This is a genomic window from Streptomyces sp. NPDC107581, assembly GCF_055657175.1.
In genome coordinates, this window is the sequence record NZ_JBVKBH010000027.1 from 1 (window position 1) to 57,671 (window position 57,671).

General features: G+C 71.8%; 40 protein-coding genes, 1 pseudogene and 1 riboswitch (1 of these 42 running past the window's edge). Of the genes and pseudogenes, 23 read left to right on the top strand and 18 right to left on the bottom strand.

Annotated elements, in window-relative coordinates:
* From ACZ7P3_RS40325 to ACZ7P3_RS40335, 3 genes are all read right to left on the bottom strand, one after another.
* A partial coding sequence (locus ACZ7P3_RS40325) for a condensation domain-containing protein (protein WP_472089556.1) occupies positions 1 to 593 on the bottom strand: 593 nt, incomplete at its 3' end.
* 258 nt (positions 594 to 851) lie between these two features.
* Positions 852 to 2,651 carry a flavin-containing monooxygenase gene (locus ACZ7P3_RS40330; protein WP_472089558.1) on the bottom strand — a complete coding sequence of 600 codons (1,800 nt, stop codon included), beginning with the start codon at positions 2,649 to 2,651 and terminating at the stop codon, positions 852 to 854.
* 375 nt (positions 2,652 to 3,026) lie between these two features.
* The gene (locus ACZ7P3_RS40335) at positions 3,027 to 6,230 is read right to left on the bottom strand and encodes a non-ribosomal peptide synthetase (RefSeq protein ID WP_472089560.1); all 3,204 of its coding nucleotides are present in this window, start codon (positions 6,228 to 6,230) and stop codon (positions 3,027 to 3,029) included.
* Between the two features lie 733 nt (positions 6,231 to 6,963).
* Here ACZ7P3_RS40335 and ACZ7P3_RS40340 point away from each other — a divergent pair.
* The 4 genes from ACZ7P3_RS40340 (at position 6,964) to ACZ7P3_RS40355 (ending at position 12,475) form a co-directional block, all read left to right on the top strand.
* On the top strand, positions 6,964 to 7,632 hold the full coding sequence (locus ACZ7P3_RS40340; RefSeq protein ID WP_472089562.1) for an LmbU family transcriptional regulator: 669 nt from the start codon (positions 6,964 to 6,966) through the stop codon (positions 7,630 to 7,632).
* A gap of 333 nt (positions 7,633 to 7,965) precedes the next feature.
* Positions 7,966 to 8,673 carry a thioesterase II family protein gene (locus ACZ7P3_RS40345; protein WP_472089564.1) on the top strand — a complete coding sequence of 236 codons (708 nt, stop codon included), beginning with the start codon at positions 7,966 to 7,968 and terminating at the stop codon, positions 8,671 to 8,673.
* Positions 8,670 to 9,518 (top strand): mycofactocin-coupled SDR family oxidoreductase, encoded by an 849-nt coding sequence (locus tag ACZ7P3_RS40350; protein ID WP_472089566.1) that lies wholly within the window; start codon positions 8,670 to 8,672, stop codon positions 9,516 to 9,518. Before ACZ7P3_RS40345 ends, ACZ7P3_RS40350 begins: the two co-directional genes overlap by 4 nt.
* 59 nt (positions 9,519 to 9,577) lie before the next feature.
* Complete coding sequence (locus ACZ7P3_RS40355; protein WP_472089568.1) at positions 9,578 to 12,475, top strand: non-ribosomal peptide synthetase; 2,898 nt, start codon at positions 9,578 to 9,580, stop codon at positions 12,473 to 12,475.
* 180 nt (positions 12,476 to 12,655) lie between these two features.
* On the opposite strand, the gene ACZ7P3_RS40360 is transcribed toward ACZ7P3_RS40355, so the two are convergent.
* The 3 genes from ACZ7P3_RS40360 to ACZ7P3_RS40370 form a co-directional block, all read right to left on the bottom strand.
* Positions 12,656 to 15,229, bottom strand: a complete 2,574-nt coding sequence (locus tag ACZ7P3_RS40360; protein ID WP_472089570.1) for a GmrSD restriction endonuclease domain-containing protein — start codon at positions 15,227 to 15,229, stop codon at positions 12,656 to 12,658.
* 103 nt (positions 15,230 to 15,332) lie between these two features.
* Positions 15,333 to 17,600 (bottom strand): UvrD-helicase domain-containing protein, encoded by a 2,268-nt coding sequence (locus tag ACZ7P3_RS40365; protein WP_472089572.1) that lies wholly within the window; start codon positions 17,598 to 17,600, stop codon positions 15,333 to 15,335.
* Positions 17,597 to 18,517, bottom strand: a complete 921-nt coding sequence (locus ACZ7P3_RS40370) for a hypothetical protein (RefSeq protein ID WP_472089574.1) — start codon at positions 18,515 to 18,517, stop codon at positions 17,597 to 17,599. Before ACZ7P3_RS40370 ends, ACZ7P3_RS40365 begins: the two co-directional genes overlap by 4 nt.
* A 281-nt stretch (positions 18,518 to 18,798) precedes the next feature.
* Here ACZ7P3_RS40370 and ACZ7P3_RS40375 point away from each other — a divergent pair, with 281 nt between their 5' ends.
* From ACZ7P3_RS40375 to ACZ7P3_RS40415, 9 genes are all read left to right on the top strand, one after another.
* Entirely contained in the window at positions 18,799 to 20,352 is a 1,554-nt protein-coding gene (locus ACZ7P3_RS40375; RefSeq protein ID WP_472089576.1) for a TIGR02677 family protein, read from the top strand.
* Entirely contained in the window at positions 20,349 to 21,689 is a 1,341-nt protein-coding gene (locus ACZ7P3_RS40380; RefSeq protein WP_472089578.1) for a TIGR02678 family protein, read from the top strand. Before ACZ7P3_RS40375 ends, ACZ7P3_RS40380 begins: the two co-directional genes overlap by 4 nt.
* Positions 21,686 to 25,843 carry a TIGR02680 family protein gene (locus ACZ7P3_RS40385; RefSeq protein ID WP_472089580.1) on the top strand — a complete coding sequence of 1,386 codons (4,158 nt, stop codon included), beginning with the start codon at positions 21,686 to 21,688 and terminating at the stop codon, positions 25,841 to 25,843. Before ACZ7P3_RS40380 ends, ACZ7P3_RS40385 begins: the two co-directional genes overlap by 4 nt.
* Entirely contained in the window at positions 25,840 to 27,117 is a 1,278-nt protein-coding gene (locus ACZ7P3_RS40390; RefSeq protein ID WP_472089582.1) for a TIGR02679 family protein, read from the top strand. The genes ACZ7P3_RS40385 and ACZ7P3_RS40390 overlap by 4 nt, the downstream gene beginning before the upstream one ends.
* Before the next feature lie 317 nt (positions 27,118 to 27,434).
* On the top strand, positions 27,435 to 28,730 hold the full coding sequence (locus tag ACZ7P3_RS40395) for a peptidoglycan-binding protein (protein WP_472089584.1): 1,296 nt from the start codon (positions 27,435 to 27,437) through the stop codon (positions 28,728 to 28,730).
* Between the two features lie 133 nt (positions 28,731 to 28,863).
* Positions 28,864 to 29,235, top strand: a complete 372-nt coding sequence (locus ACZ7P3_RS40400; RefSeq protein WP_472089586.1) for a peptidoglycan-binding domain-containing protein — start codon at positions 28,864 to 28,866, stop codon at positions 29,233 to 29,235.
* A gap of 78 nt (positions 29,236 to 29,313) precedes the next feature.
* Positions 29,314 to 29,712 (top strand): peptidoglycan-binding domain-containing protein, encoded by a 399-nt coding sequence (locus tag ACZ7P3_RS40405; protein ID WP_472089588.1) that lies wholly within the window; start codon positions 29,314 to 29,316, stop codon positions 29,710 to 29,712.
* A gap of 6 nt (positions 29,713 to 29,718) precedes the next feature.
* Positions 29,719 to 30,138, top strand: coding sequence for a peptidoglycan-binding domain-containing protein (locus ACZ7P3_RS40410; protein WP_472089590.1), 420 nt, complete (start codon positions 29,719 to 29,721; stop codon positions 30,136 to 30,138).
* A 219-nt stretch (positions 30,139 to 30,357) separates the two neighbouring features.
* Complete coding sequence (locus ACZ7P3_RS40415) at positions 30,358 to 31,476, top strand: helix-turn-helix domain-containing protein (RefSeq protein WP_472089592.1); 1,119 nt, start codon at positions 30,358 to 30,360, stop codon at positions 31,474 to 31,476.
* A 747-nt stretch (positions 31,477 to 32,223) separates the two neighbouring features.
* Here the strand turns inward: ACZ7P3_RS40415 and ACZ7P3_RS40420 are convergent.
* The gene (locus ACZ7P3_RS40420) at positions 32,224 to 33,429 is read right to left on the bottom strand and encodes a hypothetical protein (protein WP_472089594.1); all 1,206 of its coding nucleotides are present in this window, start codon (positions 33,427 to 33,429) and stop codon (positions 32,224 to 32,226) included.
* 83 nt (positions 33,430 to 33,512) lie between these two features.
* Between ACZ7P3_RS40420 and ACZ7P3_RS40425 the strand changes: the two genes are divergently transcribed.
* From ACZ7P3_RS40425 to ACZ7P3_RS40435, 3 genes are read left to right on the top strand one after another with little or no spacing between them, the layout of a single operon-like run.
* Positions 33,513 to 35,270 carry an FHA domain-containing protein gene (locus ACZ7P3_RS40425; RefSeq protein WP_472089596.1) on the top strand — a complete coding sequence of 586 codons (1,758 nt, stop codon included), beginning with the start codon at positions 33,513 to 33,515 and terminating at the stop codon, positions 35,268 to 35,270.
* Positions 35,267 to 36,844 (top strand): serine/threonine-protein kinase, encoded by a 1,578-nt coding sequence (locus tag ACZ7P3_RS40430; RefSeq protein WP_472089598.1) that lies wholly within the window; start codon positions 35,267 to 35,269, stop codon positions 36,842 to 36,844. Before ACZ7P3_RS40425 ends, ACZ7P3_RS40430 begins: the two co-directional genes overlap by 4 nt.
* A 55-nt stretch (positions 36,845 to 36,899) precedes the next feature.
* Positions 36,900 to 38,546 carry a hypothetical protein gene (locus tag ACZ7P3_RS40435; RefSeq protein WP_472089600.1) on the top strand — a complete coding sequence of 549 codons (1,647 nt, stop codon included), beginning with the start codon at positions 36,900 to 36,902 and terminating at the stop codon, positions 38,544 to 38,546.
* Between the two features lie 231 nt (positions 38,547 to 38,777).
* Here the strand turns inward: ACZ7P3_RS40435 and ACZ7P3_RS40440 are convergent, their stop codons facing one another.
* The 7 genes from ACZ7P3_RS40440 to ACZ7P3_RS40470 form a co-directional block, all read right to left on the bottom strand.
* Entirely contained in the window at positions 38,778 to 39,761 is a 984-nt protein-coding gene (locus tag ACZ7P3_RS40440) for a hypothetical protein (RefSeq protein WP_472089602.1), read from the bottom strand.
* 298 nt (positions 39,762 to 40,059) lie between these two features.
* Positions 40,060 to 41,079 carry a 3-oxoacyl-ACP synthase III family protein gene (locus tag ACZ7P3_RS40445; protein ID WP_472089604.1) on the bottom strand — a complete coding sequence of 340 codons (1,020 nt, stop codon included), beginning with the start codon at positions 41,077 to 41,079 and terminating at the stop codon, positions 40,060 to 40,062.
* Complete coding sequence (locus ACZ7P3_RS40450; protein WP_472089606.1) at positions 41,076 to 41,729, bottom strand: SRPBCC family protein; 654 nt, start codon at positions 41,727 to 41,729, stop codon at positions 41,076 to 41,078. The genes ACZ7P3_RS40445 and ACZ7P3_RS40450 overlap by 4 nt, the downstream gene beginning before the upstream one ends.
* Positions 41,701 to 43,452 carry a thiamine pyrophosphate-binding protein gene (locus tag ACZ7P3_RS40455; protein ID WP_472089608.1) on the bottom strand — a complete coding sequence of 584 codons (1,752 nt, stop codon included), beginning with the start codon at positions 43,450 to 43,452 and terminating at the stop codon, positions 41,701 to 41,703. Before ACZ7P3_RS40455 ends, ACZ7P3_RS40450 begins: the two co-directional genes overlap by 29 nt.
* A complete protein-coding gene (locus ACZ7P3_RS40460) occupies positions 43,449 to 44,465 on the bottom strand; it encodes a GlxA family transcriptional regulator (RefSeq protein WP_472089610.1) in 1,017 nt (338 codons plus the stop codon). The genes ACZ7P3_RS40455 and ACZ7P3_RS40460 overlap by 4 nt, the downstream gene beginning before the upstream one ends.
* 218 nt (positions 44,466 to 44,683) lie before the next feature.
* Positions 44,684 to 46,300 carry a sodium/solute symporter gene (locus tag ACZ7P3_RS40465; RefSeq protein ID WP_472089611.1) on the bottom strand — a complete coding sequence of 539 codons (1,617 nt, stop codon included), beginning with the start codon at positions 46,298 to 46,300 and terminating at the stop codon, positions 44,684 to 44,686.
* Positions 46,297 to 46,842, bottom strand: coding sequence for a DUF485 domain-containing protein (locus ACZ7P3_RS40470; protein WP_472089612.1), 546 nt, complete (start codon positions 46,840 to 46,842; stop codon positions 46,297 to 46,299). The genes ACZ7P3_RS40465 and ACZ7P3_RS40470 overlap by 4 nt, the downstream gene beginning before the upstream one ends.
* A 273-nt stretch (positions 46,843 to 47,115) precedes the next feature.
* Between ACZ7P3_RS40470 and ACZ7P3_RS40475 the strand changes: the two genes are divergently transcribed.
* From ACZ7P3_RS40475 to ACZ7P3_RS40490, 4 genes are all read left to right on the top strand, one after another.
* A complete protein-coding gene (locus ACZ7P3_RS40475) occupies positions 47,116 to 48,123 on the top strand; it encodes an NADP-dependent oxidoreductase (RefSeq protein WP_472089614.1) in 1,008 nt (335 codons plus the stop codon).
* Positions 48,124 to 48,580: 457 nt separating this feature from the next.
* The gene (locus ACZ7P3_RS40480; RefSeq protein ID WP_472089615.1) at positions 48,581 to 49,042 is read left to right on the top strand and encodes a pyridoxamine 5'-phosphate oxidase family protein; all 462 of its coding nucleotides are present in this window, start codon (positions 48,581 to 48,583) and stop codon (positions 49,040 to 49,042) included.
* Between the two features lie 504 nt (positions 49,043 to 49,546).
* Complete coding sequence (locus ACZ7P3_RS40485; protein ID WP_472089629.1) at positions 49,547 to 50,713, top strand: 4-hydroxybenzoate 3-monooxygenase; 1,167 nt, start codon at positions 49,547 to 49,549, stop codon at positions 50,711 to 50,713.
* A 41-nt stretch (positions 50,714 to 50,754) separates the two neighbouring features.
* Entirely contained in the window at positions 50,755 to 52,515 is a 1,761-nt protein-coding gene (locus ACZ7P3_RS40490) for a methyltransferase (protein WP_472089616.1), read from the top strand.
* On the opposite strand, the gene ACZ7P3_RS40495 is transcribed toward ACZ7P3_RS40490, so the two are convergent.
* Positions 52,509 to 53,279, bottom strand: coding sequence for a maleylpyruvate isomerase N-terminal domain-containing protein (locus ACZ7P3_RS40495; RefSeq protein WP_472089618.1), 771 nt, complete (start codon positions 53,277 to 53,279; stop codon positions 52,509 to 52,511). The genes ACZ7P3_RS40490 and ACZ7P3_RS40495 overlap by 7 nt on opposite strands.
* A gap of 223 nt (positions 53,280 to 53,502) precedes the next feature.
* On the bottom strand, positions 53,503 to 53,763 hold the full coding sequence (locus tag ACZ7P3_RS40500; protein ID WP_472089619.1) for a hypothetical protein: 261 nt from the start codon (positions 53,761 to 53,763) through the stop codon (positions 53,503 to 53,505).
* 131 nt (positions 53,764 to 53,894) lie between these two features.
* A riboswitch (cobalamin riboswitch) is annotated at positions 53,895 to 54,017 on the top strand.
* A gap of 60 nt (positions 54,018 to 54,077) precedes the next feature.
* Here ACZ7P3_RS40500 and ACZ7P3_RS40505 point away from each other — a divergent pair.
* The 3 genes and pseudogenes from ACZ7P3_RS40505 to ACZ7P3_RS40515 all read left to right on the top strand — a co-directional run bounded on the left by ACZ7P3_RS40505 (position 54,078) and on the right by ACZ7P3_RS40515 (position 55,845).
* Complete coding sequence (locus tag ACZ7P3_RS40505) at positions 54,078 to 54,509, top strand: (2Fe-2S) ferredoxin domain-containing protein (protein ID WP_472089621.1); 432 nt, start codon at positions 54,078 to 54,080, stop codon at positions 54,507 to 54,509.
* Positions 54,510 to 54,772: pseudogene (locus tag ACZ7P3_RS40510) on the top strand (hypothetical protein); the annotation flags it as partial.
* On the top strand, positions 54,769 to 55,845 hold the full coding sequence (locus tag ACZ7P3_RS40515) for an enoyl-CoA hydratase/isomerase family protein (RefSeq protein WP_472089623.1): 1,077 nt from the start codon (positions 54,769 to 54,771) through the stop codon (positions 55,843 to 55,845). The pseudogene ACZ7P3_RS40510 and the gene ACZ7P3_RS40515, both read left to right, overlap by 4 nt.
* Positions 55,846 to 56,294: 449 nt before the next feature.
* Here ACZ7P3_RS40515 and ACZ7P3_RS40520 read toward each other — a convergent pair whose 3' ends face one another.
* Together ACZ7P3_RS40520 and aceB are read right to left on the bottom strand one after the other, a co-directional pair.
* A complete protein-coding gene (locus tag ACZ7P3_RS40520) occupies positions 56,295 to 57,164 on the bottom strand; it encodes a 3-hydroxybutyryl-CoA dehydrogenase (RefSeq protein ID WP_472089625.1) in 870 nt (289 codons plus the stop codon).
* Positions 57,161 to 57,671 carry the final stretch of a malate synthase A gene (gene aceB, locus ACZ7P3_RS40525; RefSeq protein ID WP_472089627.1) on the bottom strand. It continues 1,082 nt past the right edge of the window, so 511 of the gene's 1,593 nt are visible here — the last part of the coding sequence; its start codon lies off the right edge, out of view — the gene reads right to left on this strand; its stop codon occupies positions 57,161 to 57,163. The genes ACZ7P3_RS40520 and aceB overlap by 4 nt, the downstream gene beginning before the upstream one ends.

Genomic DNA, 57,671 nt, shown 5'->3' on the forward strand with positions numbered 1-57,671 from the left:
GTGTCGCGCCAGAAGGCGGACTGGCGGGTGACGGCGCTGGTGGGGTCGTTTTCGGAGCCGAGCAGGTCGCGCTGCCACAGGGTGTAGTCGGCGTATTGGACGGGGAGTTCGGTCCATGCCGGGGCCGTGTCGGCGGTTCGTGCCGCGTAGGCGGTGGCGAGGTCTTTGCCGAGGGGGCCGACGGACCAGCCGTCGCAGGCGATGTGGTGGACCAGCAGTACCAGGACGTGTTCGTCGGGTCCGGTGGAGAAGGCGTGGGCGCGCAGCGGGATTTCGGTGGCGAGGTCGAAGAGGTGTCCGGCGGCCTGGACGGCGAGGTCGGTCACCTGCTCGTCGTCGGTGTCCGTCCAGGCCAGGGGCAGCGTGACCGCGTCGGCGGGCACGATCTGCTGGACGGGTTCGCCGTCGATGACCGGGAAGACGGTCCGCAGGCTCTCGTGCCGGCCCACCACGTCGGCCAGTGCTGCCGCCAGCGCCTGCCGGTCCAGCGGTCCGGACAGACGCAGTACCAACGGCATGTTGTACGCCGCGCTCGGCCCCGCCAACTGACCGATGATCCACAACCGCTGCTGCGCAAACGACAACGGAATCATGCAGGCTACCTCGCTGTTTCCGACCGCTACCAGTCGCGATCCGCAGCCGATGGCTCAGGCGCCGAAATCACCGGCCGGGCGTCGGGCCGCAGCGGGATCGGGAGCCGTTATGTCGGCAGAATTAATTGGCAAAGGGAAAACGGACTTGTATCGACTTCGCGAGGCTAGCAGGCGGCACTCGCCAGGATGAATGAGTCCCGGGCACCACTCGACGGAGCCCGGGAGGACTGTCTCGCCGGCGAGACGGGCCAAGCGGCTTCACCTGTCCGAACGGTGGAATTCCAGGCCGTCGAACTCCCCGCTGCCCCGCCATTCCTGAAGGTGCCGGAAGAAGCCCAGGCCATCGGGGAACTCGTGTTCGTCCCAAAGGGAATGCGGACCGAGAACCATTCCCTCGTTGTTGGAGTAGCCGGGGGTGCATTCCGTGCCCAGGAACGTGCGCCACTCCGGATCGACTCCCACGTTGCTCATCCAGGCGTCCTCCGCCTGCCGGGTGAGTTCGACGACGTCGGCCCCCGTGGTGACCGCGTGCGCGATGGCGGCGGCGACGGTCTTGGCCGCCTCGGACAGGTTGTGCGAGAGGTTGGAGAACCGCGTCCCGCCCGTGAGCGACTGAACGAGGAACGCGTTCGGGAACCCGTGCACATGGAGTCCGTGCATCGTGCGCATGCCGTCGGTCCAGTGCTCCGACAGTCGCCTGCCGTCCCTGCCGACGGGGTCGAATCCGGCGCGCCGGGTGGGCGCGGTGCCGACCTCGAACCCCGACGCGTAGATGATGCAGTCCACCTCGTACTCGGTGCCGTCCACCACGACACCTCGCGGCGTGATCCGCTCGACCCCCTTGCCGTCCGTGTCGACGAGACGGACCGTCGGCTCGTTGTAGGCGTCCAGATACTCGTCGTGGAAGGTCATGCGCTTGCACGGAAGCCAGTACCAGGGCTTGAGGAGTTCCGCAGTCCGTGCGTCCTTGACGGTCTCCTCCACCCGGGCGTGGAGCCGGCCCATCTTCTCCATGTCCGCGTAGTACGCGCCGGCAAGCTCCTCGGACGTGTCCGAGTCCGGCCGCGCGCTCTCTTCGGCGTTGCGCCACATCCTGGCCATGGCGGTCCAGCCGTCATTGATCAGATCCTCGGCCGGCTGCTCGGCCGACGTCATGTTGGCCGCGTAGTTGTCCAGCCAGCGCTGCTGCCATCCAGGCGTGGCCATCTGCGCGAACCACTCCGGGTCGATCGGCCGGTTGTTGCGGACCTCGATGACGGAAGGCGTGCGCTGGAACACGAACAGTTCCCGGCATGCGGTGGCCAGGTGAGGGACGCACTGCACCGCGGTGGCGCCGGTGCCGATGATCGCCACCCGCTTGTCCCGCAGGTTGCCCAGCGGTCCGCCGGCCGGGTCGCCGGTGTAGGCGTAGTCCCATCGGCTCGCGTGGAAGGCGTGGCCCGCGAAGGTCTCGATGCCCGGGATGCCGGGGAGCTTCGGCACGGACAGGTGGCCGAGCCCCAGGCTCACGAACTGGGCGGTGAACTCGTCACCGCGATCGGTCCGCACGATCCACAGCCGGGCGGACTCGTCCCAGTCCAAGCCGGTGACCCGGGTGTGGAAGAGCGCGTTCTCGTACAACCCGTACTGCTTGCCGATGCGTTGGCAGTGCTCCAGGATCTCCGGGCCGCGCACGTACCACTCGGTGGGCACGTAGCCGGTCTCCTCCAGCAACGGCAGGTAGATCATGGACGCGATGTCGCACTGGGCGCCCGGGTACCTGTTCCAGTACCAGGTTCCGCCGAAGTCGCCGCCGGTGTCGACGATCCTGACATCGGAGACCCCCGCCTCCTTCAGGTGGGCGCCCGTCATCAGGCCGGCGAACCCCCCGCCGATGACCGCGACCGTGACCTGGTCGCGGTACGGCTCGCGCTCGATGCGATCGGTGAAGGGGTCCTCGTTCATATGCGCGAACCCGCCACTGAGGGTCAGGTATTGGTCGATGCCGTCCGGCCGCATTCTCTTGGCCCGCTCGGCGGCGTTTTTCGCGATATGGTCCGACGCCTTGTGCCTGGACATAAAAGTCTCTCCTCCGAATGCATTTCTCCGGCCGCCGGGCCAGCACCTGGAATGTGTCGTGGTCGGTACTCGACGAGGCCCGTGGGTCTGTCTCGCCAGCGAGACAGACCCACGGGCATTTCAAGATCGGTTCGAGGTGGGGGGCGGGCCGCGTGTCGGCGTGCTGAGCAGGACGGAGCTCCGGCAGGACGTGGGTTCTCACACCAAGTCGTCTGAACCGGAGCTCCGTTGCCGGTTGAGTCTGCCATCCCCGAGGCCGGGTTGCCCGCGATCGGGGACTGGGTGCCGTCGCCGGCGGCAGGGCCGCCCGTCGAGGTCACCTGCGGGGTGTTGTCGGGTCTGCCGGCCAGGCTGAGTACGAACGCGTCGCCACCGTCATGAGTTCGCTCTCCTGCCCAGCACGGGCCGGGGCGCGCTGACCTCGGCACCGAGCTGAGCGGCGAGCTCCCCGAGCGACCGCATTTCGAAGAACGCCCGCAGCAGCAGCTCACGGCCCATTACGGCGCGCACCCGACTGATGACGGTCATGGCGAGCAGCGAATCTCCGCCGAGATCGAAGAAGTTGTCGTCAACGCCCGTCTGCGGAACGCCGATCACCTCGGCCACGATCTGGCACAGCTGCCGTTCACGGGGGTCGGCGGACGCCGAGACGCTTCGGACGGTGTCCGGCACGGTGCTCGACGGCGCGCCGCCCGACAGTGTCTTGCGGTCCAGCTTCCCGTCGGGCGTGGTCGGAAGAGCGGCGAGAACCTGCACCCGGTCGGGCAGCAGTGCGGAGGGGAGCCTGCCGCGCAGGAACTCCCGGACGGTGGCGGGCGTCAGCGCGTCCCGGCCTTCGTCGCCGGGCACGACGTACGCCACCAGTTCGGCCATGCGGGTGCCGGCCTGGGTCGCCACGACCGCGGCGTGGGCGATGGCGGGGTGCCCGAGCAGCACGCCCTCCACGTCCGCCGGCTCCATGCGCAGGCCGCGGATCTTGACCTGGTCGTCGAGGCGCCCCCACAGCTCCAACTGCCCGTCGGGGCGCAGCCGGCCCTTGTCGCCGGTGCGGTACATGCGCTGTCCGGGGACCTGGCTGAAGGGGTCGGCCACGAATCGCTCGCTGGTGTGTGCCGGCTGTCCCGCATACCCCTGGGCCACGCCGAGTCCACCGATGCAGATCTCACCGACGAACATGGGCGGCAGCAACTGCAACCGGTCGTCGACGACGTAGATCCGGGACGTGCCGGCCGCGCGCCCGGCCACCGGCTTCGGGTGTTCGCGAATCTCCGCCCTGGCCGACTCGACGGTGCACTCGTTGAGGCCGTACGCGTGGAACGCGAGCAGCCCGGGTTGGTCACGCAGGCGCTGCCACAGCCGGTCCGACGGACTCTCGCCGCCGATCACCACGATCTTCGGCGGGTGCGGGAGCGTCAGGAGGCCGTCGTCGACCAGCATTTCCAGCCATCCACTCGCGCAGTCGAGTACATCGATCGCCGTTTCGGGATCCGATCCACGGGCCAGGAGCTGATACGGGTCCGTTCGCTCCTCTTCGTCGATCAGCAGCAGCCGGTGCCCGAAGGCGATCATGCCGAGGCACTGGGTGACGAACACGCCGGAGGTCAGGGAACTCAGCGCACCGACATTCACCTGACGGCCTTCGGGCAACCGTGCGTACACCGGGGCCAGTTGGCTGGTGGCGAGGGCGAGAAGGCTCGCCTGTTCGATGACCACACCCCTCGGTCGTCCTGTGGAACCCGGTGTGAAGACCACGTAGGCCGGAGCGGCGGCCGGGCGACGCGCGAAGCCGCCGTCGGCCGGATCGTCCCCGGAGGTCTTCTCCGCGTCCGCCCGGAGGGCGGCCGCCGAGACGGTCTCCACCTCGGCGAACGCCTCGTCCGCGATGACGAGAGCGATGCCCGCCTCCTTCAGGAGCAGGCGGCGGCGGAACTCGGGCTCTTGCGGATCCAGCAGCAGGAAGGCGCCGCCCGCGCACCAGGTGGCGAGCATCGCGACGATCAGATCGCTGCGCCTGTCCAGGCAGATCCCCACCACGGTGCCGGTCCGCACGCCGCGAGCCTCAAGGCCCGCGGCCATCGTCCGTGCCCGGCCGGCCAGTTCGGCGAAGGTGAGCCGCGCGCCGTCCGCGACGACTGCCTCCCGTTCGGGAACGGTGGCCGCGGTCAGTTCGAAAAGGTCCCACGCGGACGTGGGTTCCGAGGGAGTACGGCCGCCCTCCGGTTCACCGCTCGCGCCGAGCGCCAGCGTTTCCGTCAGTGCGGCCTGGTCGAGCAGCGGGATGCTGCCGAGGGCGACATCGGGTTGCCGGCTGAGTGAGACCAGCAGGTCGCCGTAGGCCTTGGCGAACCACTTCATGGCTGCGTCGGAGAACCGCTGGCGGTTGAATTCGACGTTGAGTGAGACTTCGCCTGCCAGCCGCTGTACGTCCAGCGACAGGTCGAACTGAAGCCCCGACAATTCCGCAGGTTCCGGCAGGAGCGTCACCTGGAGACCTTCGAGTGCCCATACGTCGCTCAGGTCGAGCATGCCATAGGTGATGGCAGCCTGGAACAGGGGGTTGCGGTCGGCGTCACGCTCGGGAGCCAGTGCGCCCACCACCACCTCGAACGGAACGTCCTGGTAGTCCAGTGCGTCGTGAACCGTTTCGCTCACGAGACCGAGAAGCTGATCGAAGGTCAGTGCCGGATCCACCTGGCAGCGCAGTGCCACCGTATTGGAGAAGAATCCGATCGTTCCGAAAAGTTCTGGGCCCGGTCGGCCGAGCGTCTGTGTTCCGACCGATATGTCGCTCGTTCCCGCCCAACGCTGCAGCAGAACGAAGTACACGGACAGCAGGCCGGTGAACGGGGTCATCGAGCGAGCCCGGCAGAACTCTTCGAAATCTGCCACCACATTCTGCGGGACGGTGATCGGCAACCTCGATCCGATCATTCTGCCCGGGCTGTCCTCGCCGTCCTCGGGCATCGACGCCGGCTGAATTCCTGCCAGCTGGCCACGCCAGTAGTCCAGGTCGGCCTCGTCCACCTTGGAGGCGTTCTCCGTCAGGCAGAAGTCGGCGTACTGTGCGGCCGGCACCGCGAGGGCGGGCGCGTGCGGGTCCGCGTAGGCGAGACGGAGTTCTTCGGCGAACACCTTCCCGGAAATTTCGTCCGTGATGATGTGGTGGAGCACGAAGACCACCAGGTGGAGGCTCGGCGATATCCGTATCACCGACGTTCGCCAGAGCGGGCCCGACGAAATGTCGAACGGGAGGTCGACGACCCTCCTGGCCTCGGCGTCTGCCCACGCTCGGCGCTCGTCCTGCGAGTCGCCCTCGGCCTCCACGAGGTCGATCAGGACCGGCTGCGTGGCGTCGCCGTCCTCGTCGTGCACCAATTGGAAGACTTCGCCGCCGCGCTCCAGGAATGTGGTTCGAAATGCCTCGTGCCTGCTGCGCAGCACCTGGAGGGCGCGCTCCAGCCTGTCTACCGAGAGATCTCCATCGACGGTAAGAACCGGCCTCCAGACGTCAGACGAGTTGTTCGGTCGCATCACCGAGGAGAAGTACATCCTGCGCTGCGGTGATGAGGCGGGAACCATACGCGAATGACGCTTGCCCGCGAGACTGTCACCCTCAAGATCCGGCATATCCAGCCCATGTGTGTGACGTATTCGGGGCACAGAAGCCCTCCCCTATCGATCGGCCGTTCCTTCGGGAACACCTTATTTTCAGGCTCGATCAACGCAATCGTTCGAGCGTGTGTCAGACGGTCTCACTCGCTCCGCATAAAAGCCCGTCGCCGCGAGAAGGACGTGGACCCAAACATGACGCCTCTCCGGGGTCATATCCAGCCCTGGCGGGGGTAGTTCGCTCCGCTCACGTGTCTCGCCGGCGAGACACCGCCAGGACGCGGGCGCACTCTCGCACCGATCGGCCGGGAACATGGCGAATTGTCCGATGGGCGGCACGGGGCGGCACAGAAATGGGTGACGCAAATGGGGGGAGCCGGCGGCAGAGAGATCTTGCTTAAAGAAAACCTCTTATTGGTGAACGGCTCCTCGACCCGCGTGAGCTCTCGCGCTCGTGTCGATCCTGGGCGAGTAGCGATATGCGAGTGCGGGCGGCAGTCGACCCGTCCCCGTGCCGTAGCGGGCGGTCCGCGTATCGCGCACAATTACGCCCTGGATGACGTCCAACTGTTACGGTTGGCCAATACCTGCGAAAGCATCAACCAACGGGGGAACGTTGCGCACTGCTATCCTAACAAAGAGGACAAACGAGACAACTGCGCGGAATGTTGCAACGGCAAGCACTGCGGGACAGCTGCTGAGTATGGGCGTGCAGTTCCACAAGTCCGGCTTGTCGTTCACATCCAGGCAGAGCCTCAATATGTGGGAGCAAGTCGGGACCGGACTGTTCTCTTTCGCTGACTCTTCTACCTGGTGGATCGCCGACTGGCTGGTTTATGGTGAATCCGAGTTCCAGGACCGTTACCACGAAGCCGTCAAGCGGACGTCGCTCAGCTACCAGACGCTTCGTAACTACACGTGGGTCGCGCGCAAGTTCCCGCTGACCCGCAGGCGGCAGAATCTGAGCTTCAGCCATCACCTTGAAGTGGTGGCGCTCGATCAGCCGGAACAGGACTACTGGCTGAGGAAAGCGGAAGCGATGGGCTGGAGCAGGAACAAGCTTCGCGGGGAGGTTCGTAGCAGCCTCCGCGCGCGGCAGGGTGAGGTGACCGAGTCCGAGAGTCGCGCTGAGCTGGACAAAGGCGGTCCTGCCGGGGCCAGTTCGGCTTCGGAGCGGGTCGAACCCGCCGCGACCGGATCCGGCTCGGGTCCGGACCGGCGCGATGCCGACCCCTCGCCCGAAGCGAGCCTGCTGCACATTGAACTCCCGGCCGAAATCCTTGCACAGATCCGGACCGCTGCCAGGAAGGAAGGCGCGCCGGTCGAGACCTGGGCGATGGAGATACTGCGGCGGGCTGCCGGCGGGTCCTGAGGCGAGGGTGCCGTCGCACGTCGGGAGACCTCGGTGCCTTTCCGACGTGCGGTGGCCGCCGGTACCGTCCTGAAAGCGAGCCACGGCGAATGTTGTCACTCGCCGTGGGCCAGGCCAGGTAAATGCCTTCGGCGTCCTCGAATGGATTCGCCGCAAAATATCCTGAAGAACGAACCTGGCGCCCGGTGCAGAGTGCGCTTGTCCCGCCGGCGGGACAAGGTTTTCACCGGCAACGCAAACCAGGATTCCTCATGTGTCTGGGCATGTTTGACCGGTGTCCATGACGATGAAGGCGCTGTTGGGCGAATGGCATTCCAAGTATGAGGATGATAAATGACCCTGTCATTGTTGTGCGTACCCTTCGCCGGGAGCGGCGCCGGCTTCTACAGGGCCTGGCCGAACGGCGGTGAGCAGGGTCTTCGGATCGTCCCGTTGCAGATGCCGGGCCGGGAGGAGCGTTTCCTCGAGGACCCGTACAAGGACGCCGCGGAGGCGGCCAAGGACCTTGCCGGGGCCGCGCTGCGCCTGGTCGGCGGGGCGGAACGAGTGGCGCTCTTCGGGCACAGCCTCGGCGCCGTGCTCGCCTACGAGACGGCTCGTGAACTCCAGGCGCAGGGCTTCACCGCGCTGGAGCACCTCTTCGTGAGCGGGTCCCCCGGTCCCCGGAGCGGTCGCACCGGACGGACCGCGGCACTCGACGACGACACCTTCGTGGAGCGGGTCGCGGAGCTCGCCGGGTACCGGCACGCGGCACTCGACGACCCCGACCTGCGGGAGGTGCTGCTTCCGTTGCTACGGGCGGACGTAGCCCTGCACGAGGACTACCAGCCCGTTGCGGACGAGCCGTTGACGCTGCCTGTCACCGCCCTGCGCGGCACGGACGACGCCCTGGTGAGCCGGGCGCAGTGCGCGAGCTGGGAGACGGCGACCACCGGGCCGTTCGAGCTGAAGGAACTCGCGGGCGGACACATGTATCTGACCGGCAGGGAAGAGGAACTGCTCGCCGTCATCGACGCCGCGGCGCGAGGCGCCCGCACATGACGCGCGACAGGAGAAGTGGCGCAGGCGCGGCCCTGGAAGGAAGGACCGCGGTGATCACCGGCGCGGGCCGTGGCCTGGGACGCGCCTGTGCGCTGCGGTTCGCGGAAGAGGGGGCCGACCTCGTTCTGCTCGACGTGGGCGAGGACATCGAGGGCGTCCCCTACCCCCTGTCGACGAGCGGTCAGCTCACGCACACCGCCAAGCTCTGCGAGGAGCGCGGCGCGGCGGTGCTGGCGGAGTCCGTCGACGTACGCGGCAGTGTCACGCCGGCCGTCGAGAAGGCGCTCGACCGCTTCGGCCGTGTCGATGTCCTCGTCAACAACGCGGGCATCGCCGCCCCTTCGGGAAAGGCCGTCCACGAGATCACCGAGGACGAGTGGCGTCTGATGATCGACGTCGACCTCTCCGGCGCGTGGCGCATGATCAAGGCCGTGGCGCCGACGATGATCGCTCAGCGGCGAGGCAGCGTCATCAACGTCTCGTCCACCGCCGGTCTGGTCGGCTACCGGCACTTCGCGGGGTATGTCGCCGCCAAGCACGGGCTGATAGGGCTGACCAAGGCCGCGGCCCTCGACTACGGGCCGTACCAGGTCCGGGTCAACGCCCTCTGCCCGGGCTCCGTCGCGGACGACCCGGCGGTCGACGGCCGGATGCTGTCCGAGATCGCTCGCTCCCTGGACGTGGCCGTGGAAGACCACGAGAGGGTCTTCGTCCAGGCGCAGCCGATGAACTCGCTCATCGCTCCCTCCGACATCGCCGGCGCCGCCCTCTGGCTCGCCGGTGACGATTCCCCCCAAGTGACCGGCAGCGTACTGACCGTCGACGGGGGCTTCACCGCGCGCTGACCCGCGTCGGCCGACCGTGTTCCCCGCACCCTTCTTGGCGCACCGACAGGAGTTCTCCCATGGCGACAGCCCACTGGTCCGTGCCGTTCCAGTGCCAGGAGCAGGCCGCCATGTGCCACAGCCTGACGGTCAGGTGCCCGCAGCCACCCAGCAGCAGTGAGCTTCGGGGACGGTTGGAACAGGTCGGCGAGCTCGCCGAGGGCGTGCTGTGGGAACGGCGCACCCGGGAGCGCTCGACGGCACCGGCGGCGCAGCGGTACGCGGAACAGGAAGCCCGCCGGCCGCTGCGCGCCACCTCCGGTCCGCGGCTGCGCATCACGCTCGTACGGCATACGGACCACGTCGCCGATCTGGTGCTGGTCGCCGCCCGTGACGCCCTGTCCCGGGCGGCACTGAGCGACTTGGCCGGGTTCCTCGCCGGCGGTTCCCTGCCCCGGACAGGCCGGCATGGCACCGCGCGTGAGACGAGCGGGGCGGGGGCCGCCCCGCTCGCGGGGCCGGAGTGGGGCCTCGGTGACCTCGCGCGCCGCGGTCTCGTCGGCGCGGCCCGTTTCTCCACGCCGGTCTGCGACAACCCGGTGGACCAGAAGCTGCTGACCGCCGCGACCGCCATCGTCCTGGCCCGGTACGACGTCGAGGAGACACCGCGGATCGCCCTGCTCGATCCCGACGCGGCAGGACCGGACGCGTGGTCCACGTATGTCCTCAAGTACGACGAGACCATGTCCGTCGCCGGTTTCCTCGCCGGTTGGCCCGAGACACCGGAGCCGGCCGGTGAACCGGCGACAGAACCCGGGGGTGGCCTCGCGATTCCTGTGGGCATGGTCTTCGGCGAGTGGGACGACGCGCGGCAGTACTACCCCTGCCTCGCGCCCGTCTTCCCCCTCACGCTCCAGGCCGAGCAGCGCCCGGACCGGTCCTGGAGCGGCACCTGCTGGTACGACGAGGGTGCGATCGATCCGCGGATCGCGCACGCCTTCGTCGAGCAAGTAGCGCATGTCGCACAGTGGTTGGCGGATCTGGACGAGTCCGGGCAAGAACTGCCGCTGTCGGCCGTCCCCCTGATGCCGGCCGAACGCGCCGCGGACATCGTGCGGCGGGGAGCGACTCCTCCGGTCGCCGCGACCCTCACGGCCGGATCGACCGTCCACGGGCGCTTCGAGGACCTGGTACGCCGCCAGCCGGACGCGGTCGGCGTCACGGACGGCACCCGCACTCTGACCTATCGCCAGCTCGATGAGCAGGCCGAACTCATGGCCGAGGGGCTGCGCTCCTCGGGGGCGGTGCCGGGGAGCATGGTCGGCGTGTGCCTGGAGCGCGACGCGACCCTCGTCGTCACCTTGCTCGCGATACTCAAGTCCGGCTGCGCCTACGTACCCATGGACGTCAAGTACCCGCACGAGCGCCTGCGTTACACGGTCGCCAGCGCCGGGGTGCGCGTCGTTGTCGCCGCAGCCGACGTGTTCCCGGTCGTCGAGGGCGTTCGGTCCGTGCCCCCCGAGGAGCTGCTCCGGCTCGGCGAGCGGAGCGTCTCCCGCGGCCGGACCACACCCTGCGACGAGAACGACCCCGCCTACATCATCTACACGTCCGGATCGACGGGGCGGCCCAAGGGCGTCGTCGTCCCGCACCGCAACGTGCTGGCCCTGGTCGAGGGCACGGCCGAGGACTTCGGGCTCGGCGCGGACGACGTCTGGACGATGTTCCACTCCAGCGCGTTCGACTTCTCCGTCTGGGAGATCTGGGGCTGTCTGCTGACCGGCGGGCAACTCGTGGTGGTGCCCTTCTGGATCACGCGGGACACGGGGGAGTTCCACGCACTTCTCGCCGAACGACGCGTCACCGTGCTCAACCAGACACCCTCCGCCTTCCTGCCTCTCGTCGCACAGGACCGGGAATCGCCCGCCGTGCTCGCGGTGCGCCTGGTGATCTTCGGCGGTGAGCCGCTGGACGCCCGTGAGCTGCTGCCCTGGTTCGCCCGCCACCCGCAGGCGGAGTGCCGTCTGGTCAACATGTTCGGGATCACCGAGACCACCGTGCACGTGACGGCCCAGACCGTGACGCCTCAGGCGGCGCTGCGGGGGAGCCGGTCGGTGGGCCCGGCGCTCCCCGGCTGGTCGGTGTCCGTACGTGGACCGCGAGGAGAGGTTCTGCCGGCGGGGGCGGCGGGCGAGATCTGGGTCGGCGGGGCTGGAGTCGCCCGTCACTACCAGGGGCAGCCGGAGCTCACGGCGCTACGTTTCGTCATCGACCCGGTGACCGGTGAGCGGATCTACCGCAGTGGCGACAAGGGCCGCATGAGGCCCGACGGGTCCCTGGAACACCTGGGCAGGATCGACAGCCAGGTGAAGATCCGCGGGTACCGGATCGAGCCGGACGAGATCCGCAACGTCCTGCTCGGAGCACCGTCGGTCTCCGGGGCGACCGTCGTCGTCCACCACGACGAGAGCGGCGATCGGGCAGCCGACCGGCTGGATGCCTACGTGGTGCTCAAGAGGGGCGCGACAGTGGCCATGGTCGCGGAGCATGCCCGGCAGCTTCTGCCCGACTACATGGTCCCGGCAACGGTCACGGAACTCGATGCCATCCCTTTGACGATCAACGGGAAGGTCGATGTCGCACAGCTCCCCGCACCGACTGCCGCTCGGCCGGCCGTGGCGGAGTCCCCGGATCCCGTCGAGACCGGGTCCGCCGACCGGCTGGAGCGCGACGTGCTGGACGTCTGGAGCCGGCACCTGGGTACGCAGGTGGGCCCTGAGGACAACTTCTTCGCGCTGGGCGGCAACTCGCTCCTGGTCGTCCGCGTACTGGCCGAGGTCAAGGAGCTCGGTGTACCGAAGATCGCCGTGCGGGAGTTCTACCAGAACTCCTTCGCACGGCAGTTCATCCAGCTGGTCAGGGGACGGACCACTCCGGCTTCCGACGCCCCGGCCGCCACTGGTGGCGCGCGGAGCTGACCTCGTCGCAGGGACGGGACCGGTACTCGCTCGGCGATGCGGCTCAGCCGGATGTCGAGGCCGGGAGCGCAGCGCGAGATGTCGCCCGCCGTGCGGGACGGCGAGCCGTCATCGCGGTCCCAGTGCGGAGTGGGTTGTCAGAGCCACCTGTTCCTTGAGTCACGGCCGATCGCCGACGGCTCAGGCTGCGTCCCGGGTGTCCCAGCAGTCACGGAACCACGCGAGTGTCTCGGCCAGTTGTTCGCGGTTGTGGGTTTCCTTCAGCAGGGAGAGGCGGAAGCTGGGACGCAACTCCAGTTTTCCATCGGGGATGTCCACGCCCTTCATCTCATTGAGGCGCCGGAGGAGTTCGGCGCGCAGCCCGCGGTCGGTGAACGGCTCGCGTGCGGCGAGATGCTGGAAACCCACCTCCGCCACGCCGCCCCGTCCGCCGCCCGGATAGAGCGTCAGCGGCCAGATGCCGCGGCCTGGTGTCCCGGCCTTTCCGAGCATGAGAAACGCGCTGGTGGTGACCTTCCCGGCGCCGTGGCCGATCCATCCGCCGAGTTCCTGCCAGCGGGCGAGAAGGGCTTGGACCGCCTCGACGGTCTCGGGAGAGTCGTCTGCCGCGAGCTGACGGAAGAATCGGTCGGCGCGCGTCTCCCCGCTCTGGCCCTGCGCGGCGCGTTGTGCGGTGCTCTCGTCGTCCGCCTGGGTGTCGTCGACTTCGGTGAGCAGAAGGGCGAGATCGTCGGCAGTGACGCGCTGGGCCGGATCGGCCGCACCGTTGACCGTGAAGCGGATGCCGTCCGCGCTCAACCGGGCGCGGACGTCGCCTTCGTCGCCCGGAGACGTCCAGCGGAACCCGTCCGAGATCTTGCCCTCGGATGTGAGTACGCGGTAGGCGTTGGCCACGCCCTGGGTGTCGGCCAGGTGGTTGCCCACCGCCTGGGCGCCCGAACCGAGGAATGCGGCGAGTTCGCCGTAGGACGTCCAGGTGCCATGGGGGAGGGCTGCGAGCGCCTGGTGGGCCAGCTGCCAGTCCCGGGTACGCTCTGCCCGGCCGATCCCGGGCAGAGGGGCCGGCCACAGCGCGATCGCGCGCTCGGCGAGGTCGTCGGCACGAGCCAGGATCTCATGGGCGCCCCACCGTTCGGTGGCGGCGATGCGCCGGTTCATCTCCAGGTGACTGCTCTTCAGCAGGTCCTGCTTGCGCTCGAACGGGTGATTGGACAGTTCCGAGTTGACTGCCGTGAGTGTCAGGTTTCCGAGCGTGTGGCGCAGTCGCAGGTGCAGATCCTCGGCGGTCTCCGCGGTGGCCGCGTCCTCGTGCAGCATCCGCATCCACTCGTCCCCCGCGGACTGGGGCAGGACGTGCTCGATCGTGAGCTGCGCGGTGGCGAAGTCCACCGGCTCGGGGTGCCCGTAGCTTTCCTCCAGCCGCTGGAGCACCATCCTGCGCTGGTGCCACCGCCCGTACTGGTAGAAGGGCGCGGAGCGGATCTTTCCGCGCAACTCGGCGTCGTCCGGCCAGAAGCGGTTGTCGGCGGAGAGCAGCTGATGCAGACCGTCGGCCACGGGTACGTCCAGCGGCAGCTGTCCGGGCACGGCCTGGAAGACCCGGTTGAGGTTGTTCGTCGGTACCCGGCAGATCATCCGGCGGACCAGGAAGCTCTCGATGTACGACATCGCCCGGGCGGTCTCCGACGAATCGACCTTTCCGCGCTCACGCCGGTCCAGCAGCAGCATCAGGGCGGGGTAGGTGACCTGGGCCTGCCAGGAGTCCAAGCGGTGCAGACTTGCGCGTACGGCGGGGTCCGGCTCTTCCTCGGGGTGGAGCAGCCGACGGAACAGCGCGCCGCGGTGGTGCAGTTCCCGGATGTACGCCTCGATCTCGGCTTCTTCGATCTCGCGCCGCTCGAATTGCTGCTGCTGGGACGCGTACAGGTCCTGGCGGCGCACCCGGTCGTTCCCGCCCAGCACCAACTGGAGCCACATGAGCTGTTCGAGTTCGTCGTTGCCCAGGCTGTTCTGCAGCGGCAGCCAGTAGGTCTCGTAGACGTGCTCGCCGCGGGTGGGCAGCCGCATGAACAGGTAGTTGCGCAGCAGGTCCGCCTGGCTGAGCTTCAGGCCGGTGTTGTTGAGGGACTCGAAGATGCGGTGGACGTTGTCGCCGCGTTCGGCGGTCACCGCCACCAGCGTCAGCCTGGATGTGATGGCCTGCTCGATGCGGGACACGTCCTGCGGGGCGGCTGGATCCTCCGCTTCGACGAGTTTGCGACGGAAGAAGCTGTAGGCTGTGCCGATGTTTCCGCCGCCGGTCTGTGTTTCGAGCGGACCATGGATGTGCGCGGCGAACTGTGGCCGGTCGGCCTGTGTCGGCAGCAGCCGGAAATGGTCGGTGCCGGTCTTGCGCTTGTTGATCAGGTAATCCTCGTCGATGCGCTCGGCCTCGTCCGGCTGGGCGCTCGCGATGTGGTCGCGGATCGCGGCCAGAGCGAGTGACAGCGTCGTCAGCCGCTGCTGGCCGTCGACGACGAGCCATCGGGGGAACGTCGCCTCGTTCTGCGGGGACGGCGCGAGGACGACGGAGCCCAGGAAGTGGGTGCTCGCTCTGTCCCCGGACTCCAGCAGCTCGGCCTGCTCCAGGATGTCGGCCCACAGCTGTCCCAGCTGCCGCTCGGTCCAGGAATACGTCCGTTGATAGAGCGGCACCTGGAACTGCTGGGCCCTGCCCTGCACGAGATCGGCGAACAGGGTCTCCTTCGCCTGCATGATGTCCCCCCGGCGAAAATGTGGTTACGACGTGCGGGAACGACCCTATGGCCTCCGCCGGGGGACAGACGGGCCAAGTCGGAAACCCGCCCCGGGCCGGGTGTCACTTCCCGCTCTGCTCGGTCTGTGCCCACGAGCCGTCGAGGAACGGGCTGGGCTTGCCGTGCCAGAAGACGTCCACGCTGTCGCGGGCCCGGGTCGCGGCCACGAAGAGCAGGGATCTGGCCCGCTGGATCTCGTGCCGGTAGCGCGTGGGTTCGACGTCACGCAGTCGGCTCACGTCCGCACGCGGGACGAGCCCGTCGGTCACGCCCGCGATGATCATCCGCTGGTACTCCAGCCCCTTGAACCGGAACATCGTGCCGATGTGCACGCCGGCGGAGCCGTTCGGTCCGTCGGAGCGGATCTCCACCGCGTCGATGCCGTGCAGCTTCAGCGTGTACCCCATCTCGGTCGCCATCTGGTTGGTCGGGACGCACACCGCGATCTGCTCGTGCGGGACAGCCGTGTCCGTGTCCGCGTCCCACTCTGCGATCAGCGCGGCCACGCCCTCCCGCTCGGCGTCCCAGTCCGGGAAGGCGTGCCCGGCGGGGAGCCCGCCGTTGAGCACGGACCGGTAGCCGGCGAGGGTCTCCGCGCCGCCGTCGAGATCGTCGTAGGTCGTCTCGCCCAGGACTCCGAGGGCCGAGCGCAGGATCTGCCGCGTGGTGCGGTAGCTGAGGGTCAGCTTCGCGGACCGGCCGCGGATGTTGACGCCCAGACTGCCGAGCGTCACCTGGTTCTTGTAGATGCGTTGGTGGGTGTCGCCCACCAGGAACAGGTCGTCCGACGTACGGGGGGCCATCGCGCGCAGCATCTTCCAGTGGGCGGGGCGCAGGTCCTGGGCCTCGTCCACCACGATGTGGCGGTAGCGGTGGCGCAGCCAGCCACCGGAGCCGTCCTGGAGGTGGATGTTGTCGAGGCCACCCGCCTCCTCTCGCTGCCGTGCGATGTTCCGGATGCGCTGTTCGCGGCCCATCTCCAGGCGTGCCGCGCGCTCCGCGATCTGGTCCCAGGTCTGCCGTCCGAGCCGGTCGAGCCGCTGGGTGAAGCGTTCGGCGAGCTGCCAGATCTCGGCGCGCTCGGCGCGGCCGATGCTCTTGCCACGCCCGGCCCGCCGGGCCCGGAAGTAGTCGGTGCGGCTGCCGACGGCCTGGCCGAGGATGACCTGGGTCCACTCCTCGTGCAGGAACTCCGGGTCCCAGGCGTCCTCGCCCAGTTCGTCGAGCAGCGCGCGCCACTCGCGTACGGCCTGTCCGTCGTCGATGGCCTGCTTGCCGTTGCCGGGTTCGGCCTCGCGGACGACACGCAGCGCCAACTGGTCGACGTGACTCACTTCGACCCGGCTGAGCAGTTCGTCACCGCCCAGCTCCAGCAGCCGGGAGCGCAGGTCCGCGTTGAGGTTCTTGTTGAAGGTGGTGAGGAGGACGGGCTTGTCGTGCCCGGGGGAGAGCTGCCGGACGAGGTGGCGTACCCGGTGCAGTGCGACGACGGTCTTGCCCGTGCCGGGCCCGCCTCCGACTCGGGCCGGGCCGCTGTAGCGGCGCTCGACGAGCTTGGCCTGCGTGGGGTGCAGGAAGCTCTTCCACCGGCCGAAGTCACCGCTCTCCAGCGCTCCGCGGAGGTCCTCGTCCGTGGTGGTGACGACCGTCGCCGGCCGCTCGGCGGCGGCCGCGAGGTCGTCCGGGTCGACCGGCTCGGTGGCGGCCACCGGCCTGGTCACCTGGTCGAGTACGTCCTCGTACGACGCGCCGTCGAACAGCGCGATCAGCACCTCGCCGGTCAGCTGCGGCGCGTACTCGACGAGGCCGAGCAGCTGGTCCTCCGTGGTGAGCGTACGGATGACGGGCAACAGGGGCTCCGCGACCCCGAGTTCGGTCAGCTGGCGGTCGGACCAGGCGGTGAACAGCGGTTCCGGGAGGGGCGCGGACGGCCGTGGTTCGGGAGTGGGCTGCGTCTGAGCGGTCGCGCCGGGCAGCCTGCCCAGGACGCTGTCCTCCACGACCTCCAGATCGACGTACTCGATGCCGCCGGTGACCTGGTTGACGCCGTACGAGAGCCGGTTGTAGACGTCCTTGCGGTGCTTGACGGAGACGATCAGCCAGTCGTCGTCGGCGAGCCGCAGCAGCAGGGCCCGGTACTCGTCGTTGACGCGTGCCGACCAGAGCCGGTGGTCGCCCTTCAGCTGCTGGAGCTTGAGACCGGTGGTGTGCGGGTTGGTCCTGAACTTGTGCTGGAAGTCGAAGAAGGCGCCCTTGACCGCGCGGGGCAGCTTGAGGATCTCCTTGTCGGCCCTGTCGAGCAGGCGCAGTGTGACGCCGGAGGTGGTCATCGCTTCGGCTCCCCGTCGCTGGTGCTGTTCTCGTTCCGGTCCCGGCCGTCGAGCCGGGCGATCAGTTCGGCGCTGTCCCACTCGCCCGCCGTGCGGACCGTCCAGCCGGCCGCCGCGAAGGCGTGCTTCTGGTCCTCGGCCTCGTAGTCCGGCTCGTCACCGGTCGGGCGGGGGGCCCTGACCACACCCACCCGGACGTCGGGCCAGGCCAGTTCGGCCTGCCAGCCCTGACCGTCCAGTTCGTAGCCGTCCCGGGGGACCGGCACCGCCGCCGACGCCAGCGTGTGCGCGAGGGCGGTGAGTTTCGGCTCCTCCGGATCCAGCAACTCGATGACCCGGTCCCAGCGGGGATCCCGTCCGGTGCCCGTGCCACCGGGCTGCTCGGCCACCTCCGGCTCCCGTGCGGTCGTCTCGTCCCCGGTGGCGGCGGGGACGGCCGGTACGACGGGGACGGCCGACACGGCGGCCCCGTCCGCGGCGGAGGGCTCCTGCGCGGCCTGGTGGACCGGGACACGCGTGGACGTCAGCCAGCCCTCTCCGCCGGTCACGGTGAGGACCTCGGGACGGAAGCCGTCGACCATGCCCGACGTCAGCTGCGCGCTGTCACCGCCGCCGTGTTCGAGGAACTGCAGCACATTGCCCCACCAGAGCCAGGCGCGCCAGCGCCGCTTGTGAGCCGGCCCCTCCTCCAGGGCCGCGACACCGTCGTCGAGGACGGCCAGACCCGTCCACACGGGTGGGGTCCGTCTGCCGTCGGCGGCCAGCACCAGACGGCAGCCCGACGCGTCGGAGCCGTACAGCATCCGCACCGGCCCTGTGGTCCCGGCGGGTGCACCGCCGCGCAGCGCCTCCCTGATGCCGGTCGCGGCCTCGGCGCCGGTGAGGGCGGCACCGCGGGTGCCGTCCGCCCCGCTCATGCCCGCGGCCACCGCTTCCGCCCGCCGCCGCCAGCGTCCTCGATGCAGGTGAGCAGCGGCGGGTTGGGATCCCCGACCGCATGCCGGGCCGTATTCGGGAGGGAGCGGGTGTCCACGGTCACGCTAGACCACCGCCCGCGCCGACGGGAGGCCGGTCACCGCCCATCCCGCCCCAGACCAGGGCGCACACCCCTCTTCCGGGACACCGCCCGCGATGTCGGTGCGGCCCTCTACGGTGGAGATCAGGATGCCGCCGGGGCGGTGGGGGAGGGGCGACAGACGTGCGCAGGGTTCCACCGGAGATGTTCCGGTTCACGACCGGAGAGAGGGCCGACCTGTACGGGGCGGTGCTGGACGCCTTCGGCATGGCCGGCGAGCACCTGGAGACGGCGCTCGGACTCGACGCGGTACGGCGGCGACTGCGCGGGGCGGGCTGGGCGGCGGCCGTCGAGGACGAGGAACTGCACGACGCGCTGGCGAAACTCGTGCAGTGGGGGCTTCTGGACGTCGTGCACAATCACGCGGAGAACTACCGCACCGCCGAGGAGTACGAGCGCCGCAACCTTCAGTACTCCCTCACCCGCCGGGGCGAGGCCGCACTCGCGGGCGTACGGCACGCGCTGGAGGTGCTCGCCTCCACGGGCGCCCTCCAGACGGCAGTGCTGGAGGCGATCGCCGACCGGCTCGACGAGCTGTGCCTGCTGGCCGGTGAGCCCGCCGCGGCCGACCGCCGGATCTACACCACGCTCCGGGAACTGGAAGGGCACCTGGACGCGCTGGTCGAGAACACCAAGGCGTTCAACGGCGAACTGCAGCGCCTGCTGCGCGCCGAGGGCGCCGACCTGGACGTGTTCCGCGAGGTCAAGGCCGCCACCGTCGCCTACCTCCAGGAGTTCCTGGTCAACCTCGACCGGCGCGGGCAGACCGTCGCCGCCGCCGTGACCCGGGTGGAGGAGCGGGGCACCGCCGTGCTGCGCGAGCGAGCGCTGCGCGGGGCCGAGCTGCCGCCGGTCGCGGGTGAGGACCCCGCGGCCGGCTGGCTGGAAAGCAGGCGGGCGCGCTGGGCGGGCCTGCGGGCGTGGTTCCTGCCGGACGACGGGGCACGCCCCCGGATCGAGCAGCTGCACGACATCGCGCGGCGCGCCATCGTCTCGCTCCTCCAGGTCCTGGAACGGATCAACGAGTCACGGCGCCGCTCCTCCAGCGCCGTACAGGACTTCCGGGAGCTGGCACGCTGGTTCGCGGCGGCGCCCGCGGAGGAGGACCTGCACCGACTGTGGTCGGCGGCCTTCGGCCTCGGCCCGGCGCGTCACGCCCACCTCGCCCACCCCGATCCGGAGCTGGTCCCGTCGTCCCACTCCTGGTCCGACGCCCCGCCGGTGGCGGTGTCGGCGCTGCTGCGGACCAGCGGACGTACGGAGCGCTTCACCCGCACCGGCAGAGTGCGCGACGTCGCGGCTGTCCGGGCGGAGCGCGCCGAACGCGCCCGCACCGAGCGGGCCGAGCTCGCCCGTGCCTGGCGCGTGCTGGAGACGGACGGCCCCGTGCGTCTCTCCTCCTTCGGAACGCTGGACCCCGCGGTCTTCGACCGGCTGCTGGACCTGCTGGGCCGCGCTCTCGCCGCCGGGCCGGACGCGGGCGGCCTGCGCCGTGCCGTGACGGGGGACGGCCGGGTGGAGATCGTGCTGTCCCCTCCTGCCGACGGGCACACCGCCGTACTGCGCACCGCCAAGGGCACTCTGGCCGGACCGGACTACGTCGTCCGCATCACGGCGGCCGGGGGAGCGAGCGCCGCCCCCGCTCTCCGCGCCGCACGCGGGGAGGCGGTCGGATGAGCACCCTCGCCAACCAACTGGCGGTCGCGGAGCGGGAAGAGGTGGCACGGGCCATCCGGCTCCTGCTGGCCCGCCCGCTGCTGACCGAGGCCGCCGACCCGTCCGGCTTCGAACTGGTGCGGCGCCGACGCGAGCCTCTGGCCCAGTGGTTCGACTACACGTGCGGCTGGAACCTGGTCGTGGAGCCCCGCCGCGGCTACGCCCGGCTCGCCAAGGTCCGCACGCACCCGGACGGCTCCCGCCCGGCCCGCAGAGCGCGTTCCGGCCGGGCCCCCTTCGACCGCAGGCGCTATGTGCTGCTGTGCGTGACCGCGGCCGAGCTGCTGTCGCTGCCGATGACGACCATCGGCATGCTCGCCGACCGGGTCGTCCAGGCCACCGCTGCCGATCGGACGCTCACCGCGTTCGACCCCGTCCACCGGCCGGAGCGGACGGCGTTCGTCGACGTACTGAAGCTCCTGGAGTCGTACGACGTCCTGCGCGCGGTGGACGGGACCACCGAGGCGTACGTCGCCTCCGCGGAGGCCAAGGTCCTCTACCGCGTCGACGCCACGCTGCTCATGCGGCTGCCCGCCGCGCCCGTCGGTGCCTCCCGGCTCGCCGTGCCACCCGACGAGGTGCCCGCGCGGTTCGGGGAACTCCTCACCGGACTGACGCGGGAGCGCCGCTACGGCGGCGCGTCCGCCGACGGCACGGGGGACGAGACGCGCGGCGAGACCGCCGCCACGGACGCCCAGCGCAACCTGCGGCTGCGCCACTCGGTGCTGCGCCGGCTCTTCGACGACCCCGTGCTGTACCGCACGGACCTCGCCGACGACGAGCTGGCCTACGTCACCTCACTGACCGGACGGCAGATCCTGCGTCGCTCGGTCGAGCAGGCCGGCTTCCTCCTGGAGGAACGCGCCGAAGGGTTCCTGCTCGTGGACCCGGACGCGATCGCCACCGACGTCCGCTTCCCAGACGACACGTCCACGGCCCGGGTCGCCGCCCTGCTCCTTCTGGAGCCGCTCTGCGCCGCGCCCGCGGGCCTGCTGCCCGAGCAGCTCGCCGAGGCCGGAGCGGAGCTGCTGCGCCGTTTCCCGCGCTGGGCCAGGGCGTACCAGTCAGAGGACGGCGCGGCACGGCTGTCCGACGACGCCGTGCGGGTACTGCGGGACACCGGCCTGGCCCGCGCGGCCGGGGGGCGTGTCGTCGCCTGCCCGGCCGCGTACCGCTACCGCCTGACCGGGACGACGAGCGCGGACCCGAAGGATGCGGAGGGCGCCTCGGAGCGGGAGTGGGCCGTGCGCCCCGCCGGGACCTCCGGCCGTGCCCCGGAAGAAGGAGAACAGCGGTGAGCGTGACGGAGCTTCCCCTCCCGAGGCGACCGGAGAGCGCCGAGCGGGCAGGCGTACCGGAGGCACCGACGGACGCCGCGTCCGGGCGCTGGCAGCCGTACCGCGCGGGCATCCTCAACGTCTGGCGCTACTACGACGAGACCTTCACCTTCCACGAGGGCCGGCTGCTCCTGCGCGGCCAGAACGGCTCCGGCAAGTCCAAGGCACTGGAACTGCTGCTGCCCTTCCTCTTCGACGCGAGCCTTCGCCCCAACCGACTGTCCACCTTCGGCGGTTCGGAACGCACCATGCACTGGAACCTGCTGGGCGAAGGCGCCTCGGGCAAGACCCGCGTCGGATACGTGTGGATGGAGTTCCGCCGCGTCGGCGACGACGGCACCGAGCGGTGGTTCGGCTGCGGGGCGCGCCTGCAGGCGAGTGTGCACACCAGCTCGGTCCACGCCGACTACTTCACCACCGGCACCCGGATCGCACATTCCGACGGCGTCCTCCTCGTCAACGAGGCAGGACAGCCGCTGTCCCGGGCCGCGCTCGCCGACGCCCTCGGTGACCGTGGCGACGTGCACGCCTCGGCCGCCGAGCACCGGACCGCCGTCCGACGCGAACTCTTCGCCGGCATGGGGGAGCAACGCTACGAGTCGCTCCTGTCCGCCCTGCTTCAGCTGCGCCAGCCCAAACTCTCCGAACGGCTCGACCCGTCCCTGCTCTCCACCTTGCTGTCGCGTGCCCTGCCCCCGCTGGGCGAGGGGGAGATCGCCGAACTCGCCGAGGGCTTCGAACGGCTGGACCGCCAGCGTGAACACCTCAAGCGGCTCGACGACGAGGTGACGGCGGCCGAGACGGTCGCATCCCGGCAGCGCGCCTACGCGCGACGGGTTCTGCGCGCCGCATCCGCCGCGCTGATCTCGGCGACCACCGAGATGGACAACCTCACCCGGGTCGCGCGTCAGAGTGCCGAGGCACTCGAACAGGCCCTGGCCCAGAGAGAGTCGGTCCAGACCCGGCACACGGAACAGGAACTGCGCGCGCACGCCCTGGAGGAGACGGCCGAGGGCCTGCGCGAGAGCGACGCGTACAAACAGGGAGCGGAACTCGACCGGCTGCGGCGCAGCGCGGAGGACGCGGCAGCCGCCGCCGGGCGGCAGAGCACCGCGGCCCGGACCGCTCGGGGCGAAGCGGACCGGGACCAGGCGCACGCCGAGGAGGCCGTGCAGCGAGCCCGCACCCTCGGCGAACACGCACGCGAAGCCGCCGAGGAGGCCCGCCGGGCGGGCCGTGCCGCGGGTATGGAGTCGATCCAGCACGAGATCGCGGGAGTCCTCGACACGGATCCAGCTCTGACTCTCCACGACGGCTCGGGACACGAGGAGGGCAGCCGTCGCCCCGGCACGTCCGGCGTTCCTCGCGCGGCTGACGCGGCTGAGGCGCGGCAGGCCCGCCGGCTGCTGCGCGGCGCAGTCACCGCCCGACAGCGGCAGGTCTGCCTCGTCACCGCGGCGATCGACGAACACGATCGCGCGGTGCGCGACCGCGGTGCCGCCGAGGACCTGCTGGACGAGGCCCGTGTCCGGCTCGCGGAGGCGATCGCCCAGCGGGACGAGGCCTCCGACGCCTGGGACGACGCGCTCGCCGCACACGCGGAAGACCTGCTCGCGTGGGCCGAGGGTTGTGCGGAACTGCGCATCCCTGATCCCGAGGAGCTCATGACCCGGGCCGCGGCCGAAGTCGAGGTGACGGCTCTGGTCGAGGCCGCCGCGCGCCCGCTGGAACAGGAGATCGGCACGGCCGAGGCCACCGCCCGAGCCGCCCGCCAGGGACTGGAGGACGAGCGAAGCCGACTCCAACAAAAGGTTCGGGGGCTCAGCGGCGAGACCGACCTCCCGCCCGCGGCCCCGCCCACCCGGACCACCGTCCGTACGGCGACGGCGGGAGCACCACTGTGGCGGCTCGTCGCCTTCAAGGAAGGCGTCCCACTCTCCGTCCAGGCCGGGGTGGAGGCGGCACTGGAGGCGTCCGGCCTCCTCGACGCCTGGGTCAGCCCCTACGACGGGATCTCGCTGCCCGGTCACGACACCCGCGCCGAGGCGGCGCTCGCCGTGCCCACCTCGGGACCCAGTCTGCTGGATGTCCTGACCCCCGAGGAGGACATCCCCGTCCCACCCGACACCGTGACATGCATCCTCAGCGGGATCGCCTATGGCGCGACCCTGCCCTTCGGCCATCCCGCCGCCGTCTCCGCCGACGGCGCGTGGCGTCTCGCGCTCGCCACCGGCACCTGGGGCAAGCCGGAACCGGCCCATATCGGTGCCCTGGCCCGGCAGCGGGCCCGGCAGCGCCGGATCGGTGAACTGACCGAGAGCATCGGCGACACGAACGCGGCCCTCGCCGCGCTCGACGACCGGCTGCGCGGACTCGACGCCCGCCGAGCCCGTCTCGACGCCGACCGTGCCGCCCGCCCCGGCCACCAGTCGCTCGACGCCCGACGGCGGGACCAGGACCGAGCCGAGGAGAAGGTGGCCGCCCGGGACGACGCCGTACGCGACGCCGCCACGCGTCTGGCACGGCGCGAGGACGACGTGACGGGCGCACTGCGCACACTCAGCCGCCTGGCCGCCGAACACGGACTGCCGACCGACCGCGACCGGCTGCGTGAACTCTCCGCCCACGTCGAACGGTTCCGGGACACCGCCGACACCTGGGTCGACACCCACCTCACGGCGGCCACCGCCGCCGACCGGGCTCGCCAGACGGCCGCGCAGGCGGCGCGCTCGCGCCGGACCGCCGACGAACAGGCCGAGGCTGCGGCCGCCGCCGAAGCGGAGGCGGCGGGGCTGAAGGCGCGTCTGGACGCCGTGGAAGCCACCGTCGGCGAGGACTACCGGCAGATCGTCGCACGCGTCGCCGAGGCCCGCGCCGAACTGCGGCACTGCCGTGAGGAGGCCGTCCGGGCGGCCGACATCCTCCGGCGCCTGGAGGGCCGTATCGGAGGACTGCGGGCCACCAGCGCCCAGGACGCCGAACTCCGGGAACAGGCCGTCGCGGCCCGCGACGGCGCGGCGCACCGCTTCCGGCACCTTTGCCAGGCAGGGCTCGCCGAGGACGCCGGCATCCCACCGGAATCGGACGCCGGGGACGGCACCAAGGCAACCCTGGAGGCCGCTCGTGCCACAGCGGCCGAGTGGCCCGGCATCCCGCACGCCCCTCGCAACCTCGGCGACGCCGCGACCCGCCTCTCCGAAGCCGTCCACGAGGCCCGCCGACGGCTCGGCGCCCGTGCCGACCTGGACCTGGAACCCGACGACGACATCCAGGTCTTCACCGCGACCCTGGACGGCGTACGCGTGGGGGCCACCGGCCTGCTCACCACGCTCACCACGGAGCGCGACCGCAGCCGCGACGACATCACCACCGCCGAGCGGCGCCTCTTCGACCAGATCCTCACCGGCGACATCCGCCGCCATCTCGCGGCCCGCATCCGTCAGGCCGGCGAACTCGTCGACCGGATGAACGGGCACCTGGAGCGGGTCCGTACCGCCTCCAAGGTCGCCGTCCAGCTCGTCTGGGACGTCCGCCCGGATCTTCCGGACAGCACCCGTACCGCCCGCCAGCTGCTGCTCAAGGACCCCGGTCGGGTCACCGAGACCGACCGGGAGGCCCTGCACGCGTTCTTCCGTACCCGGATCGAGGAGGCCAAAAGCGGTGACACGGCCGCGAGCTGGGAGGAACAGCTCGGCGAGGTGCTCGACTACACCGCCTGGCACCGTTTCACGGTCCGCCTCGACCGGGCGAACGGCACCGGATGGCAGCCCCTGACGAAGAAGCTGCACGGCGCGCTCTCCGGCGGCGAGAAGGCCATCGCCCTCCACCTGCCGCTGTTCGCCGCCGTCGCCGCCCACTACGAGGCCGTGCCGCTGGCTCCTCGGCCGATCCTGCTGGACGAGGTCTTTGTAGGTGTCGACACCGTCAACCGCGGCCAGGTCTTCGCCCTTCTCACCGCGCTCGACCTGGACCTCGTGGTCACCTCCGACCACGAATGGTGCACCTACGAGGAGCTGCCCGGCATCGCCGTCCACCAACTCCTCACCGACGGGGGCGACGACGCGGTCACCAGCGCCCGATTCATCTGGAACGGCACCGACCTGGAGGCGGGATGACCGGCGGCCCCGAACCGGCCTCGGGTGAGTACACCCTGAGTCGCCCCGAACTCCGGCCGCTCTGGCACACGGTCCACGACCGCCTCTCCTCCGGCCGCCCGGTCACACGGGTGCGCCTCGGACCGCTCGACGACATCCAGCGCGAGGCGCTCGCCGACCTGCTCGGTCTGGACCGGCTGCCGGACTCACGTCCCTCCGTCCCCCTGGCCCGGCTGGAAGAGGCTGTCACCGAACTCTCCGGCCGCACGCTACGAAAAGTCGTCACCGAACTTGTCGGACCTCTCGGTGACAGAGCCGGCGAGCGGCGCCGCCGGGAGGACGAACGCGCCGAGCTGTGGACCTGGCTGGCCGGGCACGAGACGGTGAGGGCCCAGCCGGTGCTCTCCGACTGGGCCGCCTCCTGTCGAGCGGCCGGCTTGGCCGGTGGCTCGGCGGAACGCACCCGTACGCTGCTCACGGACGCGCTCACCGTGCTTGCCGAACTGCCCGGCCAGGCAGAGCCCCTGCCCGTCTTCGCCGCCCGGGTCCTGAACGGTCACACGCACGCACTCGACGACGGCACCCCCCTGTCCGCACTCGTGCTGCGCGCCCTGGCGACCCTGTACGACACCGTCCCGCCGCAGTCCGCGGCGGAACGCCGCGCCCTGTGGAGCCGCGCGGGTGTGGCCGACGACGAGCTGTCCGCCACCGTCCTTGTCGGCGGACTGCGCCCGGCCGGCGAGGGGCTGCTCGCCAGGGTGGCCGCAGCGTGCACAGATGCCGGACAGGCCGCCAGCCTGCCCCTCGCTCACGTCCGGAACCCCGGCGAGTTCACCCTGCCCACCCCTCCCGTACCCGTAGTCCACGTCGTGGAGAACCCCAGCATCCTGGCACTGGCCCTGCGTCGCTTCGGTCCCTCCTGCCCGCCGCTTGTCTGCACGTCCGGCTGGCCCAACAGCGCCGCGATCCAGCTCCTGCGGGTACTCGCAGGTCGCGGCGCAGCACTCCGGTATCACGGCGACTTCGACGGCGAGGGCATCCGCATCGCCGCGTACGTCCTGGACAAGACATCGGCGGACCCGTGGCGCATGACGGCAGCGGACTACCGTGCCGCTGTCGTCCGTAACGCACGGGGGCCGCATCCTGGGCGCAGCACCGAAGCACCGTGGGACCCCGAGCTGGCCGAGGCCATGGCAGAGCATGGCGCCGCCGTCGCCGAAGAGCTGGTGGCCGATGTGCTGTTGGAGGACCTCGCTGGTATCGCTCAGCAGAAGCGCTCACCTGGCTCGTCATGACGCCCGTTTGACGCTCGGGGCGCACCGATGGCCGTTCCGAGTGGCCGCAAACTTGGGCTGACCTGCGACTACGTTGGCTTCCCTTTCATCAGCAGAGGCAGCCGGTCCGACCTCATGTCGCCGTCGGCGCCCGTCCCACGTGATCGCTGAGCCGCAGGTCAGCGGCGTGGGACGTCCCACGGCGTCCCATTCTGCCGCCGGCGGTGGAGGGACGGTGGCGCCGTGATCAAGGATGGTCGTCGCCGGCCGGCTCCCCCCCCACGCCACTCCATCCATCCCCCCTGGGCATGCCCCGGGACGACTGGGAGAGAATCCACGTGTCCACAACGACCCTCCGCATGCCCACGCGTGCGGTCGGCACCCGTGTCACCTCGGTGACACTCGCCCTCGCCGTGATACTGGTCGGCCTGTTCTTCGGCCCGGCGGTGTCCCAGGCCCACGCGGCCGACGTGCGCCTGCTCCAGCGGGACCTCGCCGGCCTCAGTTACGCCCCGCTCAGTGGTGTCGACGGCGTCAACGGCCCCCAGACCACCGACTCGGTGCGCCACTTCCAGCGCGACAACGGCCTGGCCGTGGACGGTGACGCCGGCCCGGCCACCATGAACGCGCTCACCGCGAAGGTGAAGCAGGTCCAGAGCAAGGCGGGTACGGCGGCCGACGGTGACTACGGCTCCGGCACCCTCAGCGCGGTGAAGAGCTACCAGAGCGCGCACGGCCTGGACGTCGACGGCATCGCCGGCCCGCAGACCATGGGCGCGATGAACATCGACCGCGTCACCTCCAGCGGCACCGGCACCAGCAGCGACACCAAGCTGCTGCAGCGCAACCTGGTCGGCCTCGGCTACCTGGGCGCCGGTGGCGTGGACGGCGTCTACGGTCCGGCCACCAAGGACGCGGTGGTGTCCTTCCAGAGCGACAACGGCCTGGAGGTCGACGGCATCGCCGGCCCGCAGACCAACTCCGCGCTCACCGCGAAGGTCAAGGAGGTCCAGGGCAAGGCGGGCACCCCGGCCGACGGTGACTACGGCTCCGCCACCCTCAGCGCGGTGAAGAGCTACCAGAGCGCGCACGGCCTGGACGCCGACGGCATCGCCGGCCCGCAGACCATGGCGTCCATGGGCGTCGCCCGCGAGACCGGCGGCGGCAGCTCCGGCGGCGAGAGCGGCGGCACGCCCAGCGTGCCCCCGCTGTCCGGCAGCGCCCGTGACAAGATCGTCCAGGCCGCGCGTTCGCAGATCGGCGTGCACGAGTGGGGCGACAACTGCAACCCCTACGGCCCCTGCGAGGCCTGGTGCGCCCTGTTCGCCAGCTGGACCTGGCGGCAGGCCGGTGTCGACTTCCACACCGCGTTCAGCGGGGACTTCTACTACTACGGACGCGACCACGGCACGCTGCACAGCGGTCTGAGCAACCCCCAGCCCGGTGACGCCATCGTCTTCGGCAGCGGTCCGCAGAACACCAACACCAGCGTGCACGTCGGCATCATCGAGAAGGCCAACGCGGACGGCACCGTCGACACCATCGAGGGCAACTCGAACGACCAGGTGATCCGCCACCACTTCAACCCGGCCGCGCGCGGCGCCTACGCCATCGTCTCTCCCGCCGGGGCCTGATTCTCCAGCCGGTCTCGCGGTCTGCCGGTCTCCAGGTCTCCCGGTTCCCCGGTCCCCGGTGCCGGTACGTGCGGCACCGGGGACCGGGCCGGCGCCGCCCACCCCATCGATCCACCCATCTAAGGAAACAACCATGCGTGTGAAGCTCGCCGCCGCCACCACCAGCCTGCTGCTGCTCTCCGGACTCGGCGTCGGCGTCGGCACCGCGACCAGCGCCTCCGCCCTCTCCCGGGGCAACTACTGCGGCAGCTACACCCTCGACGAGCCCCAGGTGAACTACGGCAGCGACGGCGACGCCGTCAAGGCCGTCCAGTGCGCGCTGAACCGCAGCGTGAAGGGCGCGAACCTCGCCGAGGACGGGATCTTCGGCAAGCAGACCCGCAGCGTGGTCATCAAGTTCCAGGGCTGCTTCGGCCTCGACAAGGACGGCATCGTCGGCCCGAAGACATGGCGGCAGCTGGACATCTGGAGCGACTGGGACACCAAGGCGGACTGGCACTGCTGACCCCCGCTCCGCCCCGGGCCGCCCCGACGGGACGGCCCGGTCCCCCTACTCACTCACGGAAGAGGAACTCCCTTCATCATGACCGCCATCCGGCCCCTCAGGGTCCTGTCCACCGTCTCGCTCGCGCTGTCCGCGGCCGGCTCGCTGCTGCTCTCGGCGCCCGCCGCCCATGCCGGCGACTACCTCGACTCCTGCCTGCACTCCGTCGGCACGCGCACCTCTCCGAACGGCGTCTGGGCCATCCCGGCCGCGAACTTCTCCCAGGGTTCGAGGGGAGTGTGCGTGCAGGAGATCCAGTTCGACCTCGGCTCCACCATCGGGCTCGACCCCGACGACGGCCCCGGATTCGTCGACGGCCGGTTCGGCCCCAAGACCGATGCGTACGTGCGCCGGTTCCAGCAGGCCCACCATCTTCAGGCGGACGGCATCGTCGGCCCGCAGACCTGGCAGCTGCTCGTCTCCCTGACGAAGGACTGAGCGCCGATGACCGGAAGAAGCAGGACTGCGGCAGGACGTCGCGCCGGCGCGGCCGTCACGGTGCTCGCCGCTGCGGCGGCACTGGCTGCCGGGGGCGCGAGCCCGGCCCAGGCCGGCTGGGCCGGCACGCTCCAGACGTGCAAGAACCAGTACGGTTCGGAGCACTACCTGGGCTGGGACATCCCCACGGTGGTGCTCGCCCGGGGCTCGACCGGAGTGTGCGTGCAGGAGCTGCAGGAAGAGCTGGTCGAGGTGGGAGCGGTCGCGGACGCCGACCGACCGGGCTTCGTCGACGGCGTCTTCGGACCCAAGACCTACAGCGCGGTCGTGAACTATCAGCTCCGGTACACGGTGCCGGGCGGCGCCGACGGTGTCGTGGGGCGGTACACCTGGCACAGCCTGATCGCCCACGTCTACTTCGAGTAGCAGCGCCGTACGGGCCGTGCGGGTGGCGCGGTCAACACCATCGCCGCGGCGTGTGCCGTCATGGCGGCCCGCTGTGGCGACTGTATGCTTCCGTTCGACTTTCAGGACCGGGGCACCGGGCCTGAGGCGGGGGGCAGTCAATTACGGGGACCGGCGGCGCGCCGGTGTGTCGCTGTGCCTTCGGCTCGGGCCGGTGTTCCATCAGCGAACGGGCTCACAGTGAGCGACAGAGATCTCCCCGCAGTCAGACCTGAGCCTGGCCCCGATGCCAGGCTGCACGCGGAACTGCTTGCGCTGAAAAAAAGGTCGGGGCTCAGCTACGCCCGGATCAGCGCGCTCACCCACTACTCGAAGTCGTCCTGGGAACGCTGGACCAACGGCAAGCAGTTCCCGCCCCGCGGCGCCGTGGAGAGCTTCGCCCGCGTCGCGCGGACGGACGCCGCACCGCTCCTCGACCTGTGGGAGCAGGCCGAACTGCTCCGGATCCCCGGCGCCGAGCCGGCCGAACAGCCGCTTCCGGTGTCTGACGGGGAGCAGGCAGCCCCGGAGGACGCAGATCCCACGGCCGTCGCGCCGGGCGGGCCGGACCAGGAACCTGCCGCGCCCGGACCCGACCGGCCGCGGTCGGCCGCGCCCGAACCCGCCGTGGCCGCGCGGGACATGTCCGAACCCGCCCCGGCCGACCAGGACATGCCCGACCCCGCCGTGACCGAGCAGGCTGTGCCCGAACCGGCGGACACTGCCGGTGACGGCGGTCCGTCGGGTGACGGCCGTGCGTCCGGTGACGGCGGTGCGTCCGCCGACGGCGCGGGCTTCGCCCGGCGCCTGGGACGCGGCCGCCTGGTCGCGGTGGTGGCCGCGGCCTGTGTCGCGGTGGCGGCGGCCGGCGTCGCGATCGTCCGGTACTCCTCGGACAACGCGGAGGACGGCTCGCACACCGCGGGGCGTCGTGCCTCCGCGTCCCCCGCCGCCGCACGCAGCGAGCCGGTCGGCTGTACCCGCGCGGGCTGCACGGGCAAGGACCCGATGACCATGGGGTGCGTACGGGACGGACAGACGCTCGCCCTGATCCGCAACCAGGACATGGTGATCGAGCTCCGGTACAGCAGCGAATGCGGCGCCGCATGGGGGCGGATCACCTACGCCAAGCCCAAGGCGGTCGTCGACGTGGACAATTCCGTCGGCACGACTGAGGCCACACCGGTGCACTGGGGCAATGACGTGTACTCCCCGATGGCCGAACTGGGACCCGGCCAGACCGCATGGGCGTGCGGAACGCAGCCGGACGGAAAGAGCCGGACCTGCACCACGCACAGTCCCGTACCCGCCGGGCACTGATCCGCGGGGCAACGGCCGGCGGACCAGGCAGACTTCCTGCCCTCGCGCCGCCGCAGTCCGGACTTGCGCAGCGGCCGTACCACCTCGCGGCTGCTGCCCCGCACGGCCCCGACGGCCACCGCGTCCGTGCACCGATGCCGACGGAAGGCCGTAGTGGGCATGCGGATGGGGCGGTGGGCCGGTGGCTCTGACTGATCGGTGGGTGCGTGGCGCGGCCGGGTGCCCGGCGTCCGTGAACCGCCCTGCTCGCCGCTCTTGCGTTGACCATGCCAAGGCCTTATAACGTCTCCAGCAGGTATCGGCGGGGATGGCCGGAAATGGCAGTTGTCGCCGACCAGGGGGGATCCTCGGCTCCGCCGCGATCGGCATCCATGCCCGCAGACCGACGGAGACCGAACCATGAACGACGACGCATATCGTGCTGCCCTGACCCGCCTGGCCCTCGACCCGGCCTTCCGTGCCGAACTCGACGGCGACACCGGCGAGGTGGCGCGAAGACTCGGCCTGTCGCCCGCGCAGGTCGCCGAACTCCGCTCCCTCCGCGTCGAGTCCGGCACCGGCGGGGGACCGGCCGCTCTCGACCCACGGCTGTCCAAGTCGTCCCTGTTCTTCGGAAGCGCGGCGCATGCGCTGGCGCATCACGACGTCGCGGCGGACCACACCGCCGCCGCGTCCCACGACGTTGCCACGACCCACGCCGTCCCGGCGGACCAGGTCTCGGGCGACCACGACGCCGGTGGCTCGGCCTCACCCGACCACTCCTCCGACCTGTCCGGTCCCGCCGAGGGCCCCGAGGGCCCCGAGGGTGTCGGCGGCCTCGACGCGGCCCCGATCGGTTCCCACAGCCTGCTCGGCGGCCCCCTGCTGGACCGGTTCCCGGGCGAAGCGGCGGGCGGACCCGGCGAGTTCGGCGGCTTCGGTGACTTCGGCGGGTTCGGCGAGCACGGCCATGAGGGCCCGGGCGCGGATCTCGATGGGCAGCTCGGCGGCGGTACCGAAGGGGGCTTCGGTACTTTCGGCGGCGGTGCCGATGGCGGGTTCGGAGATGCCGGCGGTGGCTTCGGCGCCGGCGGTGGCTTCGGTGACGGTGGTCTGGGTGCCGGCGGTGTCGGTGACGGCGGTGTCGGTTCCGGCGGGTTCGGCGACCTCGGTGGGCATGGCGGCTTCGGCGGTGCCGGTGGGGACGGCGGCTTCGGCGGTGCCGGTGGGGACGGCGGCTTCGGCGGTGTGGGCGGGGAAGGCGCCGGGGACGCCGGTCACTTCGGTCATGGAGGTATCTACGACCGTGATGGCGACGGCGGCGGTGGTGGCGGCGAGAGTGGCGGTGAGGGCGGCGGCGGAGCCGGAGACGGTGGTTCCGGCGGTGGCGGTGAAGAGGGCTCCGGCCACGGTGGCTCCGGCGGTGGTGGTGAAGAGGGCAGCGGTCATGGTGGTTCCGGCGGTGGCGGTGAAGAAGGCTCCGGCCACGGTGGTTCCGGCGGTGGTGGTGAAGAGGGCAGCGGTCATGGTGGCGGCTACGGCGGTGAAGGCGGCGGTCACGGTGGCGGCGGTGAAGGCGGTGGCGGTGGCGGTGGCGGTGAGGACGGCGGCGGCCACGGTCACGAGGGTGGCTCCGGCGGTCACGGCGGAGGTGAAGGCGGCGGAGGCGAAGGCGGTGGAGGCGAAGGCGGTGGAGGTGAAGGCGGCGGAGGGAGCGAGGAGAACGGCAATCGTCCCTCCGGCGGTGGCAGCGAGGAGAACGGCAATCGTCCCTCCGGCGGTGGAGGGAGCGAGGAGAACGGCAACCGTCCTTCCGGCGGCGGCGAGAACGGCAACCGTCCCTCCGGCGGCGGCGAACCGGGCGGCGGCGAGAACGGCGGTCGCGGCCGCGCCACCATCGGCGGTGGCTCCGAGACCGTACGCGGCGGTATGAGCCTCCCCGGTGCCGCCGGCGCCGGTGACATCGCGACGCACTTGTCGCCCTCCGCGCCCGAGGCGGACGGCGGCTTCAACGGCGGTACGTTCCTCAGTGGTTCCGGCGGAGGCTGAGCCACCCCATGCTCTGCCATGTCTGCCGCGTCCACGTGCGCCGCGACTTCCCTTACTGCCTGCACTGCGGCACCCCGCGCCGGGGTGCCGCGCCGACGTCGTACGCCGCGCCCCGGCTGCGCGGCCTCGACGACCCCGCGCTGCTGGTCGCGCTGACCGGACCGGTCACCACGCTGGGCCGGGGCGAGGACAACGACGTCGTCCTGTCCGACGGCAGCGTCTCGCGCCGCCACGCCCGCATCGTCCGCACCGCAGAGGGTTTCCGGATCGAGGACCTGGACTCCTTCAACGGCATCGCGGTCGGCGGTGTCGACCTGCACGGCGGCGCGGCCGGCCTCGCCGACGGCACCGAGCTGTCCGTCGGTGACGTACGCCTGGTGTTCGAGCAGCCCCGCGACGCCCGGATCGGTTCCCGCACGATGGTCGTCGGCACCCAGCTGACCCATCTGCCCACCGCCGTACAGGAAGAGGCCCCGGAAGCGAACGGTCCGCTCACCGCACGCCCCCGACGGCGCTCCGGCTGGGCCCTCAAGCAGGTCCCCACCGAACGCGGCGCTCCCTGCTGGGTGCTCAGCAGCTCCCGCACCGGCCGCTATCTGGAACTGGACGAGCGCCAGGTCTTCCTCTGGCACGCCGTCGACGGCGACAACACCGTACGGGACCTGCTGTTCGCCTACGCCGACCGCTACGGCGAGCTCGCCCTGCCCCGCATCGAGTCCACGCTGGCCGCATTCGCCGACGCCGGGCTGCTGCGCGGCCTGCCCGGCCGGCCGGAGGAGGAGCGGCCGAAGGGCTGGCGCCGGGCGGCGCAGGCGCTGCACAGGGCGCTGCTGAAACTGGAGGTGTCCGTTCCCGGCCTCGACCGGCTGGTGACCCGGCTCTACGGGGCCTTCGGCTGGCGGCTGTTCACCCGGACCGGGGTGCTGCTCGCCTGGCTGTCGGTCGCCGGCGGCCTCGTCGCGTTCTTCGCCGCCCAGGGCCGGCACCGTCTGCTGGACTTCGGCGGAGCGGGCGTGTGGGGCCCGGTCCTCCTGGCCGCCGGATACGTGACCGCGCTGCTCGTCCACGAGCTGACGCACGCGCTGGCCGTGAAGTCGTACGGCCGTAAGGTCAGGCGCGGCGGGTTCCTGCTGATGATGGGCATGCCGTTCGCGTTCGTGGACACCAGCGACATGTGGTTCGGCTCCCGCTGGTCACGGGTCGTGGTGGCGCTGTCCGGGCCGCTGTCCACGGCGGCGCTGGCCGGCTGGTGTGCCACGGGCGCGGCCGTGCTGCCCGCCGGACCCGCCTCGGCCGTCCTCTACCACCTGGCCTTCGGCCTCTACCTGAACACCCTCTACAACTTCAACCCGCTGATGCCGCTGGACGGTTACCAGGCGCTGACCGACGCCCTGCGCGTGCCCCGGCTGCGCGAGGAGGCGAGCGCCTACTTCCGTACGGGCCTGTGGCGAGACCTGCGCGCGGGCAGCCGGCCCGGCCCGCGTCAGGCCGGCCTGGCCGCCTACGGCCTCGCGGTCGTCCTGGGCACCTACGGCTTCCTCGCCCTCGCCCTGCTGGCCTGGCGCTCCCGCATCGGCGACCTGCTCGACGGCCGGATCGCCGAGCCGTGGACCACGGTGATCGAGGCGGCCGTGGTCGCGCTGGTCGCGTTCCCGGTGTGGGGTGCGCCCGTGCGCGGGCTGCTGCGCCGGGCACGGCGCCGACGGGACACGAAGGACGTACCCCAGGGCGTCGGGCTCTCCGCGCCGGTGGAGGGGGCGGCATGACCCAGGACGCGCACACCGACGGCGGCTGGGCCGTACCCGGCTACGCGGCCGTCCGGACGCTCGGCGAGGGAGCCGGCGGCCGGGTCGTCCTCGCCCGGCACACCGCGACCGGCGCGCCCGTCGCCATCAAGTACCTGAGCGAACGCCTGGGCGCGGACCATGAGTTCCTGGCCCGCTTCCGCGCCGAGGCCCGGCTGCTCGGCGAGCTGCGGCACCCGTGCGTGGTGCGGCTCTACGAGTACGTCGAGGCACGCGCCGGTGCCGCGATCGTGATGGAGGCGGTGGACGGCGTCAGCCTGCGCCGGCTGCTGCACCGGCACGGGGCGACCGGCCCCGAGGCCGCCCTCGTCCTGCTCAAGGGCTCCCTGCTCGGGCTGGGCGCGGCCCACACGGCCGGGGTGGTGCACCGCGACTACAAGCCGGAGAACGTCCTGGTCCGCGCCGACGGCACCAGCGCGCTCGCCGACTTCGGCATCGCGGTGCGCAGCGGCCGGCAGACCGAGGCCGCGGGCACGCCCGCCTACATGGCGCCCGAGCAGTGGAACGACGAGCCCGCCGGCCCGGCGGCCGACGTCTACGCGGCGTCCGTGGTGTTCTTCGAGTGCCTGACCGGTCGGCGGCCGTTCCCCGGCGACGACGTGACCGCGCTGCGCCTGCAGCACCTGCGCGCACCGGCCCCGCTGGACGACGTACCCGCGCCGGTGCGCGGGCTGCTGCGCGCGGGCCTGGCGAAGGACCCGGCGGACCGGCCCGGCATCGAGGCGTTCCTCGCCGATCTGGAACGGTCCGCCACCGAAGGCTACGGCGCCGGCTGGGAGGAGCGCGGCCGCCGGAGACTGGCTGAACTCGCCGCGCTGCTGGCCCTGTTGTTCCCCTTCACCACGACCGCCGCGCTCGACGGCTCGGCCAGTGCGCTGACCCTGCTGGGCCGGCTGAGACGCGGCGGATGGAAGGCGGCGACCGGTGGGGTGGCCGCGCTGGTGGTCGTGACGGGCGGAGCGACGTACGCGACGGGCCGCCCGCACGACACGTCGACGACGGTGGCGAGTTCGACCCCGTCACCGGTCGACCCGCACACCGAGCCGCCGGTCACGTCGCCTTCCCCGTCCACCTCGCCGACCGCCGCCCCGCCCACGGCCGACGCTCCGCCCTCCGCCACGCCCTCGGACGGCCCGTCGTCCTTGCCGACCCCGTCCACGGAGACGACCGCACCGACCGCACCGGCCGAGCCGCCGGTCACGGCGTCCCCGAGCGCGGCCACCCCCGGCACGGTCACCCTCACCATCGGCTCCTGGCAGCGTGGACAGAAACCGGGCACGCTCATCGCGGCGGTGACGGTGCAGACGACGGGCACCGGTCCGCTGACCGTCACCGCGAACTACTACGTCGACAGTCCCGCCGACCCGTACGGCTCCCAGTCCCGCCCCCTGTCCGGGAGTACGCGGTACGACCTGACCTACGAGGCCGACTTCTCCAACCACCCGTGCCGGGGCACCTGGGAGGTCACGCTCAGCAGCGACCCGGCCGCGGCGAACGGTCCCCAGACGGCCTCCCTGGACGCACCGCCGTGCTGACCACGCTCCCTGCGGACCCGACAGCCACCCCTTGCCGCGACGAGAACGGATCGACATGACGACAGCCACCGCAGTGGCCGGCCGGCCCCTGTCCGGCTGGTCACGGGACACGCGCTTCGGCACCTGGTACGCCCTGCTCCCCGCCCGGTCCGGTGAGCGCACCCTCGGCGCGCTGCGCATCGACCGTGCCCTGCTCGTGCCGGAGGGGACGCGCGAGCGCCTGGCGGCCGTGGTGCTCGCCATGGCGCAGCCCAGGCTGCCCGGGCTGCTCGGCACGGTCGACCTCGTGGCCGAGGCCGGTGAGGTGTGGCTGCTCACGGCCCGGCCCCCGGCCCCCACGCTGGCCGACGTCCTGTCGTCGGCAGACGGCCCCCGCCCGGACGCGGGCAGCGCGGCCGGCATCCTCAACGAGACCGCCCAGACCCTCCTCGCCCTGCACCAGGCGGGCCTGGCCCACGGCTCGTTCGGTCCCGACAGCATCGTGATCGCCCCGGACGGGGTCGCCCTGCTGGCCGAGGCGGGGCTGGGCACGGTGCTGGGCGACGTGGCCGCCGTACCGGTGTCGGGCGACCCGCCGCACGCCGGTCGCCAGGCGGCCGGCACCGCCGCCTGGGCCGCCCTGGCCCGCACCCTCGCCGCGGTGTGGACACAACCCGGAACCCCCGCGGCGGACCTGTTCGCCCGCTGCTCCGCCACCGCCGAGTCGGAGGGGCTGGCGGCGGCCCGGGCCGCCCTGGTCGCCGGGCGCGCGGCGCTCCCGGCGGACTTCCTGCGCCGCACGGCACTCCGCGCGGCGACGGCCGCGTCGACCCCGGAGTTCGCGCCGCCGAAGGCACCGGCACCGTCCGTCGAAGCGGCCCCCGATCGCCCGGCTCCACCGGCGGACCGTCACGCGGCGCCGAGCACCAGCGACCCCGTCCCCTGCCCCACCGCCCCCGAAAACCCTGCTCCCGCACCCGACCGCTCGTTCCCCCCTTCAGCCGCCGGCCGACCCGCCCCGGAGGCCCACGCCCACGGCGCCGCGGGCCCGGACCCGCAGGCCCCCCTGCCCGCCCCCGGACCTCGCCCGCCGGCCGCCGCCGACCAGCTCACGGCGGTCGGCCGAGCTCGCCGTTCCACCGCCCCGGACACCCGGGCGACCGTGCTCGGCAAGCGCAACCGGGTCACCTCGCCTCCGGTGGCGGCAGGGGAGGACTCCGGCCAGATCCTGCTCCGGTTCGGGCCCGGGGTTCCCGTGGAGGAGCAGGACGTCCTGCGTGCCCGATGGCGCACCGAGGCGGTGTCACCCGCCTCCCGGCGCTCGCGCCGCGGACGCCGGGGCTGGATCGTCACCACCGCCGTCGTCGCGATCGCCGCCGTCCTGCTCTGGCTGCTGCTGCGCCCGGCCCCCGCTCCCGCGGTCGTCGCCGTCCGGGTCCAGGCGCCCGCCGGGCCGTTGCACTGCGGTCAGACGGCCGACCTGACCGGTGTCGTCACCACCGACGGGCACGGCGGCCCCGTCACCTACCGGTGGCTGCGCGCGGACGGCGAGGACTCGGGCGAGCTGGTCCGCACCGCCCACCGCGGTGAACGCCGGGTCAGGGTGCACCTGCGCTGGACGGTCCGCGGTGCGGGCCGCTTCCGGGGGACCGCCCGCCTGAGGATCGCGCACCGGTCGGCCCCGATGGAGGCGACGGCGAGCTTCACCTACGTCTGCCCTTGAGCCGTCCGGCCCTTGAGTCGTGCGCCCTTTGAGCCGTCCGGCCCTTGAGTCGTCAGCCCTTTGAGCCGGCCGGCCGTCCCTCGAGCCGGCCGGCCTTGTCGTCAGGACTGAGCCGGCGGGGCCGGCCGCCCGCCCGCCGAGGGGTTCCGCCGGCGGACCTGCGCGGTCACACGTCCGGCCGCAGGACGTATGCGCCGAACCCGGGCAGGCCACCGGTCGCCGGCGGGTGCCTCACGGCCGCCAGTCCGCCTCCAGGTCATGGGAGTCGGTCTTGGTGAGCTGGGTGAGTCCGGTGCCGTCGGCCCGTACCAGGTAGAGGTGTTCGGGGTCCGCGTCGTCGGTACCGCCCCTGGTGAAGACCAGGCGGCTGCCGTCCGGGGACCACGAGGGGTTCTTGTCGTTGAGCCGGGCCGCGGTGATGCGGTGCAGTCCGGTGCCGTCGGGGCGCACGAGGTAGAGACGGGCGAAGCCCGAGGAGTCCACGCGGCTGAAGGCGATCCGGTTGCCGTGCGACCAGTCGGGCGTCCAGTCGTGGGAGCCGGACGCGGTGACCGCCGTCTGGGCCAGGGTGGACAGCCGGATCCGCATCACCCTGCTGTGTCCGCTCGCGTCCGCGCGGCTGAACGCCAGGTACTTGCCGTCCGGGGACCACGTCGGATGGAGGTCGTCCGCTGCGGTGTGGGTGAGCCGGGTGGCGGGCGTGCCGTCGATGTCGGCCACGTAGATCTCGCGCTGGGTGCCGACCGGCTTGGCGTAGGCGATCCGCTTGCCGTTCGGGGACCACGCCGGGTCGGAGGCGCCCTTGGTGCCGGGGACGGCCTTCAGGTCGCCGCCCGTGGCCTTCATCGTCCAGATGCCGTCGACGGCGCCACCGGATCCGTAGCGCACGAACGCCACCCGCTTGCCGTCCGGGGACCAGCTGGGCATCACGTCGCTGACGGCGGGGGTGTGGGTGAGCTTGACGGGCGTGCCGCCACCGGAGGAGATCGCGTAGAGGTCTTCGACGGGCGCCGCCATGGTGTAGCGGGCGAAGACGATCGGGTGGTCCCCCGCGGCCCCCGCGCTTGCCGCGGAGCCGAGGGTCACTGGTACGGCCATGGCGAGCGCCGCGGCGGTCGCCACCGCCAGGCGGCGCCGCGTCGTGCCGGTGCTCCGGGCCCCTTGGTCGGTTCTGCCCTTGCTGGTGTGGTGTTGTTGGCGCGTCAAGGTGTCCACCCCGATCCCTCCCCGCGGCCCGCTGACGGCCGCTCCGGCCGGTAAACATCCCACCCGGTGGGCCCCGGCGGAAGCGGCGGTACCCGGCGGTGCGAGCCCTGTGACATGTTCCGTACACCGCTGTCACACGGGAGGCGGTGCGGACGGCTCGTCGCACGCCGGAGCCCTGCGCGTTCGGCGACGGCGGTCTCCACGCGCTGGGCACCGGCCGGGCCGGCCGGGACGGGGTGTGCGTCGAACGTGCGCCGGGCGTGGGCCACCGTGCCTCCGGGCCGGGCCACGGCCCGGAGCAAGTGGTTCAGTCCCGTGCGCCGTGCCAGCGGACGGCGACGGCCCCGGCGAAGTCGCCCGCGTGGGCGAATCCCCCGAGCACCACCAGATCGCCGTCCTCCACCTGCCGGGAGCCGATCGCGCGGTCCAGGGTGATCGGGATCGCCGCGCCGAACAGGTTCCCGTATTCGTCGAAGGTGTGCAGGTGCCGTTCGGCCGGCAGTTGCAGCGCCTCCCGCCAGTTCCGCAGGAAGGTGCGGTTGGGCTGGTTGGTGATGAGGACGTCGATGTCGGTGCTCGCCACGCCGAGCCGCCGGCACAGGTCCGTGACCACCTCGGGGACGAGGCGGTTCCCGCGTGCCAGGACCTTGGCGACGCTCGCGTCGGTGAACCCGATCCGCAGCTGGGACTCTCCCGGCTCCCAGTACTTGCGGCCGTCGTCGACCGCCACGGTCATGTCCCCGGCGTACGCGCCGATGTGCCGGGTCTCCACGTCGAGGACCGGCGACTCGGCCGACGTCGTCACATACCCCACACCGCATCCGTCGCCCGGGATCGCCGCCTGGGCGAGTCTGCGCACCTCGGACTGGGTGAACCATTGCCCGGCGGCGCTCTGCGCATTGCATATCAGCGCGGTCTTCGCATCGGTGGAGGTGAGGATCTGCCGGGCCAGCTTCACCATGTGGACGAAGGACGCGCAGCCCGCGTTGGCCACGTCGACGAGCCACTCGGGGTTCAGCCCCAGCCGGCGCGCCACCTCGGTCCCGGCGCCCACGAACGGCAGGTCCGGCAACTGGCTGTGCACCAGCAGTACGTCGACGTCTCGGATCTCTGCCCTGCCGTGCCGTTCGATCAGGGGCTGTACGGCGCGTTCGACCATGTCCGCGTTGGTCTCGTCCCTGGCCACGTGGTGCCGTGACGGCGGGACTTTGAACATGGGGTGGTTGCGGAGCCTGTCCTCGGCTCCGGGGAAGTCCGTGTAGAACTCCGCGGGGACCGGCTCGCCCGGCAGGTAGCTCGCGACATCGGTGAGGCTGACCGTGGTCACCGCGCCGCCGCCCTCGCCGGGGCCGCGCTGACGGGCAGGCCGTTGCGGTGGCGGTGTTCCAGGATGGCCTTGAGGTTGTGCATCTCCACCGTGTGCCCCGCGTAGAAGAGGTCCCAGTAGTCGCCCACCCAGGGCCGGTCCGGGCGGGGCGCCTTCTCGGGGTGCGGGTTGTCGTCGTAGTAGGGGTGGCGGCAGTTGGTCCAGGTGATCAGCGAACCCGGCTTGTCGAGCACGAGCCGCGCCGGGACGACACGCATCAGGTAGATCATCCACAGCTTCTCGCCCTGGTCCCAGGAACAGTGGTAATCCACCGTCATGGCCTCGGGGTTCGCGAGCACCTTGCAGTAGATCCTGGTGTCGTCCTCGAGGCGGTCGTGACCGGCCCACAGCCCCGGCGTGCCGGTGGGCGCGAAGTCGCGCAGGCTGCAGGTCCACTCCTCCAGATGGTGCCCCTGGCGCAGGTAGTCGTAGGCCTGCTCCGGGGGGCAGTCGACGTACTCGTGAATGGTGCAGTACTGCCCGTAGACCTGATGGTGGGGGTAGACGGCGTGGGTGAGCTCCATGCAGTGGGCGGTCAGTTCCTCCTTGCCGGCGTTCTCGATCCGGACCAGACCGGGGATGTCAGCCAACGTGGACGACTCCTCGCTCATCTGAACCCTCCTTGCTCTCGGCGGCTTCGGTGAAGGACTGGAAGGGAAGGAACGGGGGGATCTCCCGTGGGTCGCAGGCGACCGCGACGAACGCCGGGCCGGCGCCCGCATTGCCGCGCAGCAGTGCCGTGCGCAGTTGCACCGCGTCGGTGGCTCCCGTGGCTCCCAGGGACGGGAAGGCGGCGGCCACTCCCGCGGCGAGGTCGCTCCGCGTGAACACGTCGTCGTCGCGGACGCCGCCCTGGAGGAACTCCTCCCGCAGCGCGCACATGGCGTGGGCGTTGTTGTTGAAGATCACGAACGTCACGGGTGCGGCGTACTCGACGGCGGTGTGCACTTCCATCCCGTGCATGAAGAAGGCCCCGTCGCCGGCGAGGACGTAGGTGCGTCGGCCGGTGGCGAGCGCGGCGCCGATGCCGGCACCGAAGGTGTAGCCCATGCCGCCCATGCCGAGGGCCACCACGAAGCGGCCGTGGCGCGGTGCCGGGAGGAGATGGACCGCGCTGGCCCCCGTGTTGCCGGCGTCCACGAAGACGTGTGCGTCCTGGGGGAGTGCCGCCTCCACGGCGGCGACCGCCTGGGCATGGGGGACGGTCCGCTCCGGGGTCGCAAGGGGCGGGCCCGGTATGGAGGTGGGAAGGGGACCGGCGTGCGGCGGGCAGGGACGTGGGTGCGAGGGCAGGCGGGCGGTCACCGCGCGCAGCGCGTCCCGCAGGTTCCCGCCCAGTGCGGTGCCTGCCACGAACGGCGGTTCGGGGCCGAGGCAGACGACGTCGGTGTCGGCCAGCGCCCGGTCGAGGCCGCCGCGCGCCAGGAGCGGCAGCCGTGTACCGACCAGCAGGCACAGGTCGGCCCGTCGCAGACAGTCCTCGACGTTGGCGTGGCCCATCACCCCGGCCACCCCCGCGAACCGGGGATCACGGTTGTCGAAGACGTCCTTGGCGTCGGGGGTGACCGCCACCCATGCCCCGAGGCACCGGGCCAGTTCGGCGAGATCCTCCCGTGCGCCGGCGGCGGCGACCTCGTCACCGGCGATGACGAGGACGCGACCGGCCCCGCGAAGGGCGTCCGACACGGCGCTGACGGCGGCCGTGTCGAGCCGCGCCCCGGAGGCCGTCGCGGGGCCGCCCGGCGCCGGGGTCGCACCGCGGGCGGGCACCTGGATCCGGGCCTGCTGGACGTCCTTGGGCAGCAGCAGCACGGCCGGCCCGCGCGGATCGGCCTGTGCCGCCGCGACCGCCCGGGGCAGCAACTCCGTGAGCGAGTCCGCGTCGTCGACCCGGGCGCAGAACCGGGAGACGGGCGCGAAGACCTCCCGTGCGTCGAAGGAGCCCGCCTTGCCGCTGGAGTCCTGGAACGCCCCGTGCCCTTCCTGGCCGGTCGGTGGCTGGCCCACCAGGGCGAGCACGGGCACCCGGGAGGCGTACGCCTCCGCCAGACCCGGTACGAGGTTCATCGCCCCGCCGCCCGAGGTGGCGGCAACGACGCCCAGCCGCCCGGTGGTTCGAGCGTATCCGTCGGCCATGGTGACGGCGGAGAACTCGTGTTTGGCGACGACGCCGCGGACGGCGCCGCCGCGGTGCACCGCGTCATAGAGGTCCTCGATGTTCGCGCCGCCGACGCCGAACACATGGGTGACGCCGGCCCTGGCGAGTTCCCCGGCCAGATGGTCGACCAGGCGTACCGTTTCCGCCTCGTGCCATTCCGAGGTCGTGATGGTCATGCGGGGCTCCCCTCCCGCTCGTGGTGCCGGTCGATGAGGCCGGATGGCGAGATGACCTGAAAGCGGTGCCGGTATTCCTTGGGGGTGAGTCCCAGGGTTCGTCCGAAGGAGCGGAAGAACGTCTCGGGGGCGGCGAATCCGCAGCGGCCGGCGATCTGGCTGATCGCCAGGTCCGTGGTTTCCAGCAGTTCACGTGCGCGGGCGATACGCGTCCGCTCGACGTACTGGCCGGGTGTCGTGCCCACTTCGCGCCGGAAGACCCGGGCGAAGTTGCGCTGACTCATGTTGGCCTGCCGGGCGATCTCGGCCACGGGCAGCGGGTTGTCCAGGTTGTCCAGGATCCACTCCTGTGCTGCCCGGATCGGCGGATGGTCGGCCAGCTGGGCGTCGAGGACGGCGCTGTACTGGGACTGCCCTCCGTGCCGCTTGAGGAACAGCACCAGGAACCGTGCCGTCTCCAGCGCGAGTGCCGCTCCGTGATCGGCCTCGACCAGGGCCAGCGCCATGTCGATGCCCGTCGACACGCCCGCGGAGGTCACGAACGGGCCGTCCCAGACGAAGATCGGCTCGGCGTCCACGGTGACGTCCGGATACCGGGAGGCCATCGCCTCGCTGTACGCCCAGTGGGTGGTGGCACGTCTGCCGTCGAGGAGGCCCGCCTCGGCCAGCAGAAAGGATCCACCGCATACGGAGGCGACTCTGCGCGACCGGGCCGCGGCCCGGCCGATCCAGGACACGAGCGCCTGGTCCCGCAGTGCGCTGTCGAGACTCCATCCGCCCGGTACCAGGAGCGTGTCGATCGGGCCCCGCCCCGCCTCCAGGGGCGAGGCCTCCACCACCATTCCCGAACTCATGCGCACCAGTGGTGCGTCGGCGGAGACGAAACCGGTCCGGTAGGGGATGCCCGAGGGGCCCAGGAGCCGGTTCGCCGTATCGAACACTTCAATCGGTCCTGTGATGTCCAGGGCCATCGCGCCCGCGTACACCACCACAACAACACGTCGCTCCAACACGGTCACAGCCTGTATCGGATGCCGCACTGGCTGCAATGACAGATTACTGACGGATCCGGCCAACAAGCGGCGCCGGACGGGCGGAAAGGGCGCCGGCAAGGCGGTTTGTGCGCCGGGCCGGTGGTGGCGGGTGAGGCACCTCACAGGGCGCCGGTGCGCTGCACCGACGCCCCCACCTCCGGATCACATCCGGCTGCGAGGCCGGCCGTCGCCGCGGCTCATTCGGCTGCGGCGAGCAGCCTCGCCTCGCTCTCCTCGTACAGCCGCCGGCTCTCGCGGCTGTCGGCGGCGTGCCGCCGGTGGTCCAGACGGCTGCCGAGCCAGCCCGCCAGGTAGCCGAACGGGACGGAGACCAGTCCGGTGGACTGCATGGGGAACCAGTGGAAGTCCGCGTTCGGGAAGACCGCGGCCGGCGTGCCCGAGACGGCCTTGGAGAAGACCATCAGCACCAGCGCACAGGCCGTACCCCCGTAGAGGCTCGCGAGCAGGCCGGTGCGCGTGAAGCCCCGCCAGAACAGGGAGTAGGTCAACGCGGGGGCCACGGCGGACGCCCCGATGCAGATTGCCAGCGTGGTCAGTACGGCGACGTCCCAGTTCTGGACCAGGGTGGAGAGCGTGATGGCGACTATCCCCACCGCCACGCTCGTCCAGGCCGCCACCGTCATCTCCGTACGTGGCGCCGCCCGTCCCCGCCGCACGGCGTGGGCGAACAGGTCGTGGGCGAGCGACGAGGCGGCGGCCAGGGTCATTCCCGCGACCGAGGACAGCAGAGTGATGAACACCGTGCCTGCCATGGCCGCGTAGAGGACCGTCGTGCCCACGGAGCCGGCGCCGCCGCCGAGCGCCCGGGACAGCATGAGCACCGAGGTCCTTCCGTGCGGGTCGGCCGCGGTGATGTACTGCGATCCCACCAGCGCGGCCGCGCCCGTGCCCATGATGATCACCAGCAGGCAGAACGTGGTGACCGTACCGACCGCCCACGACATGGAGCGACGCACGGCCGGCGCGTCCCGCGCGGAGTACAGACGCATCGTGATGTGGGGGAGGCAGGCGGCGCCGAGGATCACGGTGATCTGGAGACTGGCGAAGTCCAGCCGGTCGAGGGCCGAGGTGCCCAACTGAAGGCCCTGCTGGAGGAAGGCGGGGCCCGCTCCGCTGCCGCGCCGGGCGGCCTGGAGCACCTCGTCCGGGCTCCAGTCGAAGCGGTTCAGGACCAGGGCGGCGACGGTGACGCTGGTGCCGAGCAGGATCACGATCTTGATCATCTGAATGAGCGCGGTTCCCCGCATGCCGCCGAGCGCCGCGTAAATGATCATCAGGCTGCCGACGAGGACGATGCACGTCGTCCTCGCGCCGGGCATGTGCGGGATGCCCAGGATGAAGGTGAGCAGCGACCCGGCTCCGGAGAGCTGCACGACCAGGAAGGGGAGGGTCGCACTGAGCGTCACCGCGCAGGAGGCGATACGGACCGCCCGCCCCGGCATGTTGCGGGCCAGGACGTCGCCCATGGTGAAGCTGCCGGCGTTGCGCAGCGGTTCGGCCAGCAGGAACATCAGCAGCACCAGGGACAGTGCGGTGCTGACCGCCAGGACGTAACCGTCGTACCCGGCGAGCGCGATGATGCCGGTGGTGCTCAGCACCGTGGCCGCCGAGATGTAGTCGCCCGCGATCGCCAGGCCGTTCTTGAGCGGGGTGAGCGAGAGGTAGCCGGTGTAGAAGTTCGTCAGGTCGTCGCGGGCCGGCCCCGCCATCACGCACATCAGCAGGGTGAGGGTCACCAGGGTGGTGAACAGGACCAGGACGACGGCCTGTGTCCCTGAGCCGAAGTCGTTCATCCCGCCACCCCGGCTTCCCGGCCCGGCCGCCGGCCCGCCTGCTCCCGCACGGCCCGCGCCAGCGGGTCCACGGAGCGTTGAGCGCTGCGTCCGTACCAGAGGACCGCCGCGAAGGTCACGACGAGCTGGAGGATCCCCAGGACCATGCCCAGGCTCAGTTCACCGGCGATCCTGGATCCCATCAGGCCCGGCGCGTAGCAGGACAGCATGACGTACACCACGAAGGAGCCGAGCGCGGTGAGCGTGGAGACCCGGCGGAGCACGCGGTAGGCCGAGCGCAGGGCGGTGAGGTCGCCACCGCGCCGATCGGCCTCGGGCGCGTACGGTTCGTGCCGGGGTGCCTGCCCGTACGGGTCGTACGAAAAGGCGTCGAATCCATACGAGTTGTCCTGCGGGATGCCGTGTCCGTACGACTCCTGCCAGGGATCCCGCCCGTACGACTCGCGCCGAGCGGCGTGGGCATGGGGCCCGGCCTGCGGCTGCGGCCATCCCGGCCGTGCTGGTGGAGGGTGCGGGTACGGGGTGTCTTCGGGGTGTGTCATCGCATGGCCTTCCGGGCGGCTCGGATGCGTGGGGGCGGGTGGTGAAGCGCGGGTGGGGCGGCGCACGATACCGACTGGTTGGAATGCGTGATAAGGCTGTCGAGCGTCACGTTTCGAGTTCGATGCGGCATCCGGTCGACAGCGATCACTCGACGAGCGACGGCCCCCCGGACCGTAGGCCTCCGGACGCCCGGATGACTTGTGGGGAATATCACGCCCACGCCTACCTACTGGTCGGTATGGTCGCGGGAGCCGCGAACGACAGGAGGCGCGATGTCCGCGACCAACCGCCAGATCCGTCTGGCAGCCCGCCCCGTGGGCACAGTGAAACCCGAAGACTGGGAGCTCCGTTGCGAACCCCTCGGGGAACCGGGCCCGGGCCGGTTCACGGGCCGGACGCGCGTCATCTCCCTGGATCCGGCCATGCGGGGCTGGCTGGACGACCGCCCCTCCTACCTGCCGCCGGTCGGTATCGGGGAGGTGATGCGGGCCGGCTCGGTCATCGAGGTCACCGCATCCGACCACCCCGGCTTCCAACCGGGTGATCACGTGGTCGGCACGTTCGGCGTCCAGGAGTACGTGGTCTCCGACGGCCGGGGCGCGATGAAGATCGACACCTCGCTCGCCCCGCCCTCGACGTATCTCGGAGCGCTGGGCATGCCCGGCATGACCGCCTACTTCGGCCTGCTGGACGTCGGTGCGCTGAAGGAGGGCGAGACCGTCGTGGTGTCCGGGGCCGCCGGCGCGGTCGGCACCATCGCGGGCCAGATCGCGAAGGCCAAGGGCTGCCGCGTCGTGGGCATCGCCGGAGGGCCGGAGAAGTGTGCGTTGCTCACCGGCGAACTCGGCTTCGACGCGGCGATCGACTACCGGGCCGACGACGTCAGGAAGGCGCTGCGTGAGCACGCCCCCGACGGCATAGACGTGTACTTCGACAACGTCGGAGGGACCGTCCTCGACGCCGCGCTGACCCGGCTGGCGATGCACGCGCGCGTCGTGGTCTGCGGTGCGATCAGTCAGTACAACAACGCCACGCCGGTCGAGGGCCCCTCGAACTACCTCTCGCTGCTGGTGCGCCGTGCCCGGATGGAGGGCTTCGTCGTCTTCGACTACGCCAAGCGCTACGCGGAGGCAGCGCAGGAGATCTCCGCCTGGATCGGCGCCGGCCGCATCAAGGTCAAGGAACATGTGGTGAGGGGCACCGTGGACGACTTCCCCGAGACCTTGCAGATGCTCTTCCGTGGCGAGAACGTCGGAAAGCTCGTGCTGGAACTGGCATGACCGCCGTCGGAAGCGGGGCCGCCACGCTGCGGAGCGGGGCCGCTGTCGGGAGCGGGGCCGCCACGCTGCGAAGGGAACAGAGCGACGGCGGCGCGCTCCGGGGCTGGGCGGCGATCGTCACCGGCGCGGCCGGCGGGCCGGGCGGGGCCGTGGCGCCGGCTCCGGCGGGGGCGGAGCGCCGGGCCCAGCGGTTGCGGATGTCCGCGCCCGGGGTGTCCTCGGCGACTGGGGCCCGGGCCGGGTGCCGGCCGGCCACGGCTCCCGGGTCGCGGTCGGCCGGGTGGACGCCGTAGGGGGAGCCAGGCTGGGCGCCGTAGGTGTGACTGAGCGCTTCCGACGGCCACCCCGAGTACCGGAGTTGGCCGCCACGAGCCAAAAGCTGAGGGGTTCATCGGTCGCTGGGAGTACGTCCTGCGCCTCAGGCGCGCTTCGTGCCCGCTGGCTAGGGTCGGTCCTCATGGAGATCACGGAAATCGTCCGTCGTCGGACGGCGGAGCGCAGGCGCGACGCTCTGGAGCGGCTCGTTGCCGAGCGGGATGTATGGGTGTCGACGGCTCACCCTGATCACGGGCCGCACCAGGTCCCGCTGTGGTTCTTGTGGGACGGGCGAGCAGTGTGGATGTGCACCGGCGCCACCTCAGTGACGGCGCGGAACGTCCGTGAAGAGCCGCGCGTGCGCCTGGCGCTACCGGACACCTTCGACGTGGTGCTCCTCCAGGGTGAGGCGGAGTGCTTCCCGGACCAGGAGGTGCCCGGAGACGCGGCGCAGGCGTTCGCCGGCAAGTTCGGGTGGGATCCACGCGCGGAAGAGGGGTCCTTTCTGTACATACGCGTGATCCCGAGGACCGTACGCGCTTGGCGCGGCGAGCCGGAACTGCGCGGGAGAGTCATCATGCGCGACGGGACGTGGCTGGAATAACGGCCGTCCCTCGCCGGTGATCCGCGCGTTACTGGCCCGGAGCCCTGCTCCAGCGCTCCTTCGAGGAGACCTGTGTCGCGAACGGCCGGTCGGTGGAAGCGGCGTACGGGGAACTGCTCGGCGACCGTTCCCCGGAAGAACGGGGTCAGGGCCCCTCCTGCCCCGGCCTCCGGGATGCGAACCCCTCGTGCGATCGCACGGCCTGCGGCGACCGCATCCCGCATCCGATACCGGACCACAGGACGGGCGGTCCGCCGCGACACTTGCCGCGACGCACATGGTTCCTCCGTCGCGCACATCGGCGCCGAGACGTCCGGCGGACCCGTGTGGCCGAACCCGGCCGCAGGTCAAGGGACTTGGGGTGGCTTCCTGTGTTCGATCAGTGAATTTGCCTATATCGCGCTCATTCGAGTGATCTCCAACTATCCCGTCATTTTTCTGTGATTAAGATCCGCTTCTGTGACGGTAGGTCAGAGTTTTCGAGCAGCCGAGGACGCGGCTGACGTGGTGATCCTCGGCGCCGGGCCGGCCGGGCTGGTGCTCGGCAACCTCCTCCACCGGAGCGGGATCGACTGCGTCATTCTGGAACGTGCCGGCCGTGCGCACGTCCAGACGCGGGCACGGGCCGGTTTCCTCGCCGCGAACACCGTACGGATCCTGGACCGGCACGGCCTCGCCGAGGGCCTGCACCGGCGCGGCCGGACGCACGGCACCTGCGAGTTCCGCACCGAGGACGGCCGGTTCTGCCTGGACTACAGCGGCCTCGGCCGAGGCGAGCAGCACACCGTCTACCCGCAGCAGGAGCTGGTCACCGATCTGCTGACGCGGTTCCTGGAGGCCGGCGGACGCATCCGGTTCGAGACCGAGGCGGTGGCCGTGCTCGGGGCGCACAGCGCTCAGCCTTCGGTCACCGTGCGCGAGGCGGACGGACGCCCCGGCAGGTGGCGGGCCAGATACGTCGCCGGCTGCGACGGCCGGCACGGCGCGGCCCGGCGCTCGCTCCCGCCCGGCGCGGTCCGCCGCCACCACCGCGACCACGGAGTCTCCTGGCTCGGCCTGCTCGTGCAGGCGCCGCCGAGTCTCGACGCCGTGGGGTACGCGGTGCACAGCCGGGGCTTCGCCGGGCACATGGCGCGCACCAGCGAGGTCACCCGCTACTACCTGCAGTGCGAGCGCGACAGCGGGGCCGGCGTCTGGCCCGAGGACCGGATCTGGGACGAACTGGAGCTGCGGATGCGCGCCGCGGACTACGGCGCGCTGCGCCGCGGCCGGATCGTCCAGCGCAGCGTCGTCGGCCTGGAGTCCGACGTGCTCGAACCACTGCGCCACGGATCGCTCTTCCTCGCGGGTGACGCCGCGAGTCTGATCAGCCCGTCCGCCGCCAAGGGCGCGAATCTCGCGGTGCTGGAGGCGGAGATCCTCGCCCGTGCCCTCGCCGACGACCTGGCGCACGGCGACCCCGAGGGGCTCGACCGCTACTCGGCACGGTGCCTGGCACACATCTGGCGCGCGCAGGACTTCTCGCAGTGGATGATCCGGCTGCTGCACGGCCCGTCCGGTTCGGACGGCGAGTCGCTGTTCCACAACTCCCTGCGGCGTTCGCGCATGGAGTCCCTGCGCACCTCGCGCAGCCGGCAGGACTGGTTCGCCGAGAACTACGTCGGTGTATGAGAACCGCTTCACCCGAGCACCGAAATGAGGATCCCTTCGCCATGATGACGACGATGCCGGGCGACGCGGCCCGTCTGCGCGCCACGGCCGACTTCGTCAGGGAGCAGGACACCGCCACGCTGCTCTCCCTCCTGCTGCCCGGTCTGGACGGCCCGGAGCTGCGAACGGTGGTGGACCACTGCCGCTTCGCACATGCCGCGCTGCTCGTCTTCCCGCCCGACGCGCAGGCGCTGCACGCCGCACTGGCCGCATGCGGGCTGGACCCGGACGTGCCGTCACAGCCGAGCGTCGTCGTCCGGGAGCGGCTGGCCCTGCGGCACCGGCGCGCCGCGACGGAACTGGAGGTAAGGATTCTGCGCCCTGCGGTGGCGGGTCTGGACGGGGCGCACCGCACGGTCGAGGTGTTCGCGCTGACCGTGCCGCAGGGCTCGGACCTGGCCCCGATCGCCGAGCAGGAGCGCGCCCGGCAGCACGAGGCACACCTCGCCTTCGACGTCGAACACCCCGATCCGCTGGTTCTGCGCGGTCTGTGTGCGGTCTTCGCGCGACACGGCGCGCTCCCCGACGGCGGGGGCTACAACCCGCACGAGGACGGAACGGTGTTCTACTTCACCGCGCCCGCCGCGTCGAAGGCCGGGTACCGGCGCGTGGAGCTGTACGTCCACGGCGATCACCGCGACGTGCTCGCCGTGCACCTGGACGAGCACCGCGCACGGCAGCCCGCCGAGGTGCTGCTGCGCCTGCTGACCGGGGCGTGGACGACCCAGGCCCTGGCGGCGTTCGCACAGCTGCGGGTGCCCGACGTCATGGACACGGACACCGGGACCGGTGCCGGGTCCCTGGCGCGGGCGGTGGACGCCGGACCGGAGAACCTGACGACGCTCCTGCGCCACCTCGCGATGCTGGACGTGGTGGCAGAGGACCGGGACGGCTTCCGGCTCACCGAACTCGGCGCGCTGCTGCGCGCGGACGTGCCGGGCTCGATGCGGCCCCTGGCGCTGATGTACGGCGGTCCGTTCTACCAGTCCTTCGCCGGCCTCGGGCACACGGTGCGCACCGGGGAGGTCGCCTTCGAGCACCTCTTCGGCGAGAACCACTTCGACTACTTCGCCCGCGACCCCGAACTCGCCGAAATGTTCGACCAGTCCATGGCCGCCAGCACACGCATGTTCGAACCGATCCCCGCACACCCGGCGTTCACGGCCGCAGGCGGGGCACCCGCCCCCAGGACCGTCGTCGACGTCGCGGGCGGAACCGGGGAACTGCTCGGCCGCGTCCTCGCCGCGCACCCGCGCCTGCACGGCATCCTGCTCGAACGCCCGCACGTCATCGAGGCCGCCCGCCGCGCTCTCGACGCTGCCGGCTGCGGCGAGCGGTGCACCTACCGGACGGGCGACTTCTCCGACGTACCGCCCGGCGCGGACGTCTACATCCTCTCCCGCGTCCTGCACGACTGGGACGACGAGCGTTGCCGCGAGATCCTGCGGCACTGCTCCCGGGCGATGCCCGCCCACGCCGATCTGCTCATCGTCGAGCGGGTACTGCCCGCCGACGGCTCGGCCTCACTGGCCACCGCGTGGAACCTCCACATGATGTGCAACGTCGGCGGGCGGGAACGACGCGCCGACCACTACGCGCACCTGCTCGACGACGCGGGGCTCGCGCTCGTGGGCCGCTCGCCGCTGCCCCTGGACGGCAGCGTGCTGCATGCCCGCAAGGCTGCCGTCCCGCAGCCCGTACCGGCCCCCGGCGCCTGCCGGACCGATCCGGGCGTGCTGAGCGGACGCACCGGCCCTCAGTAGCCGCCCAGGAGGGCCCGTACCCTGCGCAGGGCCTCCGGGCCGGCGGAGCTGTGCCAGCGGGACGGGTCGGCGGGGCGGCGTCCCCACAGCAGCAGGACGCGTACGGCCGCGTCGCTCTCGATCGTGGCGGGGCCCTCGGGGGCGGCCAGCCGGATGCTGCCGCCCCCGCCGTCGGCGCTCACCACGATGTCGTCCGCACCCGGCGTACGCAGGCGGCCCTCGACCCGTTCGCCGGGGCCCAGATCCAGGCCGGCCCGGCCGCGGGCCAGCAGCGGCCGGCCGACCGACACCACGCTGTGCTCCGTCATCCACGGTTCGCTGAGCGCCCGCACCGCCGTGCGGTCGTCGCCGGTCAGGTCCCAGCGGTGCAGGATCAGCTCCTCACGCATGTGCTCCGCGAAGAAGGGGACCTTCACGGTCCGGCCGGTCCACGTCACCTCGGTGTCCGGGGACAGGTCCCGCGCGGCGGCCGCGGCGACCTCGGCGAGCCGCTCACAGCGGCCCATGAACGCCGCCCACAGCTCGGAGTCGGACATCCGGCGGTAGGGCTCCTCACGCCCGAAGCCCCTGGTCTCCACGGGCGTTCCCGCGTGGAACGCCCGGAGCACCCGGGCCAGTTCCTCGGCATTGCCCGTCTGGTGGGCCAGGATGTCCCGCACCGTCCACGCCTCGCACCATGTGCCGTCGTCGGGCCGCCGTGCCTGCACCGCGTGGAGGAACGGTGCCAGCTCCGGCAGGGTCTCGTCGACCAGAGTCCGAATCATGCGCCATGGGTTCCTGGCCGGACCGGCGGTCAAACCAGCGACGGGCGTCCGCACGGGGGATCCCCTCCCGCCGTTCGCCCTCGGCCACGCCCCGCCGGCCCTCACTCCCCGAGGGCACCGGTGAGCGTGGTGGGCCTGCACCGCCGGGCCGGTGACATCGCCGCCGGCGGCGTACGCCCCGGTGACCCGCCGGGCGACCCGGCCGGGCCGCACCCCGGGTGCGTCACTGGCTGACGAGGTCCAGCGGATGGTGCGGGTCGCGCGGGCACACAGCGATGGTGAGGCGGCCGCGGCCCGGTGAGACCTCGGTGGGGTCGTTGGCCCACAGGGCGTCAGAGTTCTGCTGGTCCTCGACGCAGACCAGCCGCCACACCTCGTCCGCCGAGGCGGCGGGTTCGAAGTGCCGGGTGAGACCGGTGTCGGGGTCCTGCACGGTCAGCACGTAGCTGCTGCCGCGCGTGACATAGGTGAGCGGCAGCCGCACGCCCTCGGAGAACCCTGAGGGGAGCCGGTCCCACTCGCTCGATCCGTTCGGCGGAGCGGCCCGTTCCGCCTCGGCGGGTGCGGCACCTCCCGGCGATGGGATGATGGCCGGTGACAAGGCGACGGCGGTCCGAGGAAGCCGGTGTGAATCCGGCGCGGTCCCGCCACTGTGATCGGTGAGCGAGTTCCGACGGGCCACTGTCCGCGAAGGGCGGGAAGGCCGGGACGAGCGACGACCCGAGAGCCAGGAGACTCACGCGGTCGCCACCTCGACGGACACCGGGGCGGATCTCCCCGGAGGAGGGGTGGTGCGGCATGCCCGAGAGGCCGGCCGTGGAGACGTGCGGTGACGAGGGGAGCCCGCGGGGGGCCGGCCCGGCGCCGTGCCGCGTCGTCGTGTGCCGCGACTGCTGCTGCGGCACTCCCAAGGTGACCGGAGTCGATCACGCGGAGCAGACCGCACGGCTGCGTGCGGAGGTGCCCGTGCGCATCTCCGCCTGCCTCGACGTGTGCGAGCAGGCCAACGTCATCGTCGTGCAGCCCTCCGCCGCCGGCCGGGCCGCGGGGGGACGGCCGGTCTGGCTGGGGCTGGTCAACGACCCCGACGCGACCGGGGACATCACGCACTGGGTGCGCGCGGGCGGCCCCGGTGTCGCCCCCCTGCCGGAGATCCTCGGCCTCTACGCCTTCACACCGCCGCGGCTCGTCCGGGCTTCCCGGGACCGCGGCGGGTCCGGCCCCCGCTGAGCCCCGTACCCGTGCGCGCCGGTGAAGAGGTTCGCCGGCGCGCACGGGTACTCGGTGGTGGTCCGTATGCTCCAGGGGCACGGCGGCCACGTCCGCCTCGCGTGTACGGAACCGAGAAGACCGTCCGTGACCTGCGACCTCGGCAGGGCGCGCGGGCGGCAGCACGGAACACGGGGCGCGGCGCAGGCCACCGGATCCTGGAAGGGACCGACGAGATCATGCGTGGCATCGTGGCCCGCAGCCTGACGGAGGCACACAGATGACCGGTACCGAAGAGCCCGTCCTCCTGCACACCGCGGGGCGGGCCGCCCACATCACTCTCAACCGGCCCGAGGCCCTCAACGCGCTGTCCCACGCGATGGTGCGCCGCATCGACGAGGCCCTGACCGCCTGGGAGCACGACCCGGCCGTGGAGACCGTCGTCATCACCGGGGCGGGCGAGCGCGGCCTGTGCGCGGGCGGCGACATCCGTGCCGTCCACGACGACGCCCGGGACGGCGACGGCACCGCCTCCGCCGCCTTCTGGCGCGACGAGTACCACCTCAACGCCCGCATCGCCCGCTACCCCAAGCCCTACGTCGCCGTCATGGACGGCATCGTCATGGGCGGCGGCGTCGGCATCTCCGCACACGGCAGCGTCCGGATCGTCACCGAACGCTCGCGGATCGCCATGCCCGAGACCGGCATCGGCTTCGTACCGGACGTGGGCGGCACCTATCTGCTCGGCCTCGCCCCGGGCGAACTGGGCACCCACCTCGCGCTGACCGGCGCGCAGATCGGCGCCGCCGACGCGCTGCTGTGCGGGCTCGCCGACCACTACGTGCCGTCCGCCGCGCTCCCGCAACTGGTCGCCGGCCTCGCCGACCTGCCCGTACGGCAGGTGCTCGCCCGGCATGCGCGGCCGGCGCCCCCGGGAGAGCCGGCCGCCCGGCGCGAGTGGACCGACGCCTGCTACGCCGCCGGCACGGTGGAGGAGATCGTGCGGCGGCTGTTCGCCCACGGCGACCCGGCCGCGAAGGAGACGGCGGAGACCCTGCTCACCAGGTCCCCGACCGCCCTGAAGGTCACCCTGGCCGCGCTGCGCCGGGCCCGGCGGCTCGGCTCGCTGGAGCGCGTGCTCGACCAGGAGTACCGCGTCTCCTGCGCGGCCCTGGGCATGCCCGACCTGGTGGAGGGCGTCCGCGCCCAGATCATCGACAAGGACCGCACCCCGCGCTGGTCGCCGGCGACCCTCGCCGAGGTCACCGAAGCCGACGTGGAGCGCTTCTTCGCCCCCCTCGGCGACCGCGAGCTGGGGCTCGCCGGGCCCGGCTCCGCCCCGGAGGCGGCCGGCTGAACGGGCCCGGCCGCCGTGCTGTGGCGGTTCCGACTGCCGTGCTGTGGCGGTTCCGTCTGCCGGCCCTCGCCATCCAGGCCGTCCTGTGGGGCGGATCCGGGCTGCTCTTCGGGGAGTTGGCCGAGCGGCAGTTCACCCCCAAGCCCGCCGCGGCTCCGTCCGGGCGGACGGTTCCCGCCAGGTGTCCGGCCGTACGCCGCTGGTGGTCAGCCGGAAGGCCTCCCTGGCCCAGGCCAGGTACCCGGCGGGGTCGTCGCCGGCGTGCGGACAACGGGCCGGGGGCGGGAGGCGCAGCCAGTACCCGGCGGGGTCGTCGCCGGCGTGCGGACAACGGGCCGGGGGCGGGAGGCGCCGCACTTGCGCTTCCCGCCCCTCCCCTGTGAGCAACGGCCGGATCCCTCGGCCGGCCGCTGCCGCCCGGGCCCCTCAGCCCGGGCGCGCCAGTCCCCTCAGGCCTGGCCGTACACGTGGAACCCCCGCCCGGTGCTGCGGCCGAGCAGCCCCGCCTCGACCATCCGCCGGAGCAGCGGGGGAGGGGCGTAGAGGGGTTCCCTGAACTCGTCGTAGAGCGACTGGGCGATCGAGGCGACGACGTCGAGTCCGATCAGGTCCGCGAGCCTGAGCGGCCCCATGGGGTGCGCGCAGCCCAGTTCCATGCCGGTGTCGATGTCGGCGGCGCTGGCGAAGCCGGACTCCGCCATGCGGACGGCCGCCAGCACGTAGGGGATGAGGAGGGCGTTGACGACGAAGCCCGCCCGGTCCCGGGAGCGGATGACCGTCTTGCCGAGGGTTTCCGTGGCGAAGGACTCGACGGCGGTCGCGGTCTGCGGCGCGGTGTGCAGCGAGGTCACGACCTCGACCAGCGGCAGTACGGGCACCGGGTTGAAGAAGTGCAGTCCCACGACCCGGTCGGCGCGGCTGGTCGCCATACCGAGGCGCATGACGGGGAGGGAGGACGTGTTGGTCGCCAGCACGGCCGCCGGGTCCTCGACGATCTTGTCCAGGGCGGCGAACACCTCGGTCTTGGCCTCCGCGTTCTCGATGACGGCCTCGACGACGAGCTGCCGGTCGGCCATGTCTCCCAGATCGCCGGTGAAGACGAGACGGGCGAGGGCGTCCTGCGCGGCGGCCGGCTCCAGCTTGCCCCGCTCGACCGCGCGCTCCAGGGACGAGGCGACCCGATCCCGTGCGGCGCGGGCGGACGTGGCGTCCGCCTCGCAGACCACCGTGTCCAGCCCCGCCCGCGCGCACACCTCGGCGATACCGGAGCCCATCCGGCCGCCGCCGACCACCCCGACGCGCCGGATCCCGCCGCTCATGACCGGGTCTCCGCGTGCCGCACCAGGTGCGTGGCGTAGGCGTCGGGTGTGAAGAAGAGCGGCAACTCGCCTGCCATGGCTGTCCGTTCGAAGAGTGCCCGCACCTCGTCGACCGGCGCCCACGGATACTCCGCCCCGAGCGCGGCCGCTTCGTCGTCGAGCAGCTGCAGCACCGTCTCCCGGTCGATCACCCGGTGCCGCAGCCACTGCCAGATCTGCACGCGGGCGATCTCGGCCGTGGCCGCGTCCTCCATGAGCCCGTACAGGGCGACGGCGCCCTGGCCGCCCAGCCAGGCGGCGAAGTAGCGCAGGGCGATGGCGATGTTGGTGCGCACGCCCTGAGCGGTGGGCGGTCCGCTGATCCGGCGCACCGACAGCAGGTCGGCGGCGGTGACCTCCACGTCGTCCCGGGTCCGGTCGATCTGGTGGGGCCGGTCGCCGAGGACGCCGTCGAACACCTCGCGGCAGACGGGCACGAGTCCGGGGTGGGCGACCCAGGAGCCGTCG

What these genes read in the sequence shown, in the direction of transcription:
- ACZ7P3_RS40520 (WP_472089625.1), bottom strand. Translation starts at nt 57,164, where the DNA reads ATGAGCGGCGGGATCCGGCGCGTCGGGGTGGTCGGCGGCGGCCGGATG.
- ACZ7P3_RS40360 (WP_472089570.1), bottom strand. Translation starts at nt 15,229, where the DNA reads ATGCAGGCGAAGGAGACCCTGTTCGCCGATCTCGTGCAGGGCAGGGCC.
- ACZ7P3_RS40330 (WP_472089558.1), bottom strand. Translation starts at nt 2,651, where the DNA reads ATGTCCAGGCACAAGGCGTCGGACCATATCGCGAAAAACGCCGCCGAG.
- ACZ7P3_RS40430 (WP_472089598.1), top strand. Translation starts at nt 35,267, where the DNA reads ATGACCCAGGACGCGCACACCGACGGCGGCTGGGCCGTACCCGGCTAC.
- ACZ7P3_RS40480 (WP_472089615.1), top strand. Translation starts at nt 48,581, where the DNA reads ATGGAGATCACGGAAATCGTCCGTCGTCGGACGGCGGAGCGCAGGCGC.
- ACZ7P3_RS40390 (WP_472089582.1), top strand. Translation starts at nt 25,840, where the DNA reads ATGACCGGCGGCCCCGAACCGGCCTCGGGTGAGTACACCCTGAGTCGC.
- ACZ7P3_RS40365 (WP_472089572.1), bottom strand. Translation starts at nt 17,600, where the DNA reads ATGACCACCTCCGGCGTCACACTGCGCCTGCTCGACAGGGCCGACAAG.
- ACZ7P3_RS40515 (WP_472089623.1), top strand. Translation starts at nt 54,769, where the DNA reads ATGACCGGTACCGAAGAGCCCGTCCTCCTGCACACCGCGGGGCGGGCC.
- ACZ7P3_RS40355 (WP_472089568.1), top strand. Translation starts at nt 9,578, where the DNA reads ATGGCGACAGCCCACTGGTCCGTGCCGTTCCAGTGCCAGGAGCAGGCC.
- ACZ7P3_RS40370 (WP_472089574.1), bottom strand. Translation starts at nt 18,517, where the DNA reads ATGAGCGGGGCGGACGGCACCCGCGGTGCCGCCCTCACCGGCGCCGAG.
- ACZ7P3_RS40505 (WP_472089621.1), top strand. Translation starts at nt 54,078, where the DNA reads ATGCCCGAGAGGCCGGCCGTGGAGACGTGCGGTGACGAGGGGAGCCCG.
- ACZ7P3_RS40345 (WP_472089564.1), top strand. Translation starts at nt 7,966, where the DNA reads ATGACCCTGTCATTGTTGTGCGTACCCTTCGCCGGGAGCGGCGCCGGC.
- ACZ7P3_RS40455 (WP_472089608.1), bottom strand. Translation starts at nt 43,452, where the DNA reads ATGACCATCACGACCTCGGAATGGCACGAGGCGGAAACGGTACGCCTG.
- ACZ7P3_RS40470 (WP_472089612.1), bottom strand. Translation starts at nt 46,842, where the DNA reads ATGACACACCCCGAAGACACCCCGTACCCGCACCCTCCACCAGCACGG.
- ACZ7P3_RS40380 (WP_472089578.1), top strand. Translation starts at nt 20,349, where the DNA reads ATGAGCACCCTCGCCAACCAACTGGCGGTCGCGGAGCGGGAAGAGGTG.
- ACZ7P3_RS40410 (WP_472089590.1), top strand. Translation starts at nt 29,719, where the DNA reads ATGACCGGAAGAAGCAGGACTGCGGCAGGACGTCGCGCCGGCGCGGCC.
- ACZ7P3_RS40335 (WP_472089560.1), bottom strand. Translation starts at nt 6,230, where the DNA reads ATGGTTCCCGCCTCATCACCGCAGCGCAGGATGTACTTCTCCTCGGTG.
- ACZ7P3_RS40465 (WP_472089611.1), bottom strand. Translation starts at nt 46,300, where the DNA reads ATGAACGACTTCGGCTCAGGGACACAGGCCGTCGTCCTGGTCCTGTTC.
- ACZ7P3_RS40495 (WP_472089618.1), bottom strand. Translation starts at nt 53,279, where the DNA reads ATGATTCGGACTCTGGTCGACGAGACCCTGCCGGAGCTGGCACCGTTC.
- ACZ7P3_RS40400 (WP_472089586.1), top strand. Translation starts at nt 28,864, where the DNA reads ATGCGTGTGAAGCTCGCCGCCGCCACCACCAGCCTGCTGCTGCTCTCC.
- ACZ7P3_RS40475 (WP_472089614.1), top strand. Translation starts at nt 47,116, where the DNA reads ATGTCCGCGACCAACCGCCAGATCCGTCTGGCAGCCCGCCCCGTGGGC.
- ACZ7P3_RS40405 (WP_472089588.1), top strand. Translation starts at nt 29,314, where the DNA reads ATGACCGCCATCCGGCCCCTCAGGGTCCTGTCCACCGTCTCGCTCGCG.
- ACZ7P3_RS40490 (WP_472089616.1), top strand. Translation starts at nt 50,755, where the DNA reads ATGATGACGACGATGCCGGGCGACGCGGCCCGTCTGCGCGCCACGGCC.
- ACZ7P3_RS40350 (WP_472089566.1), top strand. Translation starts at nt 8,670, where the DNA reads ATGACGCGCGACAGGAGAAGTGGCGCAGGCGCGGCCCTGGAAGGAAGG.
- ACZ7P3_RS40425 (WP_472089596.1), top strand. Translation starts at nt 33,513, where the DNA reads ATGCTCTGCCATGTCTGCCGCGTCCACGTGCGCCGCGACTTCCCTTAC.
- ACZ7P3_RS40435 (WP_472089600.1), top strand. Translation starts at nt 36,900, where the DNA reads ATGACGACAGCCACCGCAGTGGCCGGCCGGCCCCTGTCCGGCTGGTCA.
- ACZ7P3_RS40340 (WP_472089562.1), top strand. Translation starts at nt 6,964, where the DNA reads ATGGGCGTGCAGTTCCACAAGTCCGGCTTGTCGTTCACATCCAGGCAG.
- ACZ7P3_RS40450 (WP_472089606.1), bottom strand. Translation starts at nt 41,729, where the DNA reads ATGAGCGAGGAGTCGTCCACGTTGGCTGACATCCCCGGTCTGGTCCGG.